General features: G+C 68.9%; 55 protein-coding genes and 4 tRNA genes (2 of these 59 cut by a window edge). 38 read left to right on the forward strand and 21 right to left on the reverse strand.

Going from position 1 to position 57201, the window contains the following annotated elements; genetic code table 11:
- The 7 genes from F8O04_RS13200 to F8O04_RS13235 all read right to left on the reverse strand — a co-directional run.
- Window positions 1–190, reverse strand: partial view of a TetR/AcrR family transcriptional regulator gene (locus F8O04_RS13200; RefSeq protein ID WP_158029866.1) — the 5' portion only. 374 nt of this gene lie to the left of the window's left edge; 190 of the gene's 564 nt are visible here — the first part of the coding sequence; its start codon is at window positions 188–190; the stop codon falls past the left edge of the window.
- Between the two features lie 33 nt (window positions 191–223).
- Window positions 224–1258, reverse strand: coding sequence for an FAD-dependent monooxygenase (locus F8O04_RS13205; RefSeq protein WP_225735072.1), 1035 nt, complete (start codon window positions 1256–1258; stop codon window positions 224–226).
- 536 nt (window positions 1259–1794) lie between these two features.
- Window positions 1795–2289 (reverse strand): DUF6506 family protein, encoded by a 495-nt coding sequence (locus F8O04_RS13215; RefSeq protein WP_158029868.1) that lies wholly within the window; start codon window positions 2287–2289, stop codon window positions 1795–1797.
- Window positions 2290–2683: 394 nt separating this feature from the next.
- Entirely contained in the window at window positions 2684–3370 is a 687-nt protein-coding gene (locus tag F8O04_RS13220; RefSeq protein WP_225735110.1) for an SDR family NAD(P)-dependent oxidoreductase, read from the reverse strand.
- A 108-nt stretch (window positions 3371–3478) separates the two neighbouring features.
- Complete coding sequence (locus F8O04_RS13225; RefSeq protein ID WP_158029870.1) at window positions 3479–5077, reverse strand: ABC transporter permease; 1599 nt, start codon at window positions 5075–5077, stop codon at window positions 3479–3481.
- Window positions 5074–5985 (reverse strand): ABC transporter ATP-binding protein, encoded by a 912-nt coding sequence (locus F8O04_RS13230; protein WP_158029871.1) that lies wholly within the window; start codon window positions 5983–5985, stop codon window positions 5074–5076. Before F8O04_RS13230 ends, F8O04_RS13225 begins: the two co-directional genes overlap by 4 nt.
- Window positions 5982–6683 carry a TetR/AcrR family transcriptional regulator gene (locus F8O04_RS13235; protein WP_188726508.1) on the reverse strand — a complete coding sequence of 234 codons (702 nt, stop codon included), beginning with the start codon at window positions 6681–6683 and terminating at the stop codon, window positions 5982–5984. Before F8O04_RS13235 ends, F8O04_RS13230 begins: the two co-directional genes overlap by 4 nt.
- A 445-nt stretch (window positions 6684–7128) precedes the next feature.
- On the opposite strand from F8O04_RS13235, the gene F8O04_RS13245 reads away from it, so the two are divergent.
- From F8O04_RS13245 to F8O04_RS13260, 4 genes are read left to right on the forward strand one after another with little or no spacing between them, the layout of a single operon-like run.
- Window positions 7129–8064, forward strand: coding sequence for an ABC transporter ATP-binding protein (locus F8O04_RS13245; RefSeq protein ID WP_158029874.1), 936 nt, complete (start codon window positions 7129–7131; stop codon window positions 8062–8064).
- A gap of 17 nt (window positions 8065–8081) precedes the next feature.
- Entirely contained in the window at window positions 8082–8828 is a 747-nt protein-coding gene (locus F8O04_RS13250) for an ABC transporter permease (protein ID WP_158029875.1), read from the forward strand.
- A 48-nt stretch (window positions 8829–8876) separates the two neighbouring features.
- Complete coding sequence (locus F8O04_RS13255) at window positions 8877–10181, forward strand: sensor histidine kinase (protein WP_188726507.1); 1305 nt, start codon at window positions 8877–8879, stop codon at window positions 10179–10181.
- An 8-nt stretch (window positions 10182–10189) separates the two neighbouring features.
- A complete protein-coding gene (locus F8O04_RS13260) occupies window positions 10190–10798 on the forward strand; it encodes a response regulator transcription factor (RefSeq protein WP_308420220.1) in 609 nt (202 codons plus the stop codon).
- A gap of 85 nt (window positions 10799–10883) precedes the next feature.
- Here the strand turns inward: F8O04_RS13260 and F8O04_RS15195 are convergent, their stop codons facing one another.
- Complete coding sequence (locus F8O04_RS15195; protein WP_263971344.1) at window positions 10884–11018, reverse strand: hypothetical protein; 135 nt, start codon at window positions 11016–11018, stop codon at window positions 10884–10886.
- Between the two features lie 116 nt (window positions 11019–11134).
- Between F8O04_RS15195 and F8O04_RS13265 the strand changes: the two genes are divergently transcribed.
- Entirely contained in the window at window positions 11135–11377 is a 243-nt protein-coding gene (locus tag F8O04_RS13265; RefSeq protein ID WP_158029878.1) for a hypothetical protein, read from the forward strand.
- 139 nt (window positions 11378–11516) lie between these two features.
- Here the strand turns inward: F8O04_RS13265 and F8O04_RS13270 are convergent.
- A tRNA-His gene (locus F8O04_RS13270) sits at window positions 11517–11592 on the reverse strand.
- Window positions 11593–11647: 55 nt separating this feature from the next.
- A complete protein-coding gene (gene orn, locus F8O04_RS13275) occupies window positions 11648–12268 on the reverse strand; it encodes an oligoribonuclease (RefSeq protein ID WP_158029879.1) in 621 nt (206 codons plus the stop codon).
- A 48-nt stretch (window positions 12269–12316) separates the two neighbouring features.
- On the opposite strand from orn, the gene F8O04_RS13280 reads away from it, so the two are divergent.
- Window positions 12317–12392 (forward strand) — tRNA-Arg (locus tag F8O04_RS13280).
- A gap of 120 nt (window positions 12393–12512) precedes the next feature.
- Here F8O04_RS13280 and F8O04_RS13285 read toward each other — a convergent pair.
- Window positions 12513–13790, reverse strand: coding sequence for a serine hydrolase domain-containing protein (locus F8O04_RS13285; RefSeq protein ID WP_188726506.1), 1278 nt, complete (start codon window positions 13788–13790; stop codon window positions 12513–12515).
- A 227-nt stretch (window positions 13791–14017) separates the two neighbouring features.
- Between F8O04_RS13285 and F8O04_RS13290 the strand changes: the two genes are divergently transcribed.
- Both F8O04_RS13290 and nadE read left to right on the forward strand, forming a co-directional pair.
- Window positions 14018–14578: a TetR/AcrR family transcriptional regulator gene (locus F8O04_RS13290; protein ID WP_225735111.1), complete on the forward strand. Its 561-nt coding sequence runs from the start codon at window positions 14018–14020 to the stop codon at window positions 14576–14578.
- A gap of 338 nt (window positions 14579–14916) precedes the next feature.
- Window positions 14917–15756, forward strand: a complete 840-nt coding sequence (gene nadE, locus F8O04_RS13295; RefSeq protein ID WP_158029882.1) for an ammonia-dependent NAD(+) synthetase — start codon at window positions 14917–14919, stop codon at window positions 15754–15756.
- 32 nt (window positions 15757–15788) lie between these two features.
- Here nadE and F8O04_RS13300 read toward each other — a convergent pair whose 3' ends face one another.
- A complete protein-coding gene (locus F8O04_RS13300) occupies window positions 15789–16040 on the reverse strand; it encodes a hypothetical protein (RefSeq protein WP_158029883.1) in 252 nt (83 codons plus the stop codon).
- 101 nt (window positions 16041–16141) lie between these two features.
- Between F8O04_RS13300 and msrA the strand changes: the two genes are divergently transcribed.
- From msrA to F8O04_RS13320, 4 genes are all read left to right on the forward strand, one after another.
- Window positions 16142–16666: a peptide-methionine (S)-S-oxide reductase MsrA gene (msrA, locus tag F8O04_RS13305; RefSeq protein WP_158029884.1), complete on the forward strand. Its 525-nt coding sequence runs from the start codon at window positions 16142–16144 to the stop codon at window positions 16664–16666.
- A 208-nt stretch (window positions 16667–16874) separates the two neighbouring features.
- A complete protein-coding gene (locus tag F8O04_RS13310; RefSeq protein ID WP_188726505.1) occupies window positions 16875–17438 on the forward strand; it encodes a single-stranded DNA-binding protein in 564 nt (187 codons plus the stop codon).
- A gap of 104 nt (window positions 17439–17542) precedes the next feature.
- Complete coding sequence (gene ettA, locus F8O04_RS13315; protein WP_158029886.1) at window positions 17543–19225, forward strand: energy-dependent translational throttle protein EttA; 1683 nt, start codon at window positions 17543–17545, stop codon at window positions 19223–19225.
- Window positions 19226–19233: 8 nt separating this feature from the next.
- Window positions 19234–19719 carry an acyl-CoA thioesterase gene (locus F8O04_RS13320; RefSeq protein ID WP_158029887.1) on the forward strand — a complete coding sequence of 162 codons (486 nt, stop codon included), beginning with the start codon at window positions 19234–19236 and terminating at the stop codon, window positions 19717–19719.
- Window positions 19720–19775: 56 nt separating this feature from the next.
- On the opposite strand, the gene F8O04_RS13325 is transcribed toward F8O04_RS13320, so the two are convergent.
- Window positions 19776–20639: an acyl-CoA thioesterase gene (locus F8O04_RS13325; RefSeq protein WP_225735112.1), complete on the reverse strand. Its 864-nt coding sequence runs from the start codon at window positions 20637–20639 to the stop codon at window positions 19776–19778.
- Window positions 20640–20763: 124 nt separating this feature from the next.
- Here F8O04_RS13325 and F8O04_RS13330 point away from each other — a divergent pair, with 124 nt between their 5' ends.
- Window positions 20764–21468, forward strand: coding sequence for a hypothetical protein (locus F8O04_RS13330; protein ID WP_158029889.1), 705 nt, complete (start codon window positions 20764–20766; stop codon window positions 21466–21468).
- Window positions 21469–21600: 132 nt separating this feature from the next.
- Window positions 21601–22953 (forward strand): NADP-specific glutamate dehydrogenase, encoded by a 1353-nt coding sequence (gene gdhA / locus F8O04_RS13335; RefSeq protein ID WP_158029890.1) that lies wholly within the window; start codon window positions 21601–21603, stop codon window positions 22951–22953.
- Here gdhA and F8O04_RS13340 read toward each other — a convergent pair.
- The 4 genes from F8O04_RS13340 to F8O04_RS13355 all read right to left on the reverse strand — a co-directional run bounded on the left by F8O04_RS13340 (window position 22950) and on the right by F8O04_RS13355 (window position 27649).
- Window positions 22950–23408 carry a globin gene (locus F8O04_RS13340; RefSeq protein WP_158029891.1) on the reverse strand — a complete coding sequence of 153 codons (459 nt, stop codon included), beginning with the start codon at window positions 23406–23408 and terminating at the stop codon, window positions 22950–22952. The two genes, gdhA and F8O04_RS13340, sit on opposite strands and share 4 nt — an antisense overlap.
- Entirely contained in the window at window positions 23405–24376 is a 972-nt protein-coding gene (locus F8O04_RS13345; RefSeq protein ID WP_158029892.1) for a mechanosensitive ion channel family protein, read from the reverse strand. Before F8O04_RS13345 ends, F8O04_RS13340 begins: the two co-directional genes overlap by 4 nt.
- Window positions 24377–24482: 106 nt before the next feature.
- A complete protein-coding gene (gene pepN / locus F8O04_RS13350) occupies window positions 24483–27044 on the reverse strand; it encodes an aminopeptidase N (protein WP_158029893.1) in 2562 nt (853 codons plus the stop codon).
- A 212-nt stretch (window positions 27045–27256) separates the two neighbouring features.
- The gene (locus F8O04_RS13355) at window positions 27257–27649 is read right to left on the reverse strand and encodes a hypothetical protein (protein WP_158029894.1); all 393 of its coding nucleotides are present in this window, start codon (window positions 27647–27649) and stop codon (window positions 27257–27259) included.
- A 365-nt stretch (window positions 27650–28014) separates the two neighbouring features.
- Between F8O04_RS13355 and F8O04_RS13360 the strand changes: the two genes are divergently transcribed.
- From F8O04_RS13360 to F8O04_RS13370, 3 genes are read left to right on the forward strand one after another with little or no spacing between them, the layout of a single operon-like run.
- A complete protein-coding gene (locus tag F8O04_RS13360) occupies window positions 28015–28626 on the forward strand; it encodes a DsbA family protein (protein WP_158029895.1) in 612 nt (203 codons plus the stop codon).
- Window positions 28626–29216, forward strand: coding sequence for a ribose-5-phosphate isomerase (locus F8O04_RS13365; protein WP_158029896.1), 591 nt, complete (start codon window positions 28626–28628; stop codon window positions 29214–29216). The genes F8O04_RS13360 and F8O04_RS13365 overlap by 1 nt, the downstream gene beginning before the upstream one ends.
- Before the next feature lie 2 nt (window positions 29217–29218).
- Complete coding sequence (locus tag F8O04_RS13370; RefSeq protein WP_158029897.1) at window positions 29219–30181, forward strand: Fpg/Nei family DNA glycosylase; 963 nt, start codon at window positions 29219–29221, stop codon at window positions 30179–30181.
- Window positions 30182–30230: 49 nt separating this feature from the next.
- On the opposite strand, the gene F8O04_RS13375 is transcribed toward F8O04_RS13370, so the two are convergent.
- From F8O04_RS13375 to F8O04_RS13385, 3 genes are all read right to left on the reverse strand, one after another.
- Window positions 30231–35429 (reverse strand): SCO7613 C-terminal domain-containing membrane protein, encoded by a 5199-nt coding sequence (locus F8O04_RS13375; protein ID WP_158029898.1) that lies wholly within the window; start codon window positions 35427–35429, stop codon window positions 30231–30233.
- 382 nt (window positions 35430–35811) lie between these two features.
- The gene (locus tag F8O04_RS13380) at window positions 35812–36069 is read right to left on the reverse strand and encodes a DUF6458 family protein (protein WP_158029899.1); all 258 of its coding nucleotides are present in this window, start codon (window positions 36067–36069) and stop codon (window positions 35812–35814) included.
- A gap of 132 nt (window positions 36070–36201) precedes the next feature.
- Window positions 36202–36278, reverse strand: a tRNA-Pro gene (locus F8O04_RS13385).
- Between the two features lie 80 nt (window positions 36279–36358).
- Between F8O04_RS13385 and F8O04_RS13390 the strand changes: the two genes are divergently transcribed.
- The 18 genes from F8O04_RS13390 (at window position 36359) to F8O04_RS13475 (ending at window position 53236) form a co-directional block, all read left to right on the forward strand.
- The gene (locus tag F8O04_RS13390; RefSeq protein ID WP_158029900.1) at window positions 36359–36877 is read left to right on the forward strand and encodes a DUF4870 domain-containing protein; all 519 of its coding nucleotides are present in this window, start codon (window positions 36359–36361) and stop codon (window positions 36875–36877) included.
- A gap of 62 nt (window positions 36878–36939) precedes the next feature.
- Window positions 36940–37013: transfer RNA gene (locus tag F8O04_RS13395), tRNA-Gly, on the forward strand.
- A 143-nt stretch (window positions 37014–37156) separates the two neighbouring features.
- On the forward strand, window positions 37157–37660 hold the full coding sequence (locus tag F8O04_RS13400) for a DUF4190 domain-containing protein (RefSeq protein ID WP_158029901.1): 504 nt from the start codon (window positions 37157–37159) through the stop codon (window positions 37658–37660).
- 223 nt (window positions 37661–37883) lie between these two features.
- The gene (tig, locus tag F8O04_RS13405) at window positions 37884–39314 is read left to right on the forward strand and encodes a trigger factor (RefSeq protein WP_158029902.1); all 1431 of its coding nucleotides are present in this window, start codon (window positions 37884–37886) and stop codon (window positions 39312–39314) included.
- A gap of 119 nt (window positions 39315–39433) precedes the next feature.
- Window positions 39434–40162 carry a sirohydrochlorin chelatase gene (locus F8O04_RS13410; protein WP_158029903.1) on the forward strand — a complete coding sequence of 243 codons (729 nt, stop codon included), beginning with the start codon at window positions 39434–39436 and terminating at the stop codon, window positions 40160–40162.
- A gap of 174 nt (window positions 40163–40336) precedes the next feature.
- Complete coding sequence (locus tag F8O04_RS13415) at window positions 40337–42067, forward strand: nitrite/sulfite reductase (RefSeq protein WP_158029904.1); 1731 nt, start codon at window positions 40337–40339, stop codon at window positions 42065–42067.
- On the forward strand, window positions 42064–42807 hold the full coding sequence (locus tag F8O04_RS13420; protein WP_158029905.1) for a phosphoadenylyl-sulfate reductase: 744 nt from the start codon (window positions 42064–42066) through the stop codon (window positions 42805–42807). Before F8O04_RS13415 ends, F8O04_RS13420 begins: the two co-directional genes overlap by 4 nt.
- Window positions 42804–43799 carry a sulfate adenylyltransferase subunit CysD gene (gene cysD, locus F8O04_RS13425; RefSeq protein ID WP_225735074.1) on the forward strand — a complete coding sequence of 332 codons (996 nt, stop codon included), beginning with the start codon at window positions 42804–42806 and terminating at the stop codon, window positions 43797–43799. Before F8O04_RS13420 ends, cysD begins: the two co-directional genes overlap by 4 nt.
- Window positions 43799–45148 (forward strand): sulfate adenylyltransferase subunit 1, encoded by a 1350-nt coding sequence (locus F8O04_RS13430; protein ID WP_158029907.1) that lies wholly within the window; start codon window positions 43799–43801, stop codon window positions 45146–45148. Before cysD ends, F8O04_RS13430 begins: the two co-directional genes overlap by 1 nt.
- A gap of 50 nt (window positions 45149–45198) precedes the next feature.
- The gene (locus tag F8O04_RS13435) at window positions 45199–46272 is read left to right on the forward strand and encodes an ABC transporter substrate-binding protein (protein WP_158029908.1); all 1074 of its coding nucleotides are present in this window, start codon (window positions 45199–45201) and stop codon (window positions 46270–46272) included.
- Window positions 46269–47000, forward strand: a complete 732-nt coding sequence (locus F8O04_RS13440) for an ABC transporter ATP-binding protein (protein ID WP_373285885.1) — start codon at window positions 46269–46271, stop codon at window positions 46998–47000. Before F8O04_RS13435 ends, F8O04_RS13440 begins: the two co-directional genes overlap by 4 nt.
- A complete protein-coding gene (locus F8O04_RS13445; RefSeq protein WP_158029910.1) occupies window positions 46990–47949 on the forward strand; it encodes an ABC transporter permease in 960 nt (319 codons plus the stop codon). The genes F8O04_RS13440 and F8O04_RS13445 overlap by 11 nt, the downstream gene beginning before the upstream one ends.
- Complete coding sequence (gene cobA / locus F8O04_RS13450; protein WP_158029911.1) at window positions 47946–48785, forward strand: uroporphyrinogen-III C-methyltransferase; 840 nt, start codon at window positions 47946–47948, stop codon at window positions 48783–48785. The genes F8O04_RS13445 and cobA overlap by 4 nt, the downstream gene beginning before the upstream one ends.
- Before the next feature lie 13 nt (window positions 48786–48798).
- Window positions 48799–50256 (forward strand): FAD-dependent oxidoreductase, encoded by a 1458-nt coding sequence (locus F8O04_RS13455; protein ID WP_225735076.1) that lies wholly within the window; start codon window positions 48799–48801, stop codon window positions 50254–50256.
- A complete protein-coding gene (locus F8O04_RS13460) occupies window positions 50253–51233 on the forward strand; it encodes an NAD(P)/FAD-dependent oxidoreductase (protein WP_225735078.1) in 981 nt (326 codons plus the stop codon). The genes F8O04_RS13455 and F8O04_RS13460 overlap by 4 nt, the downstream gene beginning before the upstream one ends.
- A 94-nt stretch (window positions 51234–51327) precedes the next feature.
- Window positions 51328–51807 (forward strand): GNAT family N-acetyltransferase, encoded by a 480-nt coding sequence (locus tag F8O04_RS13465; protein WP_158029913.1) that lies wholly within the window; start codon window positions 51328–51330, stop codon window positions 51805–51807.
- A 138-nt stretch (window positions 51808–51945) separates the two neighbouring features.
- Entirely contained in the window at window positions 51946–52581 is a 636-nt protein-coding gene (locus F8O04_RS13470) for an ATP-dependent Clp protease proteolytic subunit (RefSeq protein ID WP_158029914.1), read from the forward strand.
- A gap of 13 nt (window positions 52582–52594) precedes the next feature.
- Window positions 52595–53236: an ATP-dependent Clp protease proteolytic subunit gene (locus F8O04_RS13475; RefSeq protein WP_158029915.1), complete on the forward strand. Its 642-nt coding sequence runs from the start codon at window positions 52595–52597 to the stop codon at window positions 53234–53236.
- Between the two features lie 93 nt (window positions 53237–53329).
- Here the strand turns inward: F8O04_RS13475 and F8O04_RS13480 are convergent, their stop codons facing one another.
- The gene (locus F8O04_RS13480) at window positions 53330–54175 is read right to left on the reverse strand and encodes a GAP family protein (protein ID WP_158029916.1); all 846 of its coding nucleotides are present in this window, start codon (window positions 54173–54175) and stop codon (window positions 53330–53332) included.
- Window positions 54176–54284: 109 nt separating this feature from the next.
- Here F8O04_RS13480 and F8O04_RS13485 point away from each other — a divergent pair, with 109 nt between their 5' ends.
- From F8O04_RS13485 to F8O04_RS13495, 3 genes are all read left to right on the forward strand, one after another.
- Window positions 54285–55583: a sensor histidine kinase gene (locus F8O04_RS13485; protein WP_188726504.1), complete on the forward strand. Its 1299-nt coding sequence runs from the start codon at window positions 54285–54287 to the stop codon at window positions 55581–55583.
- Complete coding sequence (locus tag F8O04_RS13490; RefSeq protein ID WP_158029918.1) at window positions 55580–56272, forward strand: response regulator; 693 nt, start codon at window positions 55580–55582, stop codon at window positions 56270–56272. Before F8O04_RS13485 ends, F8O04_RS13490 begins: the two co-directional genes overlap by 4 nt.
- Before the next feature lie 104 nt (window positions 56273–56376).
- Window positions 56377–57201, forward strand: the 5' portion of a protein-coding gene (locus F8O04_RS13495) for a glucose-6-phosphate dehydrogenase (RefSeq protein ID WP_158029919.1). Its footprint extends 576 nt past the window's final position; only the first 825 of its 1401 coding nucleotides appear in the window; it begins with the start codon at window positions 56377–56379; the stop codon falls past the right edge of the window.

Raw genomic sequence — 57201 nt, forward strand, 5'->3', positions numbered from 1 at the left:
GGTCGACGACGCCGTGCAACAGGGAAGCACGCGTACGAAAGTAATTGGATGTTGAACCGCGGGGCAGCTCGGCGAAGACATCGACACGACTGTGCGTGAGCCCGCGGATACCTTGGGTGCCGACGATCATCAGAGCCGCGCGAAGCGCGCGAGCTCGATTGGTATCAGCAGCAGTGGCAATCTCATTCATGTTCCTGCCTTCTTGCGTCGGGATCGTATACGTTCATATCAAGCGCGCAACGGCACCCATCGCAACGTTCCGGGCTCGCGTGAAACGGCGGGCGGTGGAGAGTCGGTTCATCTGTCGCGACATACGAACGACGCGCTGGGCAGCCAGTCGTCGTCTGGCGTCAAAGTCGCGCAACCCCTCGGCTACGGAGTCCGCCGACCCCAAGGAGTTCGCGAGTTCGACGGCGTCGACTAATGCTTCGCAGGCTCCACGTCCAGCACTGGGTGCCATGGCATGGGCGGCATCTCCGAGGACGACAGTACGGTCGCGAACGAAGGATCGCAGGGGCGCCAAGTCGTACAGGGGCCGCCTATCCACCTGGTCGGGATCCACTTTTGCGAGGACGTTGGTCACGGCCGGATGCCAACCTCCGTAGAGTCGTTCTAGAAGGTTGCGGATGTCTATCTTGAGATCGTGTTCGGCCAATACGTCGTCGCGGACGCAGGCGAACCAGTTGGTTGTCCCCGAGTCTTGCGGCGTGATGCCGAAGAGCAGCCCGCTTCCCCATGTTTCAGTTACGGACCTAACGGATCCGGGAACGGTGCCCCGGTAGGCCACCGTGCCGAGTGGCCGAGGTGGGGAGAATCGACGTGCCACGAAGTGACGAACTTGACTATTTATCCCGTCAGCACCCACAACCAGATCTGCGGCGGGAAGTGTATCGAGGTCAACCACTGGCGAGTTCCAGGCGACAGCACTCTCGAGAGTGCCATCGTGCAGCAGCTCGTGCAGCGCGGGGCGGGAGATCAGGTAAGCGGCCTCTTGTGGCGTGACCCGGGCAAACGTTCGTCCGTCGGGGCGCAGGAACTCCGCTCCACGTTGGAGCACGGCGCGGCGCCGCACCTGCTCACCTAAGCCCAGAGCGTCGAGCGCGGCGATGGCCTCCGGCCACATTCCAAGCGCTGTGCCAGTGCGAGGCAGCCCTTCTGCGCGCTCGAGAATGTCGACCTGCCAGCCGACTGCACGCAAAGCCCGCCCGGCGGCCAGACCACCGATGCCTGCTCCAACAATTACTGCTGATCCCTTCACGAGATGTATCGTACTACAGTTACCGCATGAAAACACTACAGGCATAGTGTCCCTGCATCGGTCGCGCTAGTGGTGCAGGGGCCGGGTCGACCACCATGAGTAATCAGGCGAGTGTCACATCGAGCCCTCCCCAAGATGCCGATGCGAGCTCTCACTGTCACGCCGACTATGAGGGTCGGTGTCGGTCCCGACCCTCAGAGAGTGGCTGGAAGCCGGCGGAGATGTAGGTGGCGACGGCGCCGACGTTGTGCTCGGGGTGTAGACGATGGCGCTCGAGGCGCACAAGGTCAGGGCCATGGTCATCGACAACGGCGTGGGGCCGTCGAGCAGCCCGACGGCAAGGATTCGCCCGTCACAGCTCCAGGTCCTGACCGCCGCCTCTTCGCCGAATCTCTAGAACCAATCCGGGTCGCTCGAGTAAAGCTGCCATGGTGCTCCGTCGGACTGCCACTCCCGCAGCGCGCCCACAACCTCGCCTAGCCCGCAAACTGTCGGCGTGCTCATCAGAAGTGCCGCCACGGTGACCAGGTCGCACCTCAGTCGATGAAGCCGATTGGGAGCTCGTGCGCGCTTGCCTCTCGGGCGACCGCAGCGGCGGAGACGCCGAGCCCTGCGTAGAGCTCGACGATGCCCGCGCCTCGAGAATGCGCTTCGCGAACCCGCTCCCTGAGATCATTCTCGTTCGCGACGCCTGCGACGAGAACGTCGTCGTGTTTGGTCAGTGGAGTTGATTGCGCAGCGGAGTAGAAGAATGCCGCATCACCCGCTCCGCCAGTGGCATAGGCCGCCTTGTAGGCGGCTACCTGTTCGAGCGACTCGAAGCCATAACGGTTCACCCGCACTTCGACATCGGCGCGGATGGCCTCACGGACCTTAGCGGCAACGTCGACCGGCATGGCGCCGCACAGCTCAATCCGATCGGCCGACGCTGCGGCGCGGACAGCAGCGTGCACGACATTATCCAGGTCGGCGCCCTCGATGACGACGCCATCGCTTCGTACGATCACGCCCGGCACACCCTCGAACAGCACATGTATCTCCATGCCCAGTGAAACTCCGTAGGCGTCCAACTCATTCCCCCAGCGAACTCTGATCGCGATCCTCAGGCGCTCGGTCCAGGAGTGTGCGAGGTCTATCTGGGCACTCGTCGCGTCGAGAACTGAATCCGCAATCGCACACATGGTTCTTCACGCCGCGATCCTCGTCGAAAATGCATGAATGAGCGAGCCGGGGCCGGGGGACGAGGTTCCTGTCCGAAATGGAGGACGAGCTTGGAGCCCGATGCTCTGAGACCACCATCACCAAGGGGGCCATTTTGAGTCGACGTTGAGAGGGTTTTGGTGACCCACGTCTTTTTCACCACCAACAACAACTGAGCAACCGTCCTTGCCTTTCACTGCCGTGGCGGCCGAGTACGTCCAGTGCCTAGAAGCGGTCATCCAGAACCGCCGGCATGATGATTTCACTGACGAACGATGACGGCGACAAGCCTAGGATCATTCGCACCACACTGACGACGTCGTGCACGGGTATCAGTCGGCCGTCGCCTCTGACTGTGGCCTGGTCGATCGGCACGTGGAGGTCGTCGTCGGTGTTGAGGTAGCCGAGTTGTAGCGTTGTCACGGCCAGTCTCCGATCGCGGTATCCCTCGCGCAAGGCGGCGGCAATGCCGTTTAATGCGAATTTCGACGCTCCGAACGCCACCTCAGGGCGACCGGAGCGAGCCAATCCTGAGGTGGATCCCGTGAGAATCACTCGTGGCTGAGCGTTGTTGAGAATCACTGGAATGAGGCGGCGCAGTACGAGTATCGCCGCGGTGGTGTTGACGGAAATCAGCGATTCGATCTCGTCCTCGTCGCTGACCGCGAAGTCATATGCGGAGGAGAAAGCAGTTTGCTCCCACGCTCCTACGTTGTAGATCACGGTACTCAGGCCACTGGGCGCGCCCTCGGCAATGAGCTCGGCCGCTTCTCGAGGGCGGGAAAGGTCTGCCTGGATCCAGTGCCGCGACGCGTCCGGCGCTGTCCGCGCAACGCCCACCACGTTGCGGCCGTCCTGTTCGAGCCCGCGGAGCAGGGCTCTTCCCAGTCCGCGGCTCGCGCCAATCACCATGACAGCCACGGTGTCATCCTCCTTCGTAGTACGGCACCGCCGACCGGTCCGAGCCGATGTCCTGTCATGGCTCGATCGGCTCGTCGGCGATGGCGATTGCTCAGCCCGCTAACGAGACAGGTCGCGGCGTCGCAGGCCGAGTATTCCGAGCACAGTCGTGAGCGCCGCGATCGCGAGCAGCACCATCCAGGAGTAGGCCGTGGTGTAGTAGGGATTGACGTGGCCGATCGGTGATGTGGCGAGGTAGACGATATCGGGGAGTCCGGTCTTGACGAGGATTTCGCCGGCTATCCCGGCTCCGAGGGCGATCCAGGCGAGCGCCACCGCCGCACGGGGAACGAGCCCGATGGCCAAAACGACGATCCCGACGAATACCCACACCGCTGGGATAAGGGAGAACGTCAGAGTGAATAGGCCGCCCACGCCGGGGGAGCTCACGGTGAGAGCGAGGCCGAAGATCACCACGAGCGCGGCCGAGCCCAGCAGCGTGGTGAGTATGGTCGCAGTCGCCCAGCGGCTGCGGGTCAAGGGAGCGGAGAGCAGCAACTCGGCGTTGCCGGAGGTCTCGTCCGAGCGCAGCCGAAGAACGTTGAGGGTCGCGTAGGCGGTAATGGGGAACACGAACACGAACACCGTATAGACGAAGAATGCCTGTCCGGGGTCCTCGATCCTCATCGCGGCCGCATATTCGAGCATCCAGGTGGTATCCCCGTACTCAGCCGCGGCCTCCGTGCCGACGCTGCCGAATGCCACGCCGATCAGCGCGATGGCCACGGCCCAAGTGAGGAACGAGGCGGCGTTCTGACGCAACGAGAGACCGAACACGTCCCGCAGATAGGGCGCACCGGAAGCGCGCCCGTGGCGTGTGGCGATGAGCCCTTCCCCGAGGTCGCGCCGGGAGGAGATCGCGAGTGAAGTCAGGAGCAGCAGTGCGACAACCCCAGCGACGGGCAAGAGCATCCACCAGCGGTCACCGGCGTAGGGCTGTACACCCTCTAGCCAGCCGGCGGGAGAGAGCATCGTGATCCACTCCAGCCTGCCGTCGGCGAGATGACCGAGCCCGCGGACGTAGTGCAGCAGCATGACGAGCACGAAGCCGGCGACAGCTGCCGCGCGAGCGTTCTCGGTGACCTGAGCAAGGAGCGCGCCGAGTGCTACGCCGATCCACGTTGCCCCGGTGGCGACCAGCCCGAACAGCAGCGATCCGGGCATCGAGAAGCCGAGCCCGAGGAGACCGGCAGCGCCGACGAGTCCAATAACGAGTCCGGTTGCCATGACGGTGAGCACGGAGGCCACCAGCTGCGCGTTGCGACCGATCGCGGTGGAGCCGAGTAGTTCGCGTCGCCCGTGCTGTTCCTCGGTCCGGGTGTGCCGGACTACGAGCAGTAGGGCACCGATGGCGGAGAACAGTGTCGTGGCGCCAAAGGCTTGCTGGGTCGCCAGCGCGGCCAGGCTGTCGTCGAACGCGGCGCTCTGGAACAGCAGGAAGATCGGCAGTTCCTGCAGTTGCTGAAACCGTTCCATCCGCGATTGTGCCGTGGGATAGGTGCTCTCGGCCCCAGCAACGGCGCCGAGGAGTACTGCCACGGTGAGCAAACCCCATATGGGCAGCAGGATACGGTCGCGGCGCAGCAGGAACGGCACGACCCGAAATGTGCCAGTGCCTGCACCTTCCCGTGCTGGGGGAGCGATGGTGGCGGCGGTCATCGCGTTTCTCCGGTGCCCGCCACGTTTCGGGCGTGGTAGTGGCGCATGAACAGCTCTTCCAGCGTCGGAGGCTGAGCGACGAGGCCGGCGAGGCCGGCCGCGCCAAGTGCTGTGACGACGCCGCCGAGCTGGTCAGGATCGACGTTCATCCGCACTCGGGTGCCGTCCACGTTCACGTCATGCACGCCGTTCCACCCCGCGATGTCCGACGGAATCGACGCCATCTCCGCGGTCAGCGACGTGCGGGTCAGCGATCGCAGCGACGCCAGATTTCCGGACTCCACGGTGCGGCCGGACCGGACAATCGTGACGTGATCGCACAACTCCTCGACCTCGGAGAGGATGTGGCTGGATAGCAGCACCGTACGCCCGGATTCCGTGGCCTCTCGTACGCATGCCTTGAACACGGCCTCCATGAGCGGGTCGAGGCCCGAGGTGGGTTCGTCCAGGATCAGCAGCTCGACATCGCTGGCGAACGCGGCAACGAGAGCGACTTTCTGACGGTTTCCTGTGGAGTAGGTACGTGCCCTTTTTCGGGGGTCGAGCTCGAACCGGTCGATCAGCTCGGCACGGCGCGCGGGATCGGCCTTCCCGCGCATCCGGGTCAGCAGGTCGATGATCTCGCCGCCGCTGAGGTTCGGCCACAGCGTCACATCACCGGGGACGTACGCGAGCCGCTTGTGTAGTGCCGCCGGTGTCGCCCACGGGTCGCCGTCCAGCAGTCGAACGGTCCCCGCGGTGGCTCTCATCAACCCGAGTACGATCCGGATCGTCGTGGACTTTCCCGCCCCATTCGGCCCCAGGAACCCATGCACCTGCCCCGACTCGACGGTGAGATCGAGTCCGTCCAGCGCACGATTACGGCCGAATGTCTTCACCAGGCTGGTGACCTCTATCGCGATGGTCACTCGTTCTCCTTCGTTCTCATGTCTGTCGTCGTCTCCTGCTCCGCGGCTGTTTCCTCGCGGAGGGTTTGCATCGCTGCTTGGATGCCTTCACCTGTTGCGGACGCTGTGAACTGGCCCATCACGCCGTAGAGGTTCATGACGGCCGCGCCAATCCGCATGGAGTCCTGAGCTGTTGCCGTGTCGACGCCCATCCGATGAGCGATCGGACCCAGCAGGATCGCGATCCCGCTATGCATCGCAGTCATAACCGCAGCCGTATCGCGCGTCTGTTCGGCGTCGGGCGGGAACCGATCAGGCCATGTCGAGGAAAGAAACTCCTCCGCACCTTCGGCGAGAAGTGCGAACACGTCCCGAGCCGCATCGGAATCATCCACCGCCGAACGCGCCAGATACCGCAGCAACAGCGGCGCCTGAACGGCCAGGTCGGCGAGCGCATTCGGGTTCGCCAACTGCCCTTTGTCGTTCAGGACGAGCAAGCGATGACGGAACACTTCAATCACGAACTCATCGCATGCGGCGCGCAGCCCGTCCTTGGAGCCGAAGTGATGCTGCACCAGCCCCAGCGAGACCTCCGCCGCGTCGCCGATTGCGCGCATAGTGGCGGACGCGAAGCCGTGCTCGGCAAACTGCTCCAGCGCGGTGTCCCGGATGCGGGCACGCGCCGTCAGGTCACGAGGTTCGTAGGTGTGAGAAGGCACGCAAGCGACTATACCTGTGACTGGTTTACAAGTCGAACGTATTGCCGCGACTTGGTGGGTGTCTGTGAGTTGCTCGGCGGTCGGTGCTCATCGAACCTGCCGTCGGGATGCTCTGGCCACGGATGGAGGACGGGACGATCGGTGGTGGGAGAGCGCAGTAGCACGATCCCGGTCTCGAACGGGAGCCGGCGGATGCGGTCGGATCGTTGGCGGTTGGTGCGCACAGGTCCTGTCTGAGAGGTGTGAGCGGTTCGACGGGGTGGGCTCAGCGGTGCCGGTGGATGAGCGGGCCCACGCGGGAGACCGACAGAGATTGAGGCCGACAGAGATTGGGCCTCGGCGCTCCCAGAGCGCTGTATCCACCGTTTGGTGGATGCATGAATCAACCCGGTCTCAGATGCTGCGGTCGATGTGGCGGGGTGCGCTGCGCCCGTAGCTTCACAGCATGATTGCCCTGGAAGTACAACATCTGCACAAGCGTTACGGGCACCACGTTGCCGTCGAAGACGTCTCTTTCACTGTTGAGGAGGGGGAGATTTTCGGCATCATCGGGCCTAACGGTGCTGGCAAGACGACAACCGTCGAGTGCATCGCAGGGCTTCGAACACCCGACTCGGGCACGATCTCCGTGTTGGGACTCGACCCGATCAAGGACCGGGCGGAGGTGCGGGAACAGCTCGGCGTGCAACTGCAGGAGAGCAGCTTTCCGGACGCGATCAAAGTCGCGGAAGCGCTCGAGCTCTACAGTTCCTTCTACCGGGCCCCCGTAGATTGGCGCGAGCTCATGGAGCTCCTCAGGCTCGCCGAGAAGCGAAACACGCGGTACAAGGCTCTTTCCGGCGGGCAGAAGCAGCGACTGTCGATCGCGCTCGCTCTGGTTGGCAACCCGAAGGTCGCGATTCTCGACGAGCTCACGACGGGACTAGACCCGCAGGCCAGGCGCGACACCTGGAGCCTCATCGAGCGGGTGCGTGACACGGGCGTCACGATTCTCCTCGTCACGCACTTCATGGATGAAGCCAAGCGCCTCAGCGACCGGATTGCCGTCATCAATGGTGGCCGGGTTGCCGCAGTGGACACGCCCGAAGGGCTGATCACGCAGGCGAGCGCGGTGCAACAAGTCCGGTTCCGCGTGAGTCAGCCGCTGGACAAGAGTGTGTTGACGGGGCTTACCGAGGTGACCGATGTTGAGATCACCGAGGGCCGCTGGCTGGTCACTGGCAGGGGGCAACTGCTGAGCGGCATCGCGGGGGCGCTCGCCAGGGCGCAGGTTGTAGCGGAGGATCTCCGCGTCGACCAGCCCAACCTCGACGACGCGTTCTTGGCATTCACGGGACGCGCACCGGAGTCCTCCGAACCCGTCGAGAGGAAGGCTGACTGATGCGCGCACTCGGGAACATGATCAGGGTCGAGACGAACCTGTTCCTTCGGGATCCTGCCACTGTCATGTTCGGTGTGCTGTTCCCGTCGGCACTCCTGCTCGGGCTGGGCGCCGTCCCGGCGCTCAGGGAGTCGACGCCGGAGACCGGTGAACTTCGGTCCATCGATGTCTGGGCGCCGACGGCACTGGTGTTCGGGATGGTGATGATCGCCGTGCAGCACGTCCCGGCGGTGATCGCGACGTATCGTGAGCGAGGCATCCTGCGCAGGCTGTCGACCACGCCTGCGCATCCGCGGAACGTGCTGATCGCGCAGATGATCGTCGCGTTCGCCTCCGTGGTCGTCTCCGCGGCACTCATGATCGTCCTCGCGTGGGCGGTGCTGGGCATCGCGCCGCCCGAGCGGCCTGTGGAGTTCATCGTTGCTTTCGTGGTCGGCTATGCGGCGCTACTTGGACTCGGCCTGATCTCAGCGGCCTTGGTTCGCACGAGCGGCACCGCCAACCAGATCGGCACCCTACTGTTCGTTGCGCTGATGTTCTTCGGCGGGGCCTTCCTGCCCCGTGTCGTCATGCCCGACGTGCTGCGCATGGCCGGCGAGTTCGTCCCGCCCGGGCTGCAGGCTCTCACTGCGGCGTGGTCCGCCGAAGCGGGCGAGATCACCGCCACCGCCGGCGGGCAGCCCTTTTGGCTGCAGATTGCCATAATGGCGAGTATCGCGGTGGTCGCGAGCGCGGTCGCCGCCAAGATCTTCCGCTGGGAGTAGGTGTGGATGATGCGAGATGCCGGCGCGGTTGCACAACCGAGCTCCGGGATGCACGAGCTCGCCATCGCGGAAGAGGCGGAGATCGCAAATCGTTCTCGGTTGGCCTGGAAGAAGGAGCAGCTGCGGGTCTGGGATCTTCTGCAGCTGCTCACACCGTGGCTGCTGCTGACGACCTCGACGGCGATCTACTTCTCGTGGGTGCTTCCGACCTCGGGTGATCGCTTCTGGCCTCAGGGCGCATCCGTCCTGGGGTTGGTCGCGGTCTCGGTGCTGTGGGTGCTATTCGGGCACACGCTGCCCCTCAGGAGGAGGACGCTCCGGCCCGTGTGGGCCGGCATCTACTTCGTCGGGCTGCTGGCGCTGTGCGTCACCCTGATGACCTACGCCGACATCTTCCTCGTCTTCACCGTCGCGGGTTTCTTCCACGCGTACCTGCTCAGGCCGTGGCCGCTGGGGGTGCTCGGGGTCTTGGCCACCTCCGTGGTCCTCAACGGCACGGCGATGCGTGTATGGGCGGACGCGACCCCCGACATGCTGGCGGAGTCCATCCTGATCGTCGTCCTGCAGACTGCGGCTATCGGGGTGGGCATCCTGCTGACGGCGCGCAGCGAACCGGAGGAACGCAAGCGTGAGGAACTCGTCGAGCGACTCGAGGAGGCATTGCACGAGAACGCTGGGCTCCATGCGCAGCTGGTTGCCCAAGCCCGTGAGTCCGGGACGCAGGACGAGCGGCAGCGATTGGCTGGCGAGATCCACGACACGCTGGCCCAGGGTCTCGCCGGCATCATCACGCAACTCCAGGCAGCGGAGCGTTCCGCGGGGCTGCACGGTGATACGGACGAGCACATCTCGCGCGCACTTCGGCTTGCGCGCAGCAGTCTGACGGAGGCCAGACGGTCCGTCCGGGCGCTCGCTCCCCAGGAACTTGGGAGAGCGCACCTCCCCGACGCGCTCCGTACGCTGACCGAGCGATGGTCGCGGGACGAAGGGACGCGAGCTCAGGTTGAGGTCACAGGTGCTCGAGTGCCACTGAGCCCGGCGATCGAGGTGTCGCTGTTCCGGGCAGCACAGGAATCGCTGACCAATGTGGCGAAACACGCTGGGGCCTCGCGCGTCGGAGTCACACTGTCGTATACAGGCCCCGAGGTGTTGTTGGACGTGCGGGATGATGGACGCGGGTTCGCGACAGGAGTCGGCGTCGGCTTCGGGTTGACGAGCATGCGCCAGCGCATCAGAGGAGTCGGCGGTCAGGTGGAGGTACAGAGCACACCGGGCGAAGGAACATCCGTCAGTGCGCGCGTTCCCGCGATCGCCCCCGGAGGAACGAGCCCAAAGGCGGCGCCCGACCGATGATTCGACTAGTGATCGTCGACGACCACCCGATCGTGAGGGGCGGCCTTCGCGACACCTTCGCGGACGTGGAGGACATCGTCGTGGTTGGCGAAGCCGGTGATGGAGCTGAGGTCATCGAACGTGCGAGGACGCTTGCACCGGATGTTGTGCTCATGGACCTTCGGATGCCCCGAATGGACGGCGCCGCTGCCACTGCTGCCCTGCGCGAGCAAGCCCCGGATGCGCGCGTGTTGATCCTCACTACCTTCGACAGTGAGCGCGACGTACTGCCGGCGATCGAGGCGGGTGCGATCGGCTATCTCCTGAAAGATGCTCTGCCTCAAGAATTGATGCGAGCCGTCCGTGCAGCTGCGCGCGGGGAGTCGGTGCTCGCGCCGTCCGCGACGCAGCACCTTATGGGGCAGGTTCGGAGGCCCAGTGCCGGCGCACTGACCGATCGAGAGAAGGAGGTACTGCAGTTGGTCGCGAACGGCAGTTCGAATCGAGAGGCCGCTACGGCCTTGTTCATCGGCGAAGCAAGCATCAAGACTCATCTGCAGCACATTTACGACAAACTCGGCGTTCGTGATCGCGCCTCGGCGGTGGCCGAGGGTTACCGTCGTCGCCTGCTCACGTGACCTCGCTATTGGCCAGCGCACGGCAAGACCGCTACCGGGAACTGCCTCAGACTATTTCCCGACCCGTGACAACCCCATTCCCGCTCTACTCGAGCACGATGGAGAGAGGCATGCGCCCGATCCCGGAGGGGGCGACCCGCTCAAGCGCCGTTCGCTTGACCGGGCCCTGTTTGCTGAGCATGTGCGCGACCTCGTACAACGGCTCGGTGCTGACCTGCACGTACCCCTCTCCCTGAGCTCCTCGGCCTCCAGCATCCAGATCGCCTCGCGCATCGGAACGGGGCTGACGCCCAGCTCGCGCGCGAGCTGGGCGAGGACGAGCCGGAACGACTGGTGGTGACCAACGCGAAGAACAAGCAGGGCAAGATCTCCCCCTCCTTCGTGTGCGCCGGCAGGCGCAGAGGAAACGCAGACCGTACCCGCCAGGCGATGCTCATCGAAGAAGTCGAGCACCTGATCGAGCAGGACTACCAGCACATCCAGGTCTCCCCGGTCATGCGGCAGAGCATCGCGGGCAGGCTGCACGCGGAGTTCGACCGGCTGATGGCCACCGAGACCGCAGAACTGGGCCACACCTAACCCGCGAACGGGAGCGAGTAGCGACGCGGAGGTCCAGGCGCCGACGCGTTGACATTGGCGCAGAACGCCCGCAACGAGAACGAGGCCCGAACCCTGTCCAAGGGTGGTCCCTTGGTCGAAGGTTCGAACCTTGTCCGCTTGGGGTGAGTAACGGGGCTTGAACCCGCGGCCTCCTAGACCACAACCAGGCGCTCTACCAGCTGAGCTATACCCACCACGTCGGTTGCGCTCCGAGACGAACACCTCGGCGGCTGCAACCACGACAGTGTATTACAAGTGCGGGGTGAATTGCGACACCACGCGCTCGGCCACGGCCTTGACGTCATCCGTCGAGGGACCAGGCTTCGAGACGAACACCGCCTCGCGGTAGTACCGCAGCTCGCGGATCGACTCGAGGATGTCGGCCGTTGCCCGGTGGCCGCCGTGCTTCTCGGGCGAGTTGAAGTAGGCGCGAGGGAACCAGTGGCGCGACAGCTCCTTGATCGTCGAGACGTCCACGCTGCGGTAGTGCAGGTGATCGTCGACGAGCGGCATGTATTTGGCGAGGAACGTGCGGTCCGTTCCGATCGAGTTCCCGGCGATGGGAGCCGCTTTCGCGGTCGGCACGTGCTCGCGGATGTAGGCGAGGACCTGCGTCTGCGCCTCATCGAGCGTGATGCCGTTCGGGAGCTCTTCCAGCAGCCCCGACACGCTGTGCATGTTGCGTACGAACTCGCCCATGTTGTCGAGCGCCTCCTGCGATGGCGCGATCACCACGTCGAATCCGGGGCCGATGAGGTTCAGCTCGAAATCGGTGATGACCACGGCGACCTCGACGAGCTCATCGCGTGCGATGTCGAGCCCCGTCATCTCACAGTCGATCCAGACGAGCCGATCCCTACCGTTTCCCATAACGGCCCATGTTAGGGCTCTCGAAGCCGCGATACGCTTGCCGCGCACGCCCTCGTAGCTCAGGGGATAGAGCAGCGGCCTTCTAATCCGCGTGTCGCAGGTTCGAATCCTGCCGGGGGCACCAGAGCGTCGTCCTTCAAACCAGCGACGTTCCCGGCTTGATCCGCGTAGTGGGCCTGGAGCAGCGTGGTGCGCTCGTCGTAGAGGCGGTCGCGTTCGGTGACCTGTGCTTTGGGCTCGCGGCCTAGACGCCCTGTCTCGCAGGAGCGGGGCGGAATCGCCAGACTCTGACCAGGAGGAGCAGCGCGACGGCCAACCAGGCGATGATGCTCGCGACGAGCCCGAGAGCAGCATCGGGGGTCCAGGTACTGATGACGTGCCAGGGAGTTCCCATCAGCATGGGCGCGATGGTGAGTGCGAGAGCGACGAGCACGGAGCCGACCATGAGAGACGCCGTGACTGTTCGTGTTCTCGGGTGGCGCAGGGTCCCCGCGATGAATGCGAGGATCGCGAGGCCCGCGAGCGCGAGCGCCATCCAGGGGAGCATGGTCAAGACGGCATCGCCCGCTCGTGGTGCAGCGGCATCGCCTTGACTGAGGCGGTCGATGTCCGCGGCGGCGGCGGCGAGACTCGACGCACCTGCTTCGGAGTATGCGTTGGCAAGCACGATGACCGCGCGGTCCTCTTCAGGCATGAGCATGACGTGCGCGAAGTAGCCGGGAGTCGCGCCGGTGTGGTGGATGCGGAGCGTGCCGTCGCTGACGTCGATGCGCCAGCCGAGACCGTAGCCTTGCCCGCTGTCCGTTCCGGACTGATCGCTCCAGGCGGCTGCGCGCAGCTCGTCGGGGATCAGCCCTGCGTCGAGTTGGGCACGGGAATAGGCCATGAGGTCATCGAGTGTTGAGACGAGGTAGCCGTAGGGAGCACCGGAAGGCTCCGATCCGGGGTCATAGGCGACCGGGCTGCCCCACCACAGCCGATGGCCGGGAGGGAGTCCGGGCACCACGCCGTCGACGCCACTGTCGTCCATGCCGACGTGCCTGGTGATGCGCTGGTGCAGTTCATCGGCGAATGAGTTTCCGGTGACCTGTTCGATGAGTGCACCGAGCACCAGGTAGTTTGCACTGCTGTAGGAGTAGCTGCCGATCTCGCCGGAGTGATCGAGTTCGCGCGCGGCACCCGTGACCGTCAGCTGCTCCCGATAGCGTTCTGAGACGGCGAGGCCATCCTGCGCAGAGTATCCGGCGGTATGGTCGAGCAATTGCCGGATCGTGGCGTCATGTTCGAGCCAGGTCAGATGCGTCCGCGCGGTGTCATCGAGCGCGACCCGCCCGTCGTCGACGAGCTGCAGCACGATTGTGCCGGTGATCGTCTTGGCCACGCTCCCGATTAGGAACGGCGTGCTCGACGTGATCGGATCGGCATGCCCATCGTTGCCGAGCAGCCAGACATCCTCATCGTCCCCGTCCAGGACCGCGACGGCGACCCCCGGGATCGAGTTGCTCTGCTGCCATTCGTCCAAATATGCATCCGTCGGCGACCCGCCCGCGAAAGCAGGGGCGGGAGTGAACGTCAGCGCGCAGACGGCGAGGGCCACGGCTCCACAACGACTTCCGGCAATGCGCATCATGATAGCAATATGATCATACTTTTATTAGGCTGCACTTCGTGCCCCGTACCGCCGACCACGAAGCCCGCCGCAGCCAGATATGTGGCGGGGTCCGGAGATCAGTGCTCGAGGTCGGCCTCGTGTCGGTGACCATGTCCAGCGCCGCGAGGGCCGCTGGGGTTTCCGTCGGTCTGGTGCAGCACTATTACGACTCGAAGGAAGCGCTGATCGTGGACACGCTCGAGCGCGTACTCGCGAGTATTCTCGGCAGGGTGGAGCGCGCTACCGCGCTCGCCGAAACGCGCCACTCCCGCATTGAAGACATGCTGCGCGCCGGCATCGAGCAGCTCCTGCCCCTCGACACAGCGCGACGTGAAGAAGCGCGTCTGCGTATGGCATTCGCCGGTCTTGCCCTCGATAACGAAGAGCTTCGCGAGCACCAGACGCGCTTCGCTCGGATACTGAGAGACCGAGCGGCTCGAGCGATCGAGAACGCAGGCAGATGTGGCGAGATCCCGGACCTCGGCTCCGTCGACCCGGAGCTGGAGGCTTATGTACTCCTCTCGTTGACGGAGGGCCTCTGCCACCAGTTGCTCACTAGCCCTACCGGTGACGAGGGCAATCAGGCCCGCAGGGCGATAGCGACACGCATGAGCGCACTTTTCTCAAGTGCTTGTGCACATCGAACATTGAGTTGGTAGGGAAGAAGAATCATCGAACCGGCGAACGTTTGACGCACGGTCGTAGCAGGTGCCGGGCAGCGTGCTGGGTGCCATCAAGCGTTGGAGACGCACTGGTGGCCTTCGGTGGTGGCCTTGCGGTCTCGGCCCTGTCTCGGCGTTAGGAGGGTCGACCAGGCCCCAGGCCAGGAGTGGCCATTGCCACCCATCGCACGATGCCAATCGCGGCGACCCATCGACGAATGCCCTTCGCCACGGCGGGTGCGCGTCGCTACGCTGGAGACACCCGAGTCGAGCGCGAAGCCACGACCTTCGACCCCGAGACGGGCCGCCCGAATTCTCTTTCCGGAGGTGCACGTATGCGAGCACTGCAGTCGCAGATCATGAGTGAGCTCGGCGTCAACCCGAGCATCGACCCGCGACGTGAGGTCGACTCGCGCATCGCATTCCTGGCCGACTATCTCACGGTCACGGGAGCCGCCGGCTACGTGCTTGGCATCTCCGGCGGGCAGGATTCGACGCTCGCGGGCAAGCTGGCCCAGCTCGCCGTCGAACGCGTCCGCGCCGACGGCGGCGATGCGACGTTCGTCGCCGTCCGGCTTCCACACGGCGTGCAGGCCGACGAGGACGATGCGCAGCTCGCCCTCGACTTCATCGCCCCGGATGAGCGGGTGACGTTCAACATCAAGCCCGCGACCGACGGCATCGAGCAGGAGTTCGAGACGGCAACGGGCGTATCGATCACCGACTTCACGAAGGGCAACGTGAAGGCACGGCAGCGCGCGGTGGCGCAGTACGCGCTCGCGGGCGACCGGCGCCTGCTTGTGGTCGGCACCGACCACGCAGCCGAGGCCGTGACCGGGTTCTTCACGAAGTACGGCGACGGGGCCGCCGACCTCATGCCGCTGACCGGGCTCACGAAGCGGCAGGGACGCGCCCTGCTCGAGGCCCTTGAGGCGCCGTCGGCGCTGTACACGAAGACCCCGACCGCCGACCTGCTCGACGACGCCCCCGGGCAGTCCGACGAAGAAGACCTCGGTCTTCAGTACGTCGACATCGATACCTATCTCGAGGGCGGCGAGGTCGCCGACGAGGTCGCCGAGAGGATCGCGCGCATGTACTGGGCGACGCGCCACAAGCGCACCGTTCCTGCCACGCCGTTCGACACGTGGTGGCGCGAGGCACTTCCGGGCACGTAAGCGCGCAGACTGGCAGGAACCGCCCGCAGTGCTCAGTGCCGCAACGCCTCGACGGCCTCGCCGAGGTCGTCGAAGTCGCCGAAGCCCATGAAGCCGCGGCGGTCGGGCAGCATGCGCTTGGCGCGGTAGGGATGGCCGACCTCGCCGAGGTGTTCGACGTAGCCCAGCACTTCACCGCTCTGGCGGGTGATGCGCCAGAGTGTGGCGTTGAGCTGCTGGCGCACGACCCCGCGCACGGTTTCGCGCACGGCAGCGGGACGCGGAATGAGCAGATTGACGTTCATCGGTGGTCCTCTCTCTCGTGCCGCCGGCCCGGCGTTTCGTGGTGCTGTGCACGCTATGGGCACCCACCGACATTCACGGTCTCGCGTCGTACGCTGGGCCCATGACTTCCTTTGTGCTCGCAGGTGGATGCTTCTGGTGCCTCGACGCGGCGTACCGCGCCCTGCGCGGGGTCACCGACGTCGTCTCGGTCTATACGGGCGGCAGCCATCCCGCTCCCGACTATGAGGTCGTGTGTACCGGCACGACCGGGCACGCCGAGGCCGTGCGCGTCGAGTTCGACGAGGAGGTCATTCCGGCGGACGTGATCCTCGACGCGTTCTTCACGATGCACGACCCGCGGCAGCTCAACCGGCAGGGGAACGACGTCGGCACGCAATACCGCTCCGCGATGTTCTACGAGGGCGACGAACAACGTGAACGCTTCGAGGCCGCCCGGGCGCGCGCCGACGAGGCGTGGGGCGGCGGCGTCGTGACCACCGTTGAACCGCTCGGCGAGGTCTTCGAAGCCGAGGACTATCACCAGGACTTCTTCGCGAAGAACCCCGGTCAGGGATATTGCCTTGCGGTGGCCGTCCCCAAGGTGAACAAGATCCGGCAGCGCTTCACCGAGTATCTGAAGGCGTAGAGCGAAGGCGCCCAGGTCGCCGCTCTCGCCGCGTTTCCTCGTCGCCCGCCGCCTGTGGAGTTCCGCTCGTCCACAGGTGACGGAGCACTTCGCGCGGCGCCGTGCTCCGCTCTCGCACACTAGCTGCGACCCGGCGCGGAGCGATCCGGCACGAGCGCCGCGCCGGGTCGCCAGCCGGCGCCGCGGCGCCCCTTCGAGTGGAGACCACGTGCAGAATCACATCACCCTCATCGGCCGCGTCGGCGGCCAACCGGACACGCGCACCACACCGTGGGGCGACCTGGAAGCCACCTTCAGATTGGCGACCACCGAGCGGTGGCGAAAGAAGTCGGGGGAGTGGGAGGACGGCCCGACGAGCTGGTTCACGGTGCGCGCCCTCCGCGGCATGGCCGAGAGCGTCCGCGACAGCGTCGACAAGGGCCAGCAGCTCATCGTGACGGGCCGAGTGCGAGTGCGCCCATGGGAGAACGATCGCGGCAGCGGCGTTGCCGTCGAAATCGACGCCGATCACATCGGCCCCGACCTGCTCGTCGCGACCGCCGCCGTCACGCGGCGGCCACCGTCGAACCCACCGGCGCAGCCGGGCCACCCGGACAACGCCGACCGCCATGCTTCCACGGGAGCGTCGACGCCCGGTCCAACGCCGGGGTCGGCGCCGCTCGGCGCCACCGAGCCCCAGACCGCCGCGATCGGCGCGGCGACCGTGCCGTCCGGCGACTGGGGCGCGCCCGGTGCCGGTGCCTCGAGGACGGCCGAAGAGCCGCCCTTTTGATCGCACTGGTCGCCCTCCCGCCCGCCCGTCGACGCGACCGTCCCCCCACTCGCTGATCGCGGTGTCAGCGCGTGCCACCGGGCGCCAATAGACTGTGGCGCATCATGGCTGAGTACATCTATTCAATGGTTCGCGCCCGCAAGGCGGTGGGCGACAAGCTCATCCTCGACGACGTCACCATGTCGTTTCTCCCCGGAGCGAAGATCGGCATGGTCGGCCCGAACGGCGCTGGCAAGTCGACGATCCTCAAGATCATGGCGGGTCTCGACACCCCCTCGAACGGCGAGGCCTCGCTGAGCCCCGGCTACACGGTCGGCATTCTCATGCAGGAGCCGGAGCTCGACGAGACGAAGAACGTCCGCGAGAACGTCGAACTCGGGGTCGGCGAGATCAAGGGCAAGATCGACCGCTTCAACGAGATCTCGGCAGAGATGGCCGAGCCCGACGCCGACTTCGACGCCCTCATGGACGAGATGGGCAAACTGCAGGAGGCGATCGACGCGGCCGATGCGTGGGATCTCGACTCGCAGCTCGAACAGGCCATGGACGCCCTCCGACTGCCTCCCCCCGACGCCGAAATCGCCGTGCTCTCCGGCGGCGAGAAGCGACGCGTGGCGCTGTGCCGGCTCCTGCTGGAGAAGCCCGACCTGCTGCTGCTCGACGAGCCCACGAACCACCTCGACGCTGAAAGCGTGCAGTGGCTCGAGCAGTTCCTGCAGAAGTACCCGGGCGCCGTCATCGCCATCACGCACGACAGGTACTTCCTCGACAACCTCGCCGAATGGATCGCCGAGGTCGACCGCGGCCGCCTCTATCCGTACGAGGGCAACTACTCGACGTACCTCGAGAAGAAGGGAGAGCGCCTGAAGGTCCAGGGCCAGAAGGACGTCAAGCTCGCCAAGCGGCTCGCGGAAGAACTCGAGTGGGTTCGTTCGAGCGCCAAGGGGCGCCAGGCGAAGTCGAAGGCGCGTCTCGCCCGGTACGAAGAGATGGCCACAGAGGCCGAGCGCACCCGCAAGCTCGACTTCGAGGAGATTCAGATTCCGCCGGGCCCGCGGCTCGGGCAGGTGGTCATCGAGGCCAAAGACCTCAAGAAGGGCTTCGACGACCGGGTGCTGTTCGAGGGGCTCTCGTTCTCGCTGCCCCGCAACGGCATCGTCGGCATCATCGGGCCCAACGGTGTCGGCAAGACCACGCTCTTCAAATCGATCGTCGGCCTCGAGGAGCTCGACGACGGCGACCTCAAGATCGGTGAGACCGTGCGGCTGTCGTACGTCGATCAGTCGCGAGGCGGCATCGACCCCAACAAGTCGCTCTGGGAGGTCGTGAGCGATGGCCTCGACTACATCCAGGTCGGCAATGTCGAGATCCCCTCCCGCGCGTACGTGTCGAAGTTCGGGTTCAAGGGGCCCGACCAGCAGAAGAAGGCCGGTGTGCTCTCGGGCGGGGAACGCAACCGCCTCAACCTCGCGCTCACCCTCAAACAGGGTGGCAACGTGCTGCTGCTCGACGAGCCGACGAACGACCTTGACGTCGAGACCCTGTCGAGCCTTGAGAAGGCCCTGCTCGACTTTCCCGGCTGCGGCGTGGTCATCACGCACGACCGGTGGTTCCTCGACCGCGTCGCGACGCACATCCTGGCCTACGAGGGCACCGACGAGAACCCGAGCGAGTGGCACTGGTTCGAGGGCAACTTCGAGGGCTACGAAGAAGACAAGGTACGCCGTCTGGGCCCCGAGGCCGCCAAGCCCTCACGCGTCACCTACCGCAAGCTCACGCGCGACTAGGGCGGAGTATGCGGTATCACGTGCCGATCCGGCTGCGCTGGAGCGATCTCGACGCGTACAACCACGTCAACAATTCGCGTGTGCTCTCACTGCTCGAAGAAGCACGCGTGCGAACCTTCTGGACCAGCGATGACGGCGAGGCGAGCCCGCTCGCCGTCATCGAAGGCCACCAGGGGGCGTCGACGCAAACGCTCATCGCGCGCCACGAGATCGAATACCTCGCGGCGATTCCTTACCAGGCGCAGCCGATCGACATCCACCTGTGGGTGGGGAGGCTTGGCGCTGCCAGCTGCGAGGTGGGCTACGAGGTGTGGAGCCCGCCGCTCGAGGCGGGACCGGACCACACCGAGGGACGCACGAAGTACGTGGTGGCGGCATCCACGATCGTGTTCATCGACACGGCGTCGCAGCGCCCTCGCCGCATCAGCGACGCCGAGCGGCATGCCTGGGCCCCCTACGTCGAGGAACCGGCGAAGTTCAGGGGCACACGGTAGGGGAGCCCGATGCCCTGCACCCGGAGGGGCTCCGGGCCCTCGGACATACGCTGCGACTACTGCTTGAGCCGCATCATGCCCTCCTGTGCGACGCTCGCGATGTGCCGTCCGTCACGCGTGAAGAAGCGGCCAAACGAAAGTCCGCGCCCGCTCTGCGCATTGGTCGCCTCGGCGACGTACAGCAGCCATTCGTCGACCCGCGCGAACCGGTGCCACCACATCGCGTGGTCGAGGCTCGCGACGCGAAGGCGCGGGTCGATCCATGACAGACCGTGCATGCGCAACATCGGTTCGAGCAGCACGTAGTCGCTCACGTACGCGAGTGCCGCCGCGTGCAGCGAAGGATCGTCGGGCATCTCGCCGACGGTCTTGACCCACACGGCCTGCGACGGCGAACGTTCGTCGTCCGGCGTGAGGTAGATGGGATGCCCGACGTGCCGTATGGCGAAGGGGCGGCGGTGCACCCAGTAATTGGCGAGTGCCTCGCCGGCCGCTTCGACGTGCTCCGCCTCGCTCGGAAGCGACTCGGGTTCGGGCACGCCCGCCGGCATCGTGGCCGCATGCTCGAGGCCGGGCTCCTCGATCTGAAACGAGCCGATCATCGAGAAGATCGTCTTCCCGCCCTGGTACGCGCGCACCGAGCGCGTCGTGAAGGAGTTGCCGTCGTGCGTGCGGTCGACCGAGAACGTGATCGGCTGATGGATGTCGCCCGGGCGCAAGAAGTAGCCGTGCATCGAATGGATCGGCCGATCGTCGTCGATCGTGCGCATCGCGGCCATGATCGACTGCGCGACGACCTGACCGCCGAAGACGCGCCCGTGCGGCATCCACTGACTCGGACCCGTGAAGATGTCGAGCGTCGTGCGGGCCCCGGTGTCACTGAGGTTCAGGGTCGAGAGGAACGCCTGCAGGGGCGGCATCGACTCGAGCTCTGCATCGGTCGGCGGATTGGACGCCTGGTATCCGTTGAGGTTCCAGCTCGCGGAAGAACCGATGGGCGACGTGGGTGATGGTCGCTGCGACATCTGGCTAGTTTAGGAGACGATGACTGCCGTACTGAGACTCCCCAACGACCGCGCGCGAGACGACCTTGCGACCTATCTGGGCCGCGCCGCCCGCATCGAGGGCGGTGCCGTGCGCCTCCAGGCGGTGACGGGCGCGGGAGGCGACGCTGTCGCGGTCTGGGTGCCGGTGCTGCGACCCCAGACGATCCTCGACGATTCGCCGATCGTGCTTGGCATGCGCGCAATCGGCGCCGTCATCGAATCACCTGAGCCGGTCGATCTGCGGGACGGCAGCTTCGACGCCGCCGTGCCCCTGCGCGGCATGCTCGACCGGCTCGCGAGCGATCGGGAGCAGCACCGGCTCGAACTGCCCCTCCCCGTCGAGCGCCCCCTCGAGTCCTGGGCCGCGGTGTCGCCGCCCCGCGGCCAATGGGAGCGGCTGGGCGCGATCGCCGGCGCCGAACTCGCCGCGGCGGCCGATCGAGGCATCGCCGACGTCGCCCGCGCCGTCCCGGGCAACCTCGGCACGCTGCTCGTCGAGCGGGCCAGGACCGAGGTGTGGACCGCGCCGCTCGACGTGCCGGGAGCGTCCGGCCACGGACTCGTCGCCGGCGCCGCGTTCGCGGCGCACGCGCTCGGGTTCATTACCGATGCCCCCGCCGTGCTGAGCCGATCGGGTGTCTGGCTTCGCGTGTCGACCACCGCGGGTCACGTGCTCACGAAGGCGCGACTTGCCACCGCCTGAACCGCCGGCCGCGGAGACGCCCGCCCGGCGGGGCCCTCCCGGCGCGGCCCGGCTGCGCCGTCCCGGTCGGCATGGCATGGCCCCGTCCCCTACGCTCGTGGCGTGCGTGATTCGCACACGAAAGGATGCCAAATGACGACACCCCGGTCGATTGACGACCTGAAAGCCCTCATCTCCGACCGCAACCCGGGCGAGCCCGAGTTCCATCAGGCCGTCGGCGAGGTCCTCGACACCCTCGATCCCGTACTGGTGCGCCACCCGGAACATCTCGATCTGGCGATCGTGCGACGCATCGCCGAGCCGGAACGACAAATCATCTTTCGCGTGCCGTGGATCGATGACAGCGGCAACGTGCAGGTCAACCGGGGCTTCCGCGTCGAGTTCAACTCGGCGCTCGGTCCGTACAAGGGCGGCCTGCGGTTCCACCCGTCGGTCAATCTCGGCATCATCAAGTTCCTCGGCTTCGAGCAGATCTTCAAGAACGCGTTGACGGGCATGCCCATCGGCGGCGGGAAGGGCGGCAGCGACTTCGATCCGCGCGGCAAGAGCCAGCGCGAGGTCATGGCGTTCTGCCAGTCGTTCATGACCGAGCTCTTCCGTCACATCGGCGAGCACACCGACGTGCCCGCGGGCGACATCGGCGTCGGCAGGCGAGAGATCGGGTACCTCTTCGGCCAGTACAAGCGCCTCACGAACCGCTTCGAAGCTGGGGTGCTGACCGGCAAGGGAATGTCATGGGGCGGGTCGCTCGTCCGCACCGAGGCGACGGGCTACGGCACCGTCTACTTCGCCGAGGAGATGCTCCGCACGCAGGGCGAGTCGATGGATGGCAAGACCGTCGTGGTGTCGGGTTCGGGCAACGTGGCGCTGTACGCGATCGAGAAGGCGCATCAGCTCGGTGCGCGCGTCGTCACCGCCTCCGATTCCTCCGGTGCCGTGTACGACCCCGATGGCATCGACCTCGAGCTGCTCAAGCAGCTGAAGGAGGTCGAGCGCGGCCGTATCAGCGAGTACGCCGAACGAAAAGGCGGCGCGGCTGAGTTCCGGTCGGGGCGCAATGCCGTCTGGGAGGTGCCGGCGGACGTCGCGCTGCCGTGCGCGACGCAGAACGAACTCGACGAGGATGCGGCGATCACGCTCGTCAAGCACGGGGTGAGGGTGGTGGCCGAGGGCGCGAACATGCCGTGCACCTCGGCGGCCATCAACGTGCTGCAGCGGGCCGAGGGCACGCTCTTCGGGCCGGGCAAGGCGGCGAACGCTGGTGGTGTGGCGACAAGTGCGCTCGAGATGCAGCAGAACGCCTCACGCGACTCGTGGTCGTTCGAATACACCGAGGAGCGGCTTCGGACGATCATGGTCGACATCCATGCCCGCTGCCGCGAGACCGCCAGCGAATACGACAGGCCAGACGACTACGTGCTCGGCGCCAACATCGCGGGCTTCTCGAAGGTCGTCGAGGCGATGCTCGCGCAGGGCGTCATCTAGGCGCGTTCCGGTGGCTGCGGCGACGCATCGAATGTGTTGACCATCGCGTGCGCCGCTCGGTCGAAGTACTCGAGCATCGTGAGCCGGTGCATGGGCGAGATGCGCGAGTCGGGCGCGGCGCACAGCTCGTTGAGCGCATCCGTCATGTGCCGCAGCCACCGGTCGCGAGCATCCGGGTTCACCCGGAACGCGTGGTGACGCATGCGGAGCCGCGGATGCCCGCGCTCCTGGGAGTAGGTGCTCGGGCCCTCGAAGTACTGCGCCAGGAAGTGGGAGAGCCGCCAGATCGCGCCGTCGAGGTCGTCCTGCGGATACATGGGCCACAACACCTCGTCGCGCCGCACGCGCTCGTAGAACGCGCTCGTCAGCCGATCGAATGTGGCCTGTCCGCCCACCTCGTCGAAAAACGTCGGGAGCGCCTCGGGGTTGCCGCCGAGCTGAACCGACGATTTCATGCGCGCTCCTCGCTGCCGGGATCGGTTGCGGCCGGATTCTGAGGGTTGAACCGTTGGACCCGGTTCGCTATTCCGTTGACCCCGTCGAACACGATCGTGTTGAGCGGCGGCAGCGCGATGCCGTTGCGCTTGAAGGCCTCCTGGATGCGCGCCCGCAGTTCGCGCTGGACCTCCCATCGGGTGCCCGCCTTCGTCTTCGCGACGAGACGCACGACGACGGCCTCGGCCGAGATGGTCTCGAGCCCCCAGATCTGCGGTGCCTCGAAGAACTTCACGCCCCACGCCGGATCCTGGTACAGGCCCATCGCCGCGCCGAGCATGGTTTCTTCGACGAGCCTGCGATCGACGAGGTACGGGACCGCGAGATCGATGATCGCTCGGTTCCACCCCTGCGAATTGCTGCCGACGCGCACGACCTCGCCGTTGCGCACGAACCAGAGGGTGCCGTTGACGTCACGCACCTGCGTAACACGCACCCCCACCTTCTCCACGATGCCGACCGCCTCGCCCATGTCGACCTCGTCGCCCACCCCGAGTTGGTCCTCCATGACCATGAACAGGCCGTTGAGCACGTCGCCGACGATCTTCTGCGCTCCGAAACCGAGGCCCGCACCGACGGCGGCAGACAGCAGCGAGAGGGAGGCCAGCACGTTCGGCGCCGCCCTGCCGATGCACAGCATCACGACGACGACGACGATGGTGACCGTGACCACATTCGACAGCACCGAGCCGATCGTGCGCGTGCGCTGCACCGTCCGCACCGCCGCCAGCGGCGACTTGACCATGAGCTCTTGCGTGTCGTCGGCGCCCTTGCGCTTCTTGACGCCGCTGACGACCTGGTTGACGAACCTGCGGATCAGGAACTGCAGGCCCCAGCGCAGCAGGAGGCCGCCGAGGATATAGGCGAGGATCCACAGCGGGACCTGGAACGTGTCGACGAGTTCGAAGAAGGTGATCTGGGGAAGCATATCGGGCACAAGCGTACGGCGCGGTTTCCCTCAGTCCGCCCAATGCCCGTTCGCCCGTCGTGCACCTCCCGGCGACCGCGGCGCCGCGTCGGGAGGCGACGCGCGCTCAGCCGGCGTCGCGCTGCTGCGCGCGCAACGACCGCTCGACGGCCGCACGCCCCTCGATCACGATGCGCCGGAGCGCGTCTGGTGCGTCGGTGTTCGCATCGAGCCACGCGGTCGCCGCAGCCAGCACCTGCTCGGTCGGCAGGTACGAGGGGAAGAAGCCTTCGATCAGCTCCTCGGCGATGTGGAAACTGCGGGAGTCCCACACGCCACGGATGGCCTCGAAGTAGCGGTCGACGAACGCCTCGAGGACGGCATCGTCGCCCCGCGAGAAGCCCGCGGCTGTGGCGCGGACGATCGAGTTCGGAGCATCCGACGACACCATGACGCGCTGCCACGCGGCGTCTTTGTCGTCGTTCGCGGGGCCGGCCGCCGCTGCGTGGGCGGCAGCCCGCTGCCCGTCGGCGGTGTTGTCCTCGGCCAGGCGGGCGTCGATGTCGGCGCGGGTCCGGCGGCCCCCGGCGACGAGCGCGATGAGGAGCTCCCACCCCAGATCGGTGTCGATCTCGAGTCCCTCGAGCGAGCGTTGCTGCGTGAACAGTGCGTCGATGACGTCGAGATGCGCGGTCGTGTGCGCCAGGCCGGCGAACGACTTCACGAAGGCGAACTGGGCATCGGAACCAGGCTCGGCCGCCTCTGCGAGCGCCCACAATTCGTCGGTCACGACCTCGAGGATCTCCTCCCGGTCTTCCGCGTCCGTGTAGTACTTGGATGCGGTGGCGAGCTGGCCGAGAACAGTGCGCCGTGTCGTCGACTCGGTTTCCGTGCCGATCGTGCCCAGCACGAGGCGGATGAAATCACGCGGACGGGTCTCGGCGTCGCGCGTGGAATCCCACACGCTGCTGAGGACGAGGGAGCGGGCGAGTGGCGACTCGATCGACGCGAGGTGATCGACCGCGACCCGCAGCGAGTCGTCGTCGAGGCGGATCTTCGCGTAGGCGAGGTCGTCGTCGTTGAGCAGGATCATGGCCGGACGCGGGCGCCCTGCGAGCGCGGGAACCTCGGTGAGCGGGCCGTCGACATCGAGCTCGAGCCGGTCGGCGCGGCGCAGCACGCGCTGCTCGCCCTCGCCACCGTCGTGGAGCTCGAAGAGGCCGATCGCCAGGCGGTGGGGGCGGAGGGTCGGATGCTCCTCCACGGCGGTCTGTTCGACGGCGAACGAGGTGATGACGCCCCGCTCGTCGACCTCGAGCCGAGGCCGCAGCGTGTTGACGCCCGCGGTCTCGAGCCAGAGCCGCGACCACGCCGACAGATCGCGGCCGGACGCAATCTCGAGCTCGGCGAGCAGGTCACGCAGCTCGGTGTTGCCCCATCCGTGCTTGCGGAAGTACGTCGAGACGCCCTGGAAGAAGGCCTCGCGCCCGACCCAGAAGAACAGCTGCTTGAGCACCGAGCCGCCCTTGGCGTACGTGATGCCGTCGAAGTTGACGAGCACGTCGTCGAGATCGCGGATCTCCGCCACGATGGGATGCGTCGACGGCAGCTGGTCTTGCCGGTAGGCCCAACTCTTCTCCATCGCGTTGAAGGTGGTCCATGCTTCCGACCACCCGGTCGCCTCCGCGCACGCGATCGTCGAGATGAACTCGGCGAACGACTCGTTCAGCCACAGGTCGTTCCACCAGCGCATCGTGACGAGGTCGCCGAACCACATGTGGGCAAGCTCGTGGAGGATGGTGACGTCGCGACGCTCGCGCACCGCGTCTTGCACTTTCGACCGGAACACGTAGGTCTCGGTGAACGTGACGCAGCCCGCATTCTCCATCGCCCCGGCGTTGAACTCGGGCACAAACAGCTGGTCGTACTTCTCGAAGGGGTACGGGCCGTTGAAGTTCTTCTCGTAGTACTCGAAGCCGCGCTTCGTGGTGGTGAAGATGTTCTCCGCATCGAGATACTCGGCGACTGACGCGCGGCAGTAGACGCCGAGCGGGATGGTGCGGCCGTCCATCGAGACGAGGGAGTCGTGCTGCGAGACGTACGGGCCGGCGACGATCGCCGTGATGTAGCTGGAGATGCGTGGTGTCGGCGCGAAGTGCCACGTCGAGGTGGCCTCGGTGGCGGGGACGGGCTGCGGGCTCGGCTGGTTCGAGATGACCTGCCAGTGGCTCGGCGCCGTCACGTGGAACACGAACTGGGCCTTGAGGTCGGGCTGCTCGAACACGGCGAACACGCGGCGCGAGTCCGGTACCTCGAACTGCGTGTAGAGGTAGACCTCGCCGTCGACGGGGTCGACGAAGCGGTGGAGCCCTTCGCCGGTGTTCATGTACACCGCGTCGGCGACCACGACGAGGCGGTTGTGCGCCTCGAGGCCGTCGAGGCGGATGCGCACGCCGTCACTCACGTCGGCGGGGTCGAGCACGCGACCATTGAGCTCGACGTGGTGCACCTGGCGGGTGATCGCGTCGATGAACGTCGATGCCCCCGGGACCGCGTCGAACGTGACCACCGTCGTGGACCGAAACGCCTCGTCACCCGTCGTTAGGTCGAGCGCGATGTCGTACAGATGCACGTTGACGGTCGCACGGCGCTCCTGCGCTTCGGCGCGGGTCAGGTTCTCACCGGGCATGCCACTCCTTCGTCGGACTTCGGTCCTGGGCCGTACGTAGAGCACGCCTCAGTTGCGAAAAGCCTAGTCGCCCAGCGATTCCCCGCCGCGCAGCCGCGCGCGCGGCGCGCCGAATCCGCGAAGCCCGCGGGGCATCTGCGTCCGCGAGATGGCACTCGGATGCTCGAATTCGGAATCGGGTCCGGCGCGTTCCCGGCCCCCCGCGCCCACGGTCAGATGGTGAAGAGCATCGCGACCACACCGCCGAGCGTGAGGAGGATCGCGGCGAACGGCACGCACAGGATCCCGATGTACCAGCCGAGGCCATGGCGCTTCTGCGGCACGACGCCGAGCGCACCAGGCGACCAGGTGATCCACGGCGGTCCGTAGAAGACGGGCACGGTCTGCCCGGGATGCACCTGGACCTGCAACGCGGCGTGGCCGAAATTCCAGAGGTACCTGATCTGCGCCTCGATCACGTAGGTGCCGGGCTGGACGGGGATCAGGGCGGTGCCGTGATTCACGATCGACACCTGGTAACCGTTCAAGGTGACGGTGGGCGGGATCATCGTCGATGTCCAGATATTGCCCTGCACCGTGAACTGGACGTATCCGGGCTGAGCCACCGCCTGTCGGTGCTGGGCCGCAGCTGCGGGCACCTGAGCCGGCGGTGGCGGTCCATGGGTGGCCTGCGGGGCCTGCGGACCCAGTGGCGGCTGCGAAGGGCGCCAGCCCGCGGGTGCCGGCGGTGCCTGGTGGGGAGTATGCCCGCCCGCGGGCGCCGGCGGTGGTGCAGCGAAGTTCATGCCTCCGAATCTAGGACGTGTGCGACGGTCCGTGCGTCGCCCTGGCGAACGACCGGTGGACGCCCGGCCGGCTGACCGCGCGGATGCGCCGAGCGTGACCGCGAGGGTGCGACGTGAGCGTGAACCGTCGCGGAGCCGTCGTCATGGGCCAGGCAGCTGTCGCTGCCGAGCGGTACCCTGCTGGCATGGCTGACAAGACCGCTGTTGACTTCTGGTTCGACCCCGTATGCCCCTGGGCGTGGATGACGTCTCGGTGGATCGACGAGGTGGCACGCCACCGGGACATCGACGTCACCTGGCACATCATGAGCCTTGCGATTCTCAACGAGAACAACGACATGGATGAGGCGCACCGGGCGTCCCACAAAGCCGGCTTCGCCTTCGGCCAGCTCGTGACCGCGATCCGCGATGAGCTCGGGCAGGACAAGGTCAAGGCCGCCTACGACGCGCTCGGCCAGCGCATCCACCTCGACGGGCGCGGCGCCACCGACGCGGCGATCTTCGACGAGGTCGTCGCCGAGCTCGAGATCCCGCAGGACCTCGTCGAGCGCGCCAAGGCGGGCGAGTTCGATGACGCCTACCGGGCGAGCCACGTCGACGGCATCGAGCGCGTCGGCCAAGACGTCGGAACTCCGGTCGTCGCCGTCAACGGCGTCGCATTCTTCGGGCCGGTCATCTCCCCGGCGCCCAAGGGCGACGACGCCCTGCGGCTCTTCGATGGGGTCGTCATGGCGGCCGGCGTCGACGGGTTCTTCGAGCTCAAGCGCACGCGGACGCGCGGTCCGCAGTTCGACTAGTGCGCATCCACGTCGCGACCGATCACGCCGGTCTCGACTTCTCCCAGCAGCTGCAGCGGCACCTGGCGGGCCAGGGGCACGACGTGGTCGATCACGGCCCCGCCGAGTACGACGCGCTCGATGATTATCCGTCGTTCTGCATCAACGCGGCCCAGGCGGTCGCCGACGATTGGGCGGCGGGCGTCGAGGCGCTCGGTGTGGTGTTCGGCGGCTCCGGGAACGGCGAGCAGATCGCGGCCAACAAGGTGCCGGGAGTTCGGGCCGCGCTCGTATGGAACCTGGCGACCGCGACGCTCGCGCGCGAGCACAACAACGCCAACGTGATCTCGATCGGGGCGCGCCAGCACACGTTCGACGAGGCCGTCGCCTTCATCGACGCGTTCATCGCCGAGCCGTTCCCGGGCGACGACCGCCATGTCCGGCGCATCTCGCAGATCGCCGAGTACGAGCAGACCGGCGACATCGCCGATAAGGACGTGCTGCCCCGGTCGGGTTCCGCGGTTCCCGTGCTGCTGCAGCCGGGCGAGGTGCCGCCGACGCCGAGCACCCCGCCGGCGTCTCGGCCCGTCGGCTTCTCTGCGGAGTCGTAGGGGTGCCCGAGGGACATTCCGTCCACCGCATCGCGCGCCAGTTCGAGGCCAACTTCGCCGGAAGAACCGTCAGCGCCTCATCGCCGCAGGGCCGCTTCACCGTGGGGGCGGCCGAGATCGATGGGCGGCGGATGCTTCGCACCTTTGCGGTGGGCAAGCAGATGTTCGCGGAGTTCGAGGGCGACGCCTGGCTGCGAGTGCACCTCGGCATGTACGGCGCCTGGGATTTCGCGGGCGACGTTTCGACGACGCTCGGTCAGACGGGCGAGTACTCGACGCGGCGTCCGCAGGTGCGCATCGAGGACTCGCGGGGCGAGACCTCCTTGTCGTCGATCGGTGCGCCGCGTCGTACCCGCCTTCGAATGGCCGAGGGGGAGCAGGAGTCCGAGCTGACGGCCTGGCCCCCGGAGCCTGTCGGCGCGGTGCGTCTGCGCTTGTTGACCGATGCGACGTGTGCTGACTTGCGCGGGCCGACGGCGTGCGAGCTGCTCGACGCCGCAGCTGTCGAGCGGCACCTCGCGAAGCTCGGCCCGGATCCGCTCGTCGACCGGGGCCGGGCCGCTGAGGAGCGTTTCGTGTCGCGCGTGGCGGGGAAGCGCACGCCGATCGGCATCCTGCTCATGGACCAGTCGGTCGTGGCCGGCATCGGCAACGTCTACCGGGCCGAGATTCTCTTTCGAGCCGGCATCGACCCGCACCGGCCCGGATCGTCGCTCTCGGAGGACACGGCGCGAGGCCTCTGGCGCGACTGGGCGAAGCTGCTGAAGATCGGTGTCGAGGTCGGGCAGATGATGACGATCGACGGGCTCCGCGGCAAGCGCAAGGCGGACGCGCTGCGCAACCGGGATGACCGGCACTGGGTCTACGGACGCGCCGGACTGCCCTGCCGCGTTTGCGGCACGACCGTCGCACTCGAGGAGATGCAGGCCCGCAAGCTGTACTGGTGCCCCGGCTGTCAGCACTAGGCGGCGATCGGCGTGCCGGCGGTCGGGGCCGGCGCCCCCGACGCCGCCGCTAGCGCATCGCTCTGATCGTCGCTGCTGACTTCCGTGCGTCGCGAAGGCTGGCTTCGAACCGGATCGCGAGGGCCAGGAGCACAACGCCGGCGACGGCCAGCCAGATCCACCACGGGACGTCGCGGTTCGCGCTGTCGAGGGCGATCCAGAACGCCGTGATCGCCTGCGCGATCGTGAGAACGAGGCCGAGCAGGAACGGCGCCTGGAGCCGCCCAGTCAACCCCCACACGAGCGCCGCCAGCGCCGCGAGGCCCACGCCGACGATGCGCCACAGGGGTGCATCATCGGTGAACTGCGCGAAGAAGCTGGGCAGGATGAGCACGGCAACGCCGGGTGCGATCATGGCCCAGCTGCTCGACCTCTGCCGGCGCGCCAGCACGATCGCACCGAAGACGACGGCGGCGATGCCGAGCGGCACGGTGAGCTGTTCGACGTGTCGGTTCCCGTCGGTCGCGAGTGAGGCGATAGTCACGAGGCCGACGCCGACGGCACTCGCGATCAGCGCCGAGCGGTCGAACGGCGCGCGGTCGAGGGTGTGCGCCGTCAGGGCGATGACGGCGAGCACGCAGATCCATGCCGTGCCGCGCCACCACTGCGTGCCGTCGATCGCGATCACGCACGAAAGGGTGACCGACGTGACGGCCGCGACGGTGAGCGCGCGCGCGAGCCACGATCGCAGACGGTCTGCCGGCGCGCCGTCGCTGGACGTCCGGAGGGTCGCGAGCCAGGCGGTGCCGACGAGGGCGACGAGCACGGGAGCCCCCGAGAGCTCCGGTGCCAGAGCGCTGATGGTGGTCGTGTTGGCCGTCGCGGACGCGGCGGATCGCACCACGGGGAGGAGCGCGAGCGCCAGGCCTGCGGGAGCGGCGAGGCAGACGCCGTACGCGGCGAGATTCCTCGGCAGGATGCCGGAGGCCCAGATCGTGAGGGAGAGTGCGGCGACGACCGCGACGACGAGGTGCGTCACCAGCCCAGACGGGGCGAAGGCGTCGACGAGCACGCTGCCGACGAGCCCGACCAGGGCGCCGGCCCCGATCTCGACGAGCCCTTCGACGGACGCGCGGGGCCGCACCGCGTTCGTCGCCGGTGTCGACGTGGCGGCCGGTACCGCGGAGCGGTGCGCGAGGAGCGCGACGCCCACGCCGATGCTCAGTACCGACGCGCCGGTCACGACGACGACGAGCGAGGAGGGCGCCGCCGGCCAGAGGTCGCGCACCGCGGCACCGGCCGCGATTGCGACGATCGGCGTGCCCACCCATCGGGCGACGCGTCGGGCGATGCGTTCGGCTCCTCGGATGTGCTTCGGAGTCGCGCTCGCGGCGACGAACACAGCCCCGAGGAAGGCCCAGTTCAGGGCGTCGAATCTTGCGGCGAAGGCGCCGGCGACGGCGAAGCCCGTGACGACCGTCGTGACGGCGCCCGCGTCGACGGCCAAGCGCGGCAGCCGCCAGCTCCGAGCCTTGCCGTCGCTACGCATCAGATCGACCACGGCGACGGCCACGGCGGCCGTGAGCGCGACGGCCCCGGCGACGGCAGCGGACGGGAACGCGCGGGCGAGCGGCGCCAGCGTCTCGAATTGCAGGGTGCTGACGAGAACGGCGAACAGCGCGACCGGAAGCATCGCGTACACCGGCGCGGACAGTGCCGGGTGCTCATGCCGGAGCCGGATTCCCACGGCGGCGTTGGCGACCGTGAGGACCAGCGTCGCGGTCACGAGCAGGCCGAGCGATGGTGGCGGGTCGCCGAACGCGGACGCGAATGCGAGCGGTAGCGCGGCTCCCGTCGCGAAGGGGACGACGGCGGCGAGGGCGGGCCGCAACGCGATGAGGGGCGGTAACGAGCTGCCGATTACCGCGACCAGCGCGAGGGCCGCGGCGGCGCCGGCGGGGCCGATCGTGCGGGTCGTGAGCAACGTCGAGCCGATCGCCACCGATGCGGCGAAAACGAGGGAGATCGCCGGCGCCGGATGCCACGACCGCGCCGCCTGCATGAGCCCGCTGCGAGCGGCGAACGTCGCGGCGATGGCGAGGACGAGGAGCATGGGAGTCAGCCAGATCGCTGCATGGAGCTCGCCATCGGTCTCGGGCGCGCTCGCGATGACGCGGAGTGCGGCGCTCGCGGTGATGATGCCGGCGAGCGCGCCCGTCACGGGGGCCGCGACCTCCGCGATGAAGGGAGAAAGGCGCGGTGCGGTGAGCAGAAGGATTGCGGCGGCGGCGACGGCGCCGAGGGCGGCCGCTCGCATGGGCGAGGCGCCTTCGGCCCCGACGGCCGCGATGGGGATCCCGCCGGCGAGCGCTCCGGCGGCGATGAGGAGCGGCCCTACGACTGCACGGCGCGTTCCGCGCAGGGTGCGGCCGAACCACCACACCGTGAGTCCCGTTGCGACGAGGATGCCGCCGACGGGCAGCCACCAGATTTCGACCGTGGGCGTGCCCGGCCACGTGCCGACGAACGCGAGCCACGCCGCACAGGCAAGTGGGACGGCCGGCCAGCCGGCGTGCTTGCGCCGACCCGGTGCGCCCACGAGACCGTTCCCGTTCGCGGCGACCAGGACCACCGTGCCCGCCGCGAGGGCGAGGCCGACCGCAAGCGAGCCGTCGAATCGCCACAGGCTCCGTCCCGCAAGCGTCACCACCGCGATCGACATCAGCCCCAGGGCGGGCGCATCGAGGCGCCAAAGAGTCGCCGCGGCGCCGCCCGCACGACGGACGCCGAGGGAGACCCCCGCTGATGCGAGCGCGACGATCGCAAGTGTCACGACAACCGCTGAGAGCCGCGCCCCGGTGTCATGGAAGCCGCCGCCGAGCGCCGCGCCGACCGCGATGACGGCGTTGGCGACGGGAGCCCAGACCACGATGGCGAGGACGGGGAGCATCCATGCACCCGCCGTCAGGCGGGGCGTCCCGGCGGGAGCGCGGTCCGTGACCGCACGCAGTTGCGTCACGGAGCCGGCGACGACCGCGGCCGCGAGCAGCGCGGTCACCACGAGCGCTGACACCTGCTGGGGGAGCGGCCCGTCGCTCGAGCCGTCGTGCCAGGCCGCAACCCGCAGTGTGCCGATGGCGGCCGCGAGCGCCCCGGGGAACGTGGCGGCCACGACGATCGCGACGCGTTCGACCCCCGCAAGGGCGCGGTGCGGCAGGAGCCCGGCCGCGGCGCTGAATGCGGCGCCGGAGATGACGACGGCGAGGGTCGATCCCAGTGGGAGCTCGACGCCTGCATCGACGGCCCACAGCCGTGGGGCGGTGACCGCGGCGGCCAGCGCGGTGAGCGCAGCGCCGGCGGTGAGCGCGACTCGCGCGTAAGACGTGCCGCCCGGTACCCGTGGGGTGACGGCGAACCTCGCAGCGAAGAGGGCCGACACGACCGCAATGGCCGAGACGAGCTGGTGATGGGCGTGCACGGCGCCGATCGAGACCAGGTGCCAGGCGACGACGCCGGCACCGGCCCACAGCACGAGGCGCAGCGGGTCGCGACCGGATGCGTGGGGCGCGGCGGCGCCGCGGGCACGGAGTGTCGCGATGAGGGCGACGAGGAGGACGGCCAAGCAAAGGATCAGCGATGCCTGCACGAGAACGGGCGATCGCGCCTGCCACGACACGTAGGTGAGGCCGGCGATTGCGGCGGCGGTCCAGTACGGGGCGACGCGCCGGCGGCGCTGTGCGGGGCGCCATGCGAGTGCTCCCGCAGCGACGAGCCCCGCCACGAGGCCGATGGCCAGCCCGTCACCCTCCGCGGTCCAGGGTGCTTCGAGGACGGCGGCTGCGGGATCGTCGGCGAGGGCGCCCGACGCGCGCGCCAGCAGTGCGGAGGCCAGCGGGCGATTGATGAGCAGCGACGCGGCGACGACGGCTCCGGCGCCGACGAGCGCGGTGATGAGCGCGGCTGTGCAGGCCCGAGAGACGGGGATGTTCCCGAGGCCGGCCAGCCGGGCGCGAAGCAGATCGATGAAGGCGGGAAGAGCGAGCGCGATCGCCGCCGCCAGCGCAGCCCACACCTGCCCGACCGCGCCCGCGGCGCTGAGGGCGATCGGAGTGGCGAGCAGTGAGATCACCGCAATGGGAGCGAACGGCACGGCGAGGGCTGCGAGCCATCGGGGGCGCGCGTGCGTCGGCAGCAGACACGCCTGGCCCGTTGTCGCGGCGGCGAGCGCGACGAACGCCCATGGGCGGACCGAGTCGAGGCTCGGGCTTGCGAACGGGAGCATCAGCGCGATGAGGCTCGCGGCACTCGAGAGCAGTCCGACGATCGCGACGATCGTGATCTCGGTCGTGCGGTCCATGGACGAGGCGTGGCGGAGCACGGCTGCGAAGGGCAGGATGCCGCGCCGAGATGCCGCTGCGGCGTCGTGCGACCGGGGGCGCCGTCGCCAGGCCAGATGGGCGAGCGCGCCGATCGCGGCGCCGACGGCGCCGATCGCGAAACGGGTCGCGCCCTCGCCCGCCACGCCTGCGACTCCGGCGGCGAGGAGGCCGACGCCGGGAGCGATGGCGATCGACGCGGCGATGGCGGGGAAGCGTAACGCCGTGAGTCGCGCCCACGTCTCGAACACGAGCGTGAGAACGATCAGGGCACAGCCCCAGTAGAGCGCCTGGTCGACGCGATCGAGCCCGAACAACCCCAGCGCCGAAGCCGCCCAGGCGTCGAGCACGATGAGTGATGCGGCGAGGGCTGCGACGCCCTCGGCGGCGGCTCGTAACTGCGCGCGCCGGAGCCACGAGGCGCCCACGACGGCGACGAGCGTGATCGCGACGGTCGAGAGGGCGCGCCAGACGAGATCGAAGGTGAACCATGCGTATACGAGGAAGAACCCCGCGGCGATGGCCAGCAGGCCCACGCCGAGGACGAGCAGCAACACCTGCAGTCCGCGGCCGCGCCGTTGAGGAGGCTCGGCCTGCTCACCGACTGGCGAGAAAGCGGGTGGCGACGCCGGGAAAGCGGACGGCGACGCCGGGGGAGCGGGTGGCGACGGCGGGTGAGCGTTTTGCGTCGGAGGAGCGGTCGGCGTCTGGGAAGCTGGCCGTGTCTGGGGAACGGGTGACGTCTGCGGAACGGGCGACGGGCCGGCGAACGGTGTGCGCACGCCCGCCGGCCGGGTGGCGGCCGCTCGGGCGTCGTCGACGATGCGGTTGATGAGGGCGCCGCGGTCGGCGAGCGCTCGGGCCGCCGTCGCCGAGAGCTGGTGCACGGTCACGGCGCGGGCGTCGGCGACCGGGAACCGACATGAGCCGCAGGCCGACGCCGAGTCGAGGGTGCTGAAGCAGCGCGGGCAGCGATGGGGGTCGGTCAATTCGCTGAGCGACGCCGGGAATCGCATCGGGGCCGGCGGCCGGACGGGCGAGTTCGAAACGTGCGCGTTCGAAGCGGGCATGAGCATCCTGTCGTCGAGAACGTCGCAAGGCTAGTCAAGCCCGCACGGCCTCGCGTCGCCCGCTCGACGACCTGTGGATACGTCGACCGATGCCCGTCTTTCCACAGGCGGCGGCCGGCCATCGGCCGCAGCGCGTGCGGATGCCCGCGTTCACGGAGGCGGCGCAAATAGGGAGGGCGCCCGGCCGTCGCCGAGCGCCTCCGCGTCAGATCTCGCTGTCGTTCGAGCTCGTCGTCCGTCGGGTGACGTCGCGGCCGGTCGCAGGATCGACCTCGTGTCGCGTCACCGTATTCACCCGTCGGCGACGAACGAGGAGGATGATGCCGAGGAGGAAGACGAGGGCGCCGGCGCCCATGAGGAGGTAACCGACGAACTGCAGATCGATCCAGTCCACCTCCACGTGGACCGCGAAGGCGAGGATGGCGCCGATGACGAAGAGGGTGATGCCTGACCCGATGCTCATGATGCTCCTTGTTTCGCCGCGTGAGACCTGTGTTCGGGCACGGTAGCCCATCGTGATGACGGTCGAGCGCGAGGCTGATGGATTCTCGCCGGGGTGACAGGCCGGGACGTTCCGTTGTCCTGAGGCATCACATGGTCGGGGTGACAGGATTTGAACCTGCGACATCCCGCTCCCAAAGCGGGCGCTCTACCAAGCTGAGCCACACCCCGTCACGCGTGAACGCGCGACGAAATGGAGTCTAGCGGCAACACTGCCGCGGTGGTGCGGGCCGGTGGCTACCATCAATCGCATGACGTCGTACGCTCCTGGTCCGAACGCACAGAACCCGGGATGGGCATACCCCGCCCCTGCTCCGGCGGTCCCGCCGCAGACGGGAGTCGGCGCGTGGCTGCAGTTCCTGTGGTGGTACGTTCCGGTACCCGTCATCGGGAACATCGCATGGTTGGCGGGGGCGGTGGCATCGTGGCTCAAGCACCGGCGGTCGAACGGGCCGGCCCGTGAGAACGCGCGGCACGCGCTGAACTGGGCGATCACCGCGAACGCCATCATGGTGCTCGCGATCGTGTGCGCGTTTCTGACCATGTTCACGTCGCAGGGCTGGGACCTCTCGCAGTCGGTCCCGGGCGACCACCCCGGTGTCGTGCTGTATGTCGCCTTCCTGCTCGTCGTGCCGGTCACCGGCATCACGACGCTGATCGTCGGCATCGTTGGCGCGGTCCGTGCCGGCCGGGGTGACGTGCTGCGGGTGCCGGTCGCCATCCCGTTCGTTCGGGGAACGAATCAACAGGAACCCGGCCGGCCTGCGTGAGCTGTGCCGCGCGACGCGGCTCGATCCGCGAGGGCGGTATGCGATAGACTCGCCGGGTTCGCGGGGATGTAGCTCAATGGTAGAGCCCCAGTCTTCCAAACTGGCTACGCGGGTTCGATTCCCGTCATCCCCTCCACGTCACGGGCCCGTGACGGGCCGTGTGCCCGGCACGGGCCCATCGCTGTCGCCCGGCCAGCACGGGGAAAACTCGGTGGATAGCTGCAATGTCGCGGCAGCCTCCGCTTTCTACGGTTGAACCACCGAGAAAGCGAGGCTCCCATGAACACCATCGAATCGAACGACGCGGCAGCGCGGATCGCGGGATCCACGGCCGGCACGCCGGCCGCGCACCTGCCGCAACCGGCCGGCCAGTGGCCGCCGAGCCCGACGCCCGAGCAAGAGCGCGCGTGGCGGTACACGCAGTCGCACGCACACGGTGCTGGCACACAGCCAGACGCCGCGCCGTCTGCGAGTGCCGCGACGTACGGCGGTGCGGGAGCATCCATGCCGGGCGGTCCCCGGGTCACTCCCCGCTACAGCCCCGCCAGCGTGCAGAACCTCGCGACGTGGGCGCTCGTGCTCGGCATCGTCTGCGTGTTCTTCAATCCCCTCGCCGGTTTCAGCATCGCAGCGGGAACGTGCGCGATCGTCGCGCTCGTCCGGCATGGGGACCTGCTCCGCGAGGGCCTCGACGTCCCGGGGAAGAACATGGCCGTTGCCGGCCTCGTGCTGGCCGGTGCCGGAATCCTGCGCACGTGGGGGTTCGGCTGGTTCATCTTCTGAGGGCACAGAGGGTCTGAGCTCCTACCCCGTCCGGACGCGGTTTCGCGGCCGGATTGGGTGGTGCCAGGGTGAACCCGTATTCTTGACGGCGTTTGTGCACCCAGGTGGCGAGTGATCAATCGTCTCGCGCTCATCTCCCCGCGTCTGCGGCGATCGCCGGCGGTGTCACGCCTCCGCGCTGCGACCACCGCGCAGTGCACCGAACCTCAGGAGAAACCCCAACGTGAAGACTTCGGTCGAACAGATCAACCCGACGCACGTCAAGCTGACGATCGCCGTCGAGCCCGCAGAGCTGCAGCCCTACCTCGATGGCGCGTACAAGACGATCTCGAGCCAGATCCAGGTGCCCGGCTTCCGCCGCGGCAAGGTGCCGGCCGCCATCATCGACCAGCGCGTCGGCAAGGAGGCGGTCATCGAGCAGGCCGTCTCCGACGGCCTCGACACGTTCTATAACCAGGCCGTCACCGAGTCGGGCATCCAACCCCTCGGGCGTCCCCAGGCGGACGTCTCGTCGACGCCGACCCCGGCCGGCCGCGAGATCGAGGGCGACCTTGTGATCGACGTCGAGGTCGACGTGCGCCCCGAGTTCGAGCTTCCGGACTATCGCGGGCTCAAACTCAAGGTCGACGCGGCCGAAGTGACCGACGAGGACGTCGACGCCGAGATCCAGGAGCTGCGCAAGCGGTTCGGCACCCTCGTCACCGTCGACCGGCCGATCGAGGACGGCGACTTCGTGACGCTCGACCTCGTCGCCGCCGTCGACGGCGAGCAGGTCGACGAGGCCAAGGGCATCTCGTACGAGCTCGGTTCGGGGCAGCTGCTCGAGGGAACCGACGAAGCGCTGCTCACGCTCACGGCCGGTGAGACGACGACGTTCAGCTCGACGCTGCTCGGCGGCGAGCGCGAGGGCGAAGACGCCGAGATCACCGTGACGGTCGAGGCCGTCAAGGTGCGAGAACTTCCCGAGCTCGACGATGACTTCGCCCAGATGGCGTCGGAGTTCGACACGGTCGAGGAGCTGCGCGACGACTTGCGGACAACGGCCGCCTCGAAGAAGACGTTCGAGCAGGTCGACCAGGCTCGCGAGCAGATCGTGCCGGCACTGCTCGAGCGGGTCGACATCGCCGTTCCTCAGCAGGTCGTCGAGGACGAGGTCGCGCGGCACCTGCAGGCGGAGGGCAAGGACGTTGACGACCCGCACGCCGAAGAGGTGCGCGCCGAGACCGAGAAGTCGTTCCGGCAGCAGGTGCTGCTCGACGCCATCATCAAGGAAGCAAACATCCAGGTCGAGCAGGACGAGCTCACCCAGTTCATGATCCAGTCTGCGTCGCAGTACGGCATGCAACCGCAGGAGTTCGTCAACATGCTGCAGGAGAACGGGCAGTTCATGGGCATGGTCGGCGAGGTCGCCCGCTCGAAGGCACTGCTGTTCGTTCTCGACAAGGCCGAGGTCGTCGACGAGAACGGCGACCCGGTTGACGTGTCGGAGTTCACCGTCGCCATCCGCCGTGCCGAGGAGAAGGCGGCGGCCGATGCCGCCGCCGAGGCCGTTCCGACCGACGAACTCGTCGGCGCCGAGGACGAGAGCGATGCAGCGGAGGCCGACAGCGACGAGGCGGCCGACGACGCGACGGCGGAGGCCGACGACAAGTAAGGCCGACGACCGGCCCGCACCACGCGGGCGGTGAGGGCGGGCTCCGACCGGGGCCCGCCCTCACGTCGTTGCGTTTCGGTGCGCCCCCGCGCGCCGCGTTCGACGGGCAGAATGCGGGCATGACTTTGCCATCGCTCCTGCTCGTCTCGCACGGGACCGCGTCACCCACCGGCCAGCGAGCCGTCGCCGGGCTGGTCGCGGCGGTCGCCGAGCGCCTGCCGGGATTCACCGTCCAACTCGCGCACGTCGACGTGCAACAGCCGGACGTGGAGCGCTCGCTCGCGTTCCTTTCGCACAGCCCCGTCGTGGTCGTGCCGGCCCTGCTCTCGGCCGGCTACCACGTGCACGTCGACCTGGAGCGCGAGACTCGACCCCGCGCCGATGTCGTGCTCGCCGACTCGATGGGGCCGGATGGTCGTCTCGCGGAAGTGCTCGACGCGCGGCTTGACCAGGCCGGATTTCGCGACGAGGACGACGAGGTGGTGCTGGCGGTCGCCGGTTCGAGCGACGAGCGCGCCAACGAGGACTGTCGCGCCATGGCGGCCATGCTGTCCCACCGGCTCGGGCGCAACGTGACGGTCGGCTTCCTCTCGGCCGCCGAGCCGCGGCTCGACGAGGCGATCGAGCGCGCCTCGCGCGACGGCCGGCGGGTCATCGTCTCGACGTACCTGCTCGCGCCCGGCTACTTCCACGATCTCACCGTGCGGCTCGCGGGCGGTGCGCCGGTCGCGGCGCCGTTGCTGGGCGACGACGCGCCCGCCTTCGGCCTCGTCGACCTCGTGATCGATCGGTTCGAGGCAGCGTGGTCGACCCTGGCCGGTGTTATTACGCCCCGCGACCTTCGGTGACCCGCGGCGTCGCCGGACGACGCGGGACGACACTCCGCAACCTCGTGCGACGCCGCCTTACCGATCTTGACGGCCGGGGATGCCCCGTGGTCGCCCATCCTTCTAACCTCGCCGAACGGACTCACGAGGAGTCCGTCCCGGAGCATCCGGGGCGATCAGGAGGCGACCGTGACCATGAGCGAGACCGAACCGCAGCCCGCGGCGCCGAGGGCGCGCGTGGCAGCGACGCGACCGCCGCGCGGGTCGGCGAAACCGAACGGCCAGTGGCGGATCGACGGCACGGCGCCGCTCAACCCCAATGAGGTCTGGAAGCAGGCCGATGGCGGCCTGAGCGTGCGCGAGCGCATCGAGACGATCTATGCCGAGCGCGGATTCGCGAGCATCGACCCGACCGACCTGCACGGCAGGTTCCGGTGGTGGGGCCTGTACACGCAGCGCAAGCCCGGCATCGACGGCGGCAAGACAGCGACGCTCGAGCCGCACGAGCTCGAGGACGAGTACTTCATGCTGCGCGTTCGCATCGACGGCGGCCAATTGAGCACCGAGCAGCTGCGCGTCATCGCCGCCATCTCGACCGAGTTCGGTCGGGACACGGCCGACCTCACCGACCGCCAGAACGTGCAGTTGCACTGGATTCGGGTCGAGGACGTGCCCGAGATCTGGCGCCGCCTCGAGGCGGTCGGGCTCATGACCACTGAGGCCTGCGGCGACGTGCCCCGCGTCGTCCTCGGCTCGCCCGTCGCCGGCATCGCCGCCGACGAGCTCATCGATCCGACGCCTCAGATCGAAGAGATCACGCGTCGCTTCGTCGGCGACGAGTCGCTCGCGAACCTGCCGCGCAAGTTCAAATCGGCGATCACGGGGCACCCGAGCCAGGACGTGGTGCACGAGATCAACGACGTCGCATTCGTCGCCGTCGAGCATCCCGACCTCGGTGTCGGCTACGACCTGTGGGTCGGCGGAGGGCTCTCGGCGTCCCCCCGCCTCGCCGAACGGCTCGGCGCCTTCGTCCGGCCGGACCAGGTGGCCGACACCTGGCACGGGGTCACGCAGATCTTCCGCGACTACGGATTCCGGCGCCTGCGCAACAAGGCGCGTCTCAAGTTCTTGCTCGCCGACTGGGGCCCCGAGAGATTCCGCCGGGTGCTGCAGGACGAGTATCTGGGGTACGCCCTCGCCGACGGGCCGCCCGCCCCGAAACCGGCGACGGCGGGCGACCACGTCGGCGTGCACAGGCAGCGTGACGGTCGCTACTACGTCGGCGTCACGCCGATCGTCGGCCGCGTGTCCGGGCCGATCCTCGCGGCCCTCGCCGACGTGCTCGAGGCCAACGGCTCACGGCGCTTGCGCACGACGCCACACCAGAAGCTCGTGATCCTCGACGTTCCGGAAGACCGCGTCGAGTCGCTCGTCGCGGCCCTCGACGAGCTCGGCCTGCAGGCCCGCCCGAGCCTTATCCGCCGCGGCACGATCGCGTGCACCGGCATCGAGTTCTGCAAGCTCGCCATCGTCGAGACGAAGGTCAACGCGACGGAGGCCGTGCTCGAACTCGAGACGCGGCTCGCAGAACTCGACCTGCCGCATCCTCTCTCGCTCCACGTCAACGGCTGCCCGAACTCGTGCGCTCGCATCCAGACGGCCGACATCGGGCTCAAGGGACAGCTCGTGACCATCGACGGCGAGCAGGTGCCGGGCTACCAGGTGCACCTCGGCGGCGGCCTTGCGACGAACGACCGCGAATCGCCCGGGCTCGGGCGCACGGTGCGGGGCCTCAAGGTGCGCGCTGACGGCATCGCGGACTACGTCGAGCGCGTCGCCCGTCGCTTCCTGACCGACCGCGACGCGGACACCGGCGAGACCTTCGCCGAGTGGGCGCATCGAGCCGACGAGGAGGCGCTGCAGTGAGCGGGATCCGAGCGCTGCCCTCCGGCCACAAGCGCTCCCGCGACGAGCTCAGCGCCCTCGCCGAGCGCGGCGCGCGCGAGCTACGCAGCCTCGAACCCGACGAGGCATCGCCCGCCGAAGTCGTCGCGTGGGTCGCGAGCACGTTCCCGGTGGATGCCGCGGCCGTCGCGTGCTCCATGGCGGATGCCGCCCTGCCGCACCTCGTGGCAGAACAGCTGCCGGGCGTGGACGTGCTCTTCCTCGACACGGGCTACCACTTCGCCGAGACCCGCGACACGCGCGACGAGGTCGCGCGCGCCCTCGACGTACGGATCGTCGACGTGATGCCCGAGCAGACGGTCGCCGAGCAGGACGCCGAATTCGGCGCCCGCCTGTATGAGCGTGACGCCGCCCTCTGCTGCGAGCGTCGCAAGGTGGGCCCGCTGCGCGCCGCGCTCGCGGGATACGAGGTGTGGTTCACGGGTGTGCGCCGCGAGGAGGCGCCCACGCGAACGAACACGCCGCTCGTGGGATGGGACGAACGCAACGGCCTCATCAAGGTGAACCCCCTCGCGGCGTGGACCTTCGACGACCTGCTCGAGTACGCGGGAACGCACGCCGTGCCCGTGAATCTGCTCGTCTCTAACGGCTACCCCTCGATCGGGTGCCGACCCTGCACGAAACCGGTCGCCCCCGGCGACGATCCGAGGTCCGGTCGCTGGGCCGGCCTCGCCAAGACAGAATGCGGACTCCACCTATGACCATCACCGACCAGGCCGCCCGCTCGCCGGTGCGGCGCGACGACGCGACCGGAAGCACCCCTCCCGCACGCGACGCGGCGGCGACGCGCCCGGATGCTCCCCGCCTGACGACCCTCGACCGTCTCGAGGCGGAGGCGATCCACGTCATCCGCGAGGTGGTCGCAGAGTTCGAGCGCCCCGTGCTGCTGTTCTCGGGCGGGAAGGACTCGGTGCTCGTGCTGCATCTCGCCGCCAAGGCCTTCGCGCCCGGTCGCGTGCCGTTCCCCGTGCTGCACGTCGACACCGGTCACAACTTTCCCGAGGTGCTGCGGTTCCGCGATGAAACGGTCGCGCGACTCGGCATCGCGCTGGAAGTCGCCCGCGTGCAGGACTACATCGACGACGGGCGGCTGCACGACCGCGCCGACGGCACCCGCAACCCGTTGCAGACGCTGCCGCTGCTCGACGCGATCGCCGCGGGCCGCCATGACGCCGTCTTCGGCGGGGCGCGCCGCGACGAGGACAAGGCCCGCGCGAAGGAGCGCATCATCTCGCTGCGCGACGAGTTCGGGCAATGGGATCCGCGCAATCAGCGCCCGGAGCTCTGGAGCCTCTACAACGGGCGCCACACCCCGGGACAGCACGTGCGCGCCTTTCCGATCTCGAACTGGACCGAACTCGACGTCTGGAGCTACATCGCCCGCGAGCGCATTCCGCTGCCGTCGCTGTACTTCGCGCACGAGCGCGAGGTCTACGCGCGCGACGGCATGTGGCGGCCGGTCGGACCCTTCTCGCCGCCGCGCGGCGATGAGCGGGTCGAGGTGCGCACGGTCCGCTACCGCACGGTCGGCGACATGAGCTGCACGGGCGCCGTCGAATCCACCGCCGCCGACCTTGATGCGATCGTCGCCGAGGTCGCGGCATCGACCCTTACCGAGCGCGGCGCCACCCGCGCCGACGACCGCCTCAGCGAGGCGGCAATGGAAGACCGCAAGAAGGACGGGTACTTCTGATGACGAGTCCGATTCAGCCGGCGGACCACGCCGCCGATCGCGTCGAGAGCCGGGCGCGAACGCTCTTCCGCTTCGCGACGGCCGGGTCCGTCGACGACGGCAAGTCGACCCTCGTCGGTCGTCTTCTGCACGACGCCAAGGCGATCCTGGCCGATCAGCTCGAGCAGGTCGCCCGCACGTCGGCCGACCGCGGTTTCACGCACGGCGAGTTCGACTTCGCCCTGCTCACCGACGGACTGCGCGCCGAGCGCGAACAGGGCATCACGATCGACGTCGCGTACCGCTACTTCACGACGGGGTCGCGCTCGTTCATCCTCGCCGACTGCCCGGGGCACGTGCAGTACACGCGCAACATGGTCACGGGAGCGACGACGGCGGATGCCGTGGTCGTGCTGGTCGACGCCCGGCACGGCATCGTCGATCAGACCAGGCGCCACCTCGCGGTCGTCGCGCTCCTCCGGGTGCCGCACGTGATCATCGCGGTCAACAAGATCGACCTCATCGGCTTCTCTCGCAGCGTCTTCGCCGAGACCGAGGCCGCCGCTCGCGAGCTGGCGGCCGATCTCGGCATCGACGACCCGCACGTGCTGCCCGTCTCCGCCCTCGAGGGCGACAACATCGTCGATCGCTCCGCGCGCACCCCCTGGTACGACGGTCCAGCGCTCATCGAGCTGCTCGAGGCGCTGCCCGCCGCCGACGAGCTCGAGCGCGAGGCCGCGCCCCTGCGCCTGCCAGTGCAGCTCGTCCTGCGTCCGCAGGGCGGGCTGGCGCCCGACCTCGCGGCCGACGCCGCCGCCGTCGAGCGACTGCGCGACCACCGCGCCGTCGCGGGGCGCATCTCGAGCGGGGCGGTGCGGGTGGGCGACCGCGTCGAGGTGCTCCCGGCCCGTGTCGCCACGACCGTCACCGGCATCCGGACCGCCGGCGTCGAGGTGGATGCCGCGGTCGCGCCGGAGTCGGTTTCGATCGAGTTCGCCGACGACGTCGACGCGGCCCGCGGGGCGCTCGTCGTGGCCGAGGGGTCCCTTCCGGCGACCCGGCGGGACGTCAACGCCGAGCTGTTTCAGCTCGACGCGCGCCCGCTCACACGGGGCGCGAGGGTGCTCGTGAAGCACGGTACGGCGACCGTGCAGGCGCGCGTCGCCGAGATCGAGTCGCGCTACGACCTCGACGCGCTGCGCCACGAGCCCGCCAGCCGCCTCGAGGTGAACGACATCGGCCGTGCCCGGCTGCGGCTGAGCGCCAGCCTGCCCCTCGAACCGTACGGCGAGCACCGCGACCAGGGCTCGTTCATCCTCATCGATCCCGCCGACGGCGCCACCCTGGCGGCCGGCATCGCGCGCGACTGAGCGCAGTCGCTCGGCCCCGCTTCGCAACACCCGACAGAAAGCACCCGCACATGCCCAGCAGCATCCGTACCCACTCGGCGATCGCCGCGGCCGGCGTCATCGCCGCGCTCCTCGCCGGCTGCGCCCCGGCCGCAGCGGCCGACGGGGGCGGGAACGACGGCGGGCCGATCAGCGAGCTGCGCCTGGGCTACTTCGCCAACGCGACCCACGCGCCGGCGCTCGTCGGCCTGCACGGGGGACACTTCGACGCGGCCCTCGGCGACCTCGAGCTCACGGCGCACGCGTTCGGGGCCGGCCCCGCCGCGATCGAGGCGCTCTCGGCCGGCGCCATCGATGTGGCGTACGTCGGCCCGAACCCGGCGATCAACACGTTCATCCAGTCGGGTGGCGAGTCGGTGCGCATCATCGCCGGCGCGGCGAGCGGGGGAGCGGCGCTCGTCGTGCGAGAGGGCATCGAGAGCCCCGCTGACCTCGCCGGCACGATCATCGCCTCGCCGCAGCTCGGCAACACGCAGGACGTCGCCCTGCGCGAATGGCTCGCCGACCAGGGCTTCGAGACCGACCTGTCTGGTCGGGGCGACGTGCGCGTCACCCCGACCGCGAACGCCCAGGCCTTCCGCCTCATTCAGCAGGGTGACCTGGACGGGGCGTGGATGCCCGAGCCGTGGGCCTCGCGGCTGGTGCTCGAGGGAGGCGCGCACGTGCTCGTCGACGAGGCCGAGCTCTGGGACGACGGGGCGTTTCCGACGACGTTGCTCGTCGTGCGCCAGGGATTCCTCGACGCGCACCCGGAGGCCGTCAAGGCTCTGCTGGAGGGACACCTCGCGGCCGTGCAGTGGATCGCCCGCAACCCGGCCGCCGCAGCCGTGGCGATCAACGACGCCATTGCGGCCGAGACGGGCGCGCCACTCGGCGACGCGGTCATCGATCGGGCGCTCAGCCACGTCGATTTCACGGTCGACCCGCTCGCGGCCGCGTTCCCCGCGTTGATCGAGGCGGGCGTGCGGCAGGGGACGCAGCGCGAGGGGTCGATCGACGGCCTGTTCGACCTTGGCCCCCTCAACGACCTGCTCGCGACGCGGAGCCAGGCGCGCGTCTCCGACGCGGGCCTCGGGGCGGAGTGACCATGCGGATCAGCGAGGTCTCGAAGCGCTACGGCCGCGGCCCGCTCGTGCTCGACCGGGTGACGCTCGACATCGCGCCGGGATCGTTCGTGTGCCTGCTCGGCGCGTCCGGCTGCGGGAAGTCGACCCTGCTCAATCTCATCGCCGGTCTCGACACGCCATCGTCGGGGCACATCGACCGGCCATCCGAGGGCACCGCCGTGATGTTCCAGGAGTCGTCGCTCATGCCATGGCTCTCGGCTCGACGCAACGTCGAGCTCGCGCTGCGCCTTCGCGGGGTGCCGCGCACCGAGCGCCGCAGCACGGCGCTCGAGCTGCTCGACTCCGTGAACCTCGCCGAGGCCGCCGACAAGCGGCCGCACGAACTGTCGGGCGGAATGCGTCAGCGCGTCGCGCTCGCCCGGGCGCTCGCGCAGGACAAGCCCGTGCTGTTGATGGACGAGCCGTTCGCCGCCCTCGACGCCATCACGCGCGACCTGCTCCACGACGAGCTCGAGCGGGTGTGGCGCGCGACCGGGCGCACCATCGTGTTCGTCACCCACAACGTGCGCGAGGCGGCGCGACTCGGCGAACGAATCGTGCTGCTCGGCAGCCGGCCCGGCCGCGTGGTTCAAGAGTGGCGGACGGGCATGACCTCCAAGCGCGGAATCGGGGCCGGTGGCATCGAAGCGCTGGCAGCAGAGATCACGACGCGACTGCGAACGGAGATTCGCCGAAATGCCGCATGACACGATTACGCCCACGGGCGTCGCCGCGGATGCCGCGGCGGCCGGGCGGCCGGCCCCCGAACCGACCGACGCGAGCACACCCGCCGATGACCTCCGGAGCCTCGAGGCGGGCCTGGACCGGCTGCAGACCGGCCACGAGCGCAGACCAGGGCGCCTGCGCGCCATCGCCGGGAGCATCGCGCTGCCGGTCGCCTTCGTGCTCGCCCTGCTCATCGCCTGGCAGCTGTACGTGACGATCGCGCAGCCGCGCCCCGACATCGTGCCCGGTCCGGCGCAGGTCGCCGGGGCGATCGCCGAGGCCTGGCAGACGGGCAGGCTGCAGGACGCGATCGCCACGAGCCTCGGGCGCGGCGTCACGGGCTTCCTCATCGCCATCGCCGTCGGCACGCCCATCGGCCTGCTGCTCGCCGAGGTCGGGTGGATCCGCCGGGCCGTGGGGCCGATCGTCTCGGGCCTGCAGGTGCTGCCGTCGGTCGCGTGGGTGCCGGCCGCGATCATCTGGTTCGGCCTCACCGACGCGACCGTGTACTTCGTGATCCTGATGGGTGCGATCCCATCGATCGTCAACGGTCTCATCTCGGGCGTCGATCAGGTGCCCCCGCAGCTGCGCCGCGTGGGTTCGGTACTCGGCGCCACCCCGTGGCAGCTCGCGATCTCGGTCATCCTGCCGGCCGCACTCCCCGGCTATCTCGCCGGTCTCAAGCAGGGCTGGGCCTTCTCGTGGCGCTCGCTCATGGCGGCCGAGATCATCGCGGTCGGGGGCACCATCGGCTTCGGCCTCGGCTCGCTGCTGCAGCAGTCGCGCGAGCTCGCCGACCTGGCCGGCGTGCTCACCACGATCCTGCTCATCCTGGCGATCGGCATCCTCATCGAGCTCATGATCTTCGGCCCGCTCGAGCGGCGGATGCTGCGAGGGCGCGGACTGCTCGGCGCGGGAGGCGCGCGATGAGCGGCGGCGCGAACGGCGCGCGAAGCGAGACGTCCGACGCCCGCGGCGCCGGCAAGGTCTGGCTCGTGGGGGCCGGGCCCGGCGATGCGGGACTGCTCACGCTCAAGGGCCTGTTCGCCCTGCGGGCCGCCGACCTGATCGTGGCCGACCGGCTCGGCGCCCGCGGTGTGTTGCGCGGGCTTCCCGAGCTCGGCGTCGAGCTGCGTGCCGAGGTGATCGACGTCGGCAAGACACCGGGGCATCATCCGGTGCCGCAGCACGAGATCAACGCGCTCATCGTGCGCCACGCGCGCGAGGGCAGGTGCGTCGTGCGGCTCAAGGGCGGTGACCCGTTCGTCTTCGGCCGCGGCGGCGAAGAGCTCGCCGCCTGTCTCGACGCCGGTCTCGCCGCCGAGGTCGTGCCCGGCATCTCGAGCGCCTCGTCGTTGCCAACGCTCGCGGGCATCCCCCTCACGCACCGAGGGGTCGCGACGGCCTACACCGTCGCGACCGGTCACGACTGGATCGACGGGTTCGGGGGTGGCAGCGACCACACCATCGTGCTGCTCATGGGCATCGGCACCCTCGGGCACTCGGCCCGCGTTCTCGCGGACGGCGCTCGCGGGCCCGACTGCCCCGTCGCGATCATCGAGGACGGCTACGGCCCACGCCAACGCGTGACCGTCGGCACGCTGTCGAGCATCCCGCGCCAGGCAGCGGAGCGCAGCATCCGCTCACCGGCCGTCATCGTCATCGGCGACGTCGTGCGGCTCAGCCCGCATGCGCCCCCAAGCCTCGCAACCCTCGACCTCGACCGCTTCGACCCGCTCTCGGCGCCAGCCGTCAGCACGACCTGAAAGGCACGACCCCGTGACCTCCTCCAGCACCTCCGATCTCCGCGTCGCGATCGTCGGCGCCGGTCCCGCCGGCATCTACGCCGGCAACCTGCTCGGCACATCGGTGCGCGATGCCGGCGGCACCGTCGCGATCGACCTCTTCGAATCGCTCCCCGCACCGTACGGTCTGATCCGATACGGCGTTGCTCCCGACCACCCGCGCATCAAGGGCATCGTCACCTCGCTGCACGAAATGCTCGACGCGACGCCGGGCGGCGACGATGTCGCACCGCGCCGTAACATTCGCTTCATCGGCAACGTCGAGATCGGCCGTGACCTCGCGCTCGACGAACTGCGCCAGCGGTACGACGCCGTGATCCTTGCGACCGGCGCGATGCGCGACGCCGAGCTCGACATCCCCGGAATCCTCCGGCCGGGCTCCTTCGGCGCCGCCGACTTCGTCGCCTGGTACGACGGCCACCCCGACGTGCCGCGTGATTGGCCGCTCGACCGGCGGGAGGTCGCCGTCATCGGCAACGGGAACGTGGCCCTCGACGTGGCTCGAATGCTCGCGAAGCACGACGTCGACCTGCGCGCGACCGAGGTCGCCGACAACGTGCTCGCCGGACTCGGGGCGTCAGCCGTCACCGACGTGCACGTGTTCGGTCGTCGCGGGCCCGCGGACATCAAGTTCACGCCGATTGAGCTGCGCGAGCTCGGCGAGGTGCCGAACGTCGACATCGTGCTGTACGACGACGACTTCGCGGGCAACGCCGCCGACCCGGCGAACGCCCGGAACAATCAGCTCAAGGTCATGCTCCGCCTCCTCAACGGCTGGCGCTCACGGCCACTGACCGGAGCGCCGCGACGGCTGCACCTGCACTTCTTCCACGCCCCGGTCGAGGTCCTCGGCGACGACCGCGACGGCGAAGGGCACGTGAGCGGCGTGCGCTTCGAGCGGACGGAGCCCGACGGCCGCGGCGGGGTGCGCGGCACGGGCGAGCATCGCGACATCGCCGTGCAGCAGGTCTACCGGGCCGTCGGCTATGCGGGCACGCGCGTCGAGGGCGCGCCGTTCGACGAGCGGACAGGGGTGATCCCGAACATCGAGGGGCGAGTGATGGAAACTGCCGCGCTGGGCGGCGCCGCTGCCGGCGGCGCCGCGGTCGTGCCGGGGCTCTACGCCACGGGTTGGATCAAGCGCGGCCCGGTCGGCCTCATCGGGCACACCAAATCGGATGCGATGGAAACGGTCGCGCATCTCGTTGCCGACGCCCGGGCGGGTGCGCTCCCGGCGCGCGCCGTCGAGGGCGACGTGCTCGAGCTGCTCGACGCGCGCGAGGTGCCCTTCACGACGTGGGATGGCTGGCGGGCGCTCGACGCGCACGAGCGCGAGCTCGGAGCCGGCCACGAGTACCCGCGCGAGCGCGTCAAGGTCGTGCCCCGCAACGAGCAGACGGCGATCTCTCGCGAGGGGGTGCTGGTGCCATGACCCACGACCGGTACGGCACGGGTGCCGTGATGCCGGTCGACGGTACCGGGCTCGACGTGGTCGACGCGCTCGTCATCGGCGGGGGCCCCGCGGGACTTTCCGCGGCCCTCAACCTGGGTCGGGCCCGCGCGAGCGTCGTCGTGGTCGACGCCGACCGTCCCCGCAACGCGGCGACGCTCACGTCGCACGGCTTCCTGACGCGCGACGGCATGCCGCCGCACGAGCTGCGGAGCATCGCCCGCGCCGAGCTCGAGGCCTACCCGTCGGTGCGGCTCCTGCGGCGCACGCGCGTTGCGGCCCTGCACGGCGCCTCGCCGGACGCGCGGTTCTTCGCCGCGCTGGAGGGGCGGGATGCTCCGCCCTCGGTTGCCGCGCGCGCCGTGATCGTCGCGACGGGGTTGCGTGAGACGCTCCCGGACATCCCGAGCATCCGCGGTTTCTACGGCATGTCGCTCTTCAGCTGCGTCGCGTGCGACGGGTGGGAACTGCGGGACCGGCCCCTCGGGCTGATCGGAGAGACCCCCGATCTGGCGGCCCGTGCCCGGCTCATCGCGCGGTGGACACGGCGACTCGTCGTCTTCACCAACGGAGCCGCGACGATCGACGCGGGCGACGAGGCCGAGCTCGCGGCCATCGGCGTGTGCGTCGAGCGCCGCCCGATCGACGACCTCGAAGGCGATCGCGGTGCCGTCACCGCCGTACGCCTCGCCGACGGCGAGTGCGTCGCGATCGAGGGCGGCTTCGTGCGGCCCGTCTGGCACGCGTCGCTCGAGTTCCTCGACCAGCTCGGTGCCGAGCGCGACGACGACGGTCATTTGGTCGTCGACGGGTCGGGGCGCACCTCCGTCGACGGGCTCTACGCGGCCGGCGATGCGGCGTCCCCCGGACCGCAGCAGCTGATCGTCGCAGCCGGGCAGGGGGCGCGCGCCGCGGCGGTGCTCGTGCACGATCACCTCGGCATCGTCACGGCGCACTAGCGTTCTCCCGCCCTCGGTGCTCGGTTCTTGGTCCTCCGCCTCGGGTCTCGGTCCTCGCACTACACTGGCCTCTCGCCGATCGGGAGGGGTCAGCATGCGCGTCACCGTCCGTGCCGTCGAACCGGGCGATCGCGCGGACTGGGACCGGCTGTACGTGGGCTATGCGCGCTTCAACCGGGTGGAGCAGACCGATGAGATGCGCGACCGGGTGTGGGGATGGCTGCTCGACGACGAGCACCCCGTGCGCGCGTTCGTCGCCGTGGCACCGGACGGTGAACTGATCGGACTCGTGCATTACCACGCATTCCCAAGGCCGCTCGCCGCATCGACGGGTTGCTACATCGACGACCTCTTCGTCGCGCCGGAGGGGCGCCGCAGTGACGCGGCGACGCGACTCCTGAAGGCGGTCGCAGACGCCGCCGAGTCGGACGGGCGCACCCTTCTGCGCGGAGTGACGCGCAGCCGCAACTACCGTGCGAGGGTCATCTACGACCGATTCGCGACGCGCACCGACTGGGTCGTCTACGAGCGAACGCCGAACCGGCAGCCGGACGGCGGGACATCGACCACGTGAAAGCGCCCGTCGAGCCGCGGGCGCCGGTAAGGAGCCCGCGGCACGACCCCGCCGCGCCCCCTGTGCCCAGGGCGAACAGGCCACGACGCGGGCCTGCAAGACGGTACGGTCATTGCGACACGAAGGAACGGAGCGACCGTGGCTGAATTCACGCTGCCCAATAGCGTCTTCGACAAGCTGCTCAAAGACCGGATCATCTGGCTCGGGTCTGAGGTGCGCGACGAGAACGCGAACGAGATCTGCGCCAAGATCCTGCTGCTTGCTGCCGAGGACGCCGAGCGCGACATCTACCTCTACATCAACTCGCCCGGAGGCTCGATCACCGCCGGCATGGCCATCTACGACACGATGCAGTTCGTGCCGAACGACATCGTGACCGTGGGCATCGGCATGGCCGCATCGATGGGACAGTTGCTGCTGACCACCGGCGCGCCAGGCAAGCGCTACATCACCCCCAACGCGCGGGTGCTGCTGCACCAGCCGCACGGCGGTTTCGGCGGCACCGCGTCGGACATCCAGACGCAGGCGCAGCTGATCCTCTCGATGAAGCGGCGCCTCGCTCAGATCACCGCCGAACGCACCGGCAAGTCGGTCGAGCAGATCAACGAGGACGGCGACCGCGACCGCTGGTTCACCGCGGACGAGGCCCTCGAGTACGGATTCGTCGACCACATCCGCTCGTCCGCGAGCGACGTCGTCGGCGGCGGTGGCACTGAGAAGGACCCGCCAAACGATGATGACCGCGCGGACGACGACACGAGCAACGACGAGTAGGACAGGAACAGGCATGCACAAGATCCCCGACTTCCAGTCCCGCTACATCCTGCCCTCGTTCGAGGAGCGCACGGCCTACGGCTACAAGCGCCAGGACCCGTACGCGAAGCTGTTCGAAGACCGCATCGTCTTCCTCGGCGTGCAGGTCGACGACGCCTCGGCCGATGACGTCATGGCGCAGCTGCTGGTGCTCGAGAGCCAGGACCCCGACCGCGACATCACGATGTACATCAACTCGCCCGGTGGCTCGTTCACCGCGATGACCGCGATCTACGACACGATGCAGTACATCCGCCCGGAGGTGCAGACGGTTTGCCTCGGGCAGGCCGCCTCGGCCGCAGCCGTGCTGCTCGCCGCGGGCCAGCCCGGCAAGCGGCTCGCGCTGCCGAACGCGCGCGTGCTGATCCACCAGCCCTCGACCGGCGGTGCCGGCCAGGGGCAGGCGAGCGACATCGAGATCCAGGCCAACGAGGTCATGCGCATGCGCACGTGGCTCGAGGAGGCGCTCGCTGGGCACTCGAACAAGACGGCAGAGCAGGTCAACCGCGACATTGAGCGCGACAAGATCCTCTCGGCCGCCGAGGCGCTCGAGTACGGGCTCATCGATCAGGTGCTCACGAGCCGCAAGGGCGCCCAGCCCGTCATCGTCGACTAACTGTCCCGCACTCACGAGGGCTGAGGAGCGGCTCGATCCCCGGCGGGGTCGGGCCGCTCCTCAGTCCTCGACGCGTCTCGGTCGCCGGTGGGATCAGAGGCCCAAGGGCCCGAGCACCGTCGGGGCCGTGTTGAGCACGATGACCACGCCGATGATGCCGATCAGCCACGAGAACGTCGAGTCGGCATTCTTGCTCAGCCAGGCCTCGAACCTGCGCAGGGGCGCCTCGACGCGGCCGCCGGCGACGACCCGCGCGACCAGCAGGACGAGCGCCGGCAGCAGCATGACGGTGCAGTATCCCGCGACACCGAGCAGCGGCAGCGGCGCCGCGAGGCCTGACTGGGAGAGCAGCCCGATCGCTGCGAGGTACGGCAGCAGCGTCGCGATCTCAGCGACGCCGGCCATGAGGGCGAGGCCCATGAGCGCCGCGAGCGAACCGGATGCGCCGGGTCGCGCGCCCGTCTCGGTTTCGGTCCGTAGCCGCGCCGCGCCGCCGCCGGCATCGGCCGCGCCGGAGGCGGCCCAAGGCGACGTCTCGCGCGCGTCGTCGCCCATCGCGATGCGGCGCCATCGGCTGATGCGCCCCTCGCCGCGACCGGCCCGGCGCGCCTTCGCGGCCTTCGTGTCGCGCGCGAAGCTCCACCAGATCAACAGCCCACCGATCGCAAGCAACAGCGTCCGCCCGAACGGGCTTTCGAGCACGCCCGCCGCGATGTCGGCGATGGAGGCCGCGCCGAACAGCAGCAGCGCGCCGATGGCGAAATAGAACAGGCCGAGTGTCGCAAGGTAGACGAGCATCCGGCCGACGCGCACGCGGCCGGGCGTGAGCAGCAGCCAGATGGGGATGGCGAGGGTGCCGAAGCTGGTGGAATCGACGAGCGCGAGCACCGCGATGATGGCGATGAGCGGCGCGCCCGAGCTGAGCAGGTCGGTGAACATGGCACCAGCCTCGGGCGAGCGGCCCTCGTGCGCATCGCGCGAAGGTCACGGGCGCGCGTCTGACTTTGGTCGGACGTCGCCGCCCGTCCGTGCGACCATGCTTGGCATCATGACTCGACGACCCTTCGCGTCCGGGTCCGCGTCCGGAGCCACCCCCGCTGCCGCGGGGCGGACTCGGACGCCGCGGCCCGTGCTCAGCGACGTCATCAACGCGGTGATGGTGGCGGGGCTCGGCGTCGTGCTCATCGCCGTTGGCGGCACGGGCTCCTCGGGGATGCCGCAGGCGTTCGAGCCGTCGACGCACTGGTGGCACCTGGCTCCGCTGGCCCTCGCGTGCGCCGCGATCTCGGTGCAGTCGAGGCGGCCCGTGCCCGCGTTCGCCGTCGCCACCATCGCCGTCCTGATCGACGCTGCTATGGGCCTGCAGCTCGCGCTCGTCATCGCCTGGTCGAACCCGATCTACGCGGTCGGCCGGTTCGCGCGCGCTTCCGTGCGTCGCGGCATCTCGATCGGCGCGGTCGTCGCAACGCTGCTCGCCGCGCCCGCGATCGTGGTGCTCGGCGGCGACGTAAGCGCGGCCATGACGACGACACTCCAGATCGGCGCGGTCGTCGCGATCGCCCTGTGGTGGAGCGCAGAGGTGCGGGCAGGCGACGAGGCGGCAGCGGCCGAGCGCCGCCGCGCCGCCGACGCCGCGCGGCTCGCCGAGCTCGCGAGCGCCGAAACCGTGCGGGCGGAGCGCGGCGCCATGGCACGCGACCTCCACGACCTCATCTCATCGCGGCTCTCGGCGATCGCCCTGCAGACGACGGCCACCCTGCAGCTCGAACCCGACGCAGCGCGCGAACGTCGAATCGTCGGCGAGGTGCGGCGCGAATCGGTCGCAGCGCTCGACGACATGCGTGACCTGATCCGCCTCCTTCGGTCGCCGGGGGACGAGCCCGATGGTCTCGTCGTCGGCGGGCTCGAAACGCTCGATGACGTCATCTCCCGGTTCCGTGCGGCGGGCCTCGACCTCGTCGAGGCCGACGCTCCAGCGGCCCTCGAGGGCATCGATCGCGAGGCCGAACGGACGCTCGTGCTCGTGGCGCGCGAAGCGCTGACCAACGCCTTCAAGCACGGTTCGGGCCGCGCGGCGCTGCGGCTCACGGCCGAAACCGACCGGGCGCGGTTCGTGATCGAGAACCCGATCGGCGGCGGTGCAGCAGAACGTCAACCGGGGGGCGACCACCCGCGGCCTGGCCTGGGCGCGGGAATCGGACTCGACGCCATGCGCGAGCGGCTCGAAGCGGTCGGCGGCTCGCTCGAGATTTCGACGGTCGACGGGGCGTCGAGCGGTCGGGCGACGTGGCGGCTCGCGGCGAGCGTGCCCCTGTCTGGTGCGGCGTCGCGGGGGGAGGCAGCATGACGACGGTGTTGATCGCCGACGACCACGCCGCGATTCGCGCGGGGCTGCGCATGGTGCTTGAACACGCCGACGGCATCGAGGTGGTCGGAGAGGCCGCCGACGGCGCTGTCGCGATCCGGAACGCGCGAGCCCTGCGCCCCGACGTCGTGCTGATGGACGTTCGGATGCCCGGCACCGACGGCATCGAGGCGACACGCGAACTCGCGGCGGCCGGTATGGCCGTGCTGGTGCTGACGAGCTACGACGGAGACGAAGCGGTGTTCGGCGCCATCCGGGCCGGGGCAGCGGGCTTCCTGTTGAAGACGGTCGAGGCCGGCGATCTGATCGAGGCCGTGCGTCGCGTCGCCCAGGGCGAGGGGGCGATCGCGCCGAGCGTGGCGCGCCGCATCCTCGCCGCCGTCGCGGGTAGCGAGGTCGGTCCTTCCAGCGCGGATGGCCATCGCGATGGCGCGCCACGGGGCGGCCTCGGCGCCGAGGCGGCGGCGCGCGTGGCATCGGCCGGACTCACCGAGCGCGAACTCGAGCTGCTCGGTGAGATCGGCCGCGGCGCGTCGAACGGCGCCATCGCACGGCGCCTCGGCATCACCGTCGGCACGACGAAATCGCACGTGTCGAGCATCCTCGCCAAACTCGGCCTCGAGTCGAGGACCCAGGCGGCACTGGTCGCTCGCGACGCCGGCGTCGCCTGACGCGGCGGCGGATGCGTGTCGGGCGGCGAGCGCGCGCCCGCAGTCTCGCGCGGGGCGGCATGACGCACGGTCCGCGTTCGTGGTGACGTCCTATCGTCGATCACGTGACCACGAACCCGAGCCCGAAATTCGACCCGAGCCCGCAATTCGTCATCCTCGGCGCCTGGGGCGACCTCGCTTCGCGCCTGCTGCTGCCAGGACTCGCATCCCTCATCGCCCATCGAAGCGAGTTCGCGCCCAGGCTCCTCGGGGTCGGTCGCGCGCCCGACGGCGAGGGCGGTGACAGTTGGTCGGCGCTGGTGCGGGTGAAGCTCGAATCGGCCGGCGAGGAACGGGCGGAACGCGCGGCGGCCCAAGCCGAGTACGTGCAGTGCGACCTCCTCGACGAGTACGACGTGCGCGCGCTGGTCGACCGGCTCGAAACCGGGTGCGTGCTGTACTTCGCGCTTCCCCCTTCGGTGACCGGAGAGCTCGTCGAGTTGCTCGCGCGCACGGGAGTGCCCGAGGGGACGCGACTCGCCCTCGAGAAGCCGATCGGAACGAGCGAGAGCGCAGCGCGCGAGCTCAACGCGGCGGCGCAGCGGCTCGTGCCGGAAGACCGGATCTTCCGCGTCGACCACTTCCTCGGCAACGCGCTCGTGCTGAACGTGCTCGGCGTTCGCTTCGCGAATCAGGTGTTCGAGCCCCTCTGGAACCGCACGTACGTCGAGCGCGTCGAGATCGTCTACGACGAGGACCTCACGGTGGAGGGCCGCGGCGACTTCTACGACGGCACGGGCGCGCTCGTCGACATGCTGCAATCGCACCTGCTGCTCGTGAGCGCGATCGTCTGCATGGACGAGCCGAGCCGCATCGACCCCGTCGAGTTCCGCGATCTGATGGCGCACGCGCTGCGGGCGATGCGCGTGTACGACGGCGATCCCGTCGCA

The sequence above is a fragment of the Pseudoclavibacter endophyticus genome, from assembly GCF_008831085.1.
GTDB lineage: Bacteria > Actinomycetota > Actinomycetes > Actinomycetales > Microbacteriaceae > Pseudoclavibacter > Pseudoclavibacter endophyticus.

Coding starts and splice junctions, on each gene's coding strand:
- F8O04_RS13220 (WP_225735110.1), bottom strand. CDS start 3,370: ATGGTGATTGGCGCGAGCCGCGGACTGGGAAGAGCCCTGCTCCGCGGG.
- F8O04_RS13225 (WP_158029870.1), bottom strand. CDS start 5,077: ATGACCGCCGCCACCATCGCTCCCCCAGCACGGGAAGGTGCAGGCACT.
- F8O04_RS13245 (WP_158029874.1), top strand. CDS start 7,129: ATGATTGCCCTGGAAGTACAACATCTGCACAAGCGTTACGGGCACCAC.
- F8O04_RS13250 (WP_158029875.1), top strand. CDS start 8,082: ATGATCAGGGTCGAGACGAACCTGTTCCTTCGGGATCCTGCCACTGTC.
- F8O04_RS13255 (WP_188726507.1), top strand. CDS start 8,877: ATGCACGAGCTCGCCATCGCGGAAGAGGCGGAGATCGCAAATCGTTCT.
- orn (WP_158029879.1), bottom strand. CDS start 12,268: ATGGGAAACGGTAGGGATCGGCTCGTCTGGATCGACTGTGAGATGACG.
- nadE (WP_158029882.1), top strand. CDS start 14,917: ATGCGAGCACTGCAGTCGCAGATCATGAGTGAGCTCGGCGTCAACCCG.
- F8O04_RS13300 (WP_158029883.1), bottom strand. CDS start 16,040: ATGAACGTCAATCTGCTCATTCCGCGTCCCGCTGCCGTGCGCGAAACC.
- msrA (WP_158029884.1), top strand. CDS start 16,142: ATGACTTCCTTTGTGCTCGCAGGTGGATGCTTCTGGTGCCTCGACGCG.
- ettA (WP_158029886.1), top strand. CDS start 17,543: ATGGCTGAGTACATCTATTCAATGGTTCGCGCCCGCAAGGCGGTGGGC.
- F8O04_RS13320 (WP_158029887.1), top strand. CDS start 19,234: ATGCGGTATCACGTGCCGATCCGGCTGCGCTGGAGCGATCTCGACGCG.
- F8O04_RS13325 (WP_225735112.1), bottom strand. CDS start 20,639: ATGCCGCCCCTGCAGGCGTTCCTCTCGACCCTGAACCTCAGTGACACC.
- F8O04_RS13330 (WP_158029889.1), top strand. CDS start 20,764: ATGACTGCCGTACTGAGACTCCCCAACGACCGCGCGCGAGACGACCTT.
- gdhA (WP_158029890.1), top strand. CDS start 21,601: ATGACGACACCCCGGTCGATTGACGACCTGAAAGCCCTCATCTCCGAC.
- F8O04_RS13340 (WP_158029891.1), bottom strand. CDS start 23,408: ATGAAATCGTCGGTTCAGCTCGGCGGCAACCCCGAGGCGCTCCCGACG.
- F8O04_RS13345 (WP_158029892.1), bottom strand. CDS start 24,376: ATGCTTCCCCAGATCACCTTCTTCGAACTCGTCGACACGTTCCAGGTC.
- pepN (WP_158029893.1), bottom strand. CDS start 27,044: ATGCCCGGTGAGAACCTGACCCGCGCCGAAGCGCAGGAGCGCCGTGCG.
- F8O04_RS13360 (WP_158029895.1), top strand. CDS start 28,015: ATGGCTGACAAGACCGCTGTTGACTTCTGGTTCGACCCCGTATGCCCC.
- F8O04_RS13380 (WP_158029899.1), bottom strand. CDS start 36,069: ATGAGCATCGGGTCAGGCATCACCCTCTTCGTCATCGGCGCCATCCTC.
- F8O04_RS13390 (WP_158029900.1), top strand. CDS start 36,359: ATGACGTCGTACGCTCCTGGTCCGAACGCACAGAACCCGGGATGGGCA.
- F8O04_RS13400 (WP_158029901.1), top strand. CDS start 37,157: ATGAACACCATCGAATCGAACGACGCGGCAGCGCGGATCGCGGGATCC.
- F8O04_RS13410 (WP_158029903.1), top strand. CDS start 39,434: ATGACTTTGCCATCGCTCCTGCTCGTCTCGCACGGGACCGCGTCACCC.
- F8O04_RS13415 (WP_158029904.1), top strand. CDS start 40,337: ATGAGCGAGACCGAACCGCAGCCCGCGGCGCCGAGGGCGCGCGTGGCA.
- cysD (WP_225735074.1), top strand. CDS start 42,804: ATGACCATCACCGACCAGGCCGCCCGCTCGCCGGTGCGGCGCGACGAC.
- F8O04_RS13430 (WP_158029907.1), top strand. CDS start 43,799: ATGACGAGTCCGATTCAGCCGGCGGACCACGCCGCCGATCGCGTCGAG.
- F8O04_RS13435 (WP_158029908.1), top strand. CDS start 45,199: ATGCCCAGCAGCATCCGTACCCACTCGGCGATCGCCGCGGCCGGCGTC.
- F8O04_RS13445 (WP_158029910.1), top strand. CDS start 46,990: ATGCCGCATGACACGATTACGCCCACGGGCGTCGCCGCGGATGCCGCG.
- cobA (WP_158029911.1), top strand. CDS start 47,946: ATGAGCGGCGGCGCGAACGGCGCGCGAAGCGAGACGTCCGACGCCCGC.
- F8O04_RS13460 (WP_225735078.1), top strand. CDS start 50,253: ATGACCCACGACCGGTACGGCACGGGTGCCGTGATGCCGGTCGACGGT.
- F8O04_RS13465 (WP_158029913.1), top strand. CDS start 51,328: ATGCGCGTCACCGTCCGTGCCGTCGAACCGGGCGATCGCGCGGACTGG.
- F8O04_RS13475 (WP_158029915.1), top strand. CDS start 52,595: ATGCACAAGATCCCCGACTTCCAGTCCCGCTACATCCTGCCCTCGTTC.
- F8O04_RS13480 (WP_158029916.1), bottom strand. CDS start 54,175: ATGTTCACCGACCTGCTCAGCTCGGGCGCGCCGCTCATCGCCATCATC.
- F8O04_RS13485 (WP_188726504.1), top strand. CDS start 54,285: ATGACTCGACGACCCTTCGCGTCCGGGTCCGCGTCCGGAGCCACCCCC.
- F8O04_RS13490 (WP_158029918.1), top strand. CDS start 55,580: ATGACGACGGTGTTGATCGCCGACGACCACGCCGCGATTCGCGCGGGG.